Origin of the sequence: Mailhella massiliensis, assembly GCF_900155525.1 — a bacterium.
In the GTDB taxonomy this organism is placed as follows: Bacteria; Desulfobacterota; Desulfovibrionia; order Desulfovibrionales; family Desulfovibrionaceae; genus Mailhella; species Mailhella massiliensis.
In genome coordinates, this window is the sequence record NZ_LT706951.1 from 450424 (window position 1) to 507456 (window position 57033).

The 57033-nt window shown below is 59.5% G+C and carries 46 protein-coding genes and 1 pseudogene (2 of these 47 cut by a window edge); 17 read left to right on the forward strand and 30 right to left on the reverse strand.

The genetic code is table 11. The features are described from left to right. Positions 1 to 1111 carry the 5' portion of an A/G-specific adenine glycosylase gene (locus CZ345_RS07685; RefSeq protein ID WP_077072572.1) on the reverse strand. The gene continues 14 nt to the left of window position 1, outside the view, so only the first 1111 of its 1125 coding nucleotides appear in the window; the start codon lies at positions 1109 to 1111; the stop codon falls past the left edge of the window. Between the two features lie 284 nt (positions 1112 to 1395). Here CZ345_RS07685 and CZ345_RS07690 point away from each other — a divergent pair, with 284 nt between their 5' ends. Together CZ345_RS07690 and CZ345_RS07695 are read left to right on the forward strand one after the other, a co-directional pair. Continuing rightward, positions 1396 to 2586: an ATP-grasp domain-containing protein gene (locus CZ345_RS07690; RefSeq protein WP_077072573.1), complete on the forward strand. Its 1191-nt coding sequence runs from the start codon at positions 1396 to 1398 to the stop codon at positions 2584 to 2586. After that, the gene (locus CZ345_RS07695; RefSeq protein WP_077072574.1) at positions 2586 to 3323 is read left to right on the forward strand and encodes an esterase family protein; all 738 of its coding nucleotides are present in this window, start codon (positions 2586 to 2588) and stop codon (positions 3321 to 3323) included. The genes CZ345_RS07690 and CZ345_RS07695 overlap by 1 nt, the downstream gene beginning before the upstream one ends. 1453 nt (positions 3324 to 4776) lie before the next feature. On the opposite strand, the gene CZ345_RS07700 is transcribed toward CZ345_RS07695, so the two are convergent. From CZ345_RS07700 to nifJ, 3 genes and pseudogenes are all read right to left on the reverse strand, one after another. Further along, positions 4777 to 5145, reverse strand: coding sequence for a ferritin-like domain-containing protein (locus CZ345_RS07700; protein ID WP_476738453.1), 369 nt, complete (start codon positions 5143 to 5145; stop codon positions 4777 to 4779). Positions 5146 to 5220: 75 nt separating this feature from the next. Next, positions 5221 to 5322 (reverse strand): annotated as a pseudogene (locus CZ345_RS17780) (rubredoxin-like domain-containing protein); the annotation flags it as partial. Positions 5323 to 5445: 123 nt separating this feature from the next. Then, positions 5446 to 8973 carry a pyruvate:ferredoxin (flavodoxin) oxidoreductase gene (gene nifJ, locus CZ345_RS07705; RefSeq protein ID WP_077072575.1) on the reverse strand — a complete coding sequence of 1176 codons (3528 nt, stop codon included), beginning with the start codon at positions 8971 to 8973 and terminating at the stop codon, positions 5446 to 5448. Between the two features lie 344 nt (positions 8974 to 9317). Between nifJ and CZ345_RS07710 the strand changes: the two genes are divergently transcribed. Beyond that, positions 9318 to 9755 carry a MarR family winged helix-turn-helix transcriptional regulator gene (locus CZ345_RS07710; RefSeq protein WP_077072576.1) on the forward strand — a complete coding sequence of 146 codons (438 nt, stop codon included), beginning with the start codon at positions 9318 to 9320 and terminating at the stop codon, positions 9753 to 9755. Positions 9756 to 10200: 445 nt separating this feature from the next. Here the strand turns inward: CZ345_RS07710 and speB are convergent, their stop codons facing one another. The 9 genes from speB to rnc all read right to left on the reverse strand — a co-directional run bounded on the left by speB (position 10201) and on the right by rnc (position 25304). Continuing rightward, complete coding sequence (speB, locus tag CZ345_RS07715) at positions 10201 to 11076, reverse strand: agmatinase (RefSeq protein WP_077072577.1); 876 nt, start codon at positions 11074 to 11076, stop codon at positions 10201 to 10203. Between the two features lie 89 nt (positions 11077 to 11165). After that, on the reverse strand, positions 11166 to 14273 hold the full coding sequence (locus tag CZ345_RS07720; protein ID WP_077072578.1) for an efflux RND transporter permease subunit: 3108 nt from the start codon (positions 14271 to 14273) through the stop codon (positions 11166 to 11168). After that, on the reverse strand, positions 14270 to 15382 hold the full coding sequence (locus CZ345_RS07725; RefSeq protein ID WP_077072579.1) for an efflux RND transporter periplasmic adaptor subunit: 1113 nt from the start codon (positions 15380 to 15382) through the stop codon (positions 14270 to 14272). Before CZ345_RS07725 ends, CZ345_RS07720 begins: the two co-directional genes overlap by 4 nt. Before the next feature lie 214 nt (positions 15383 to 15596). After that, positions 15597 to 16370, reverse strand: a complete 774-nt coding sequence (locus tag CZ345_RS07730; protein ID WP_239446642.1) for an RNA methyltransferase — start codon at positions 16368 to 16370, stop codon at positions 15597 to 15599. Positions 16371 to 16438: 68 nt separating this feature from the next. Beyond that, the gene (locus tag CZ345_RS07735; RefSeq protein ID WP_077072580.1) at positions 16439 to 16954 is read right to left on the reverse strand and encodes a DUF456 domain-containing protein; all 516 of its coding nucleotides are present in this window, start codon (positions 16952 to 16954) and stop codon (positions 16439 to 16441) included. Next, on the reverse strand, positions 16951 to 17769 hold the full coding sequence (locus CZ345_RS07740) for a DUF1786 family protein (RefSeq protein ID WP_083717226.1): 819 nt from the start codon (positions 17767 to 17769) through the stop codon (positions 16951 to 16953). Before CZ345_RS07740 ends, CZ345_RS07735 begins: the two co-directional genes overlap by 4 nt. Before the next feature lie 283 nt (positions 17770 to 18052). Next, positions 18053 to 20065: a peptidase U32 family protein gene (locus tag CZ345_RS07750; RefSeq protein ID WP_077072582.1), complete on the reverse strand. Its 2013-nt coding sequence runs from the start codon at positions 20063 to 20065 to the stop codon at positions 18053 to 18055. 6 nt (positions 20066 to 20071) lie between these two features. Then, positions 20072 to 24418, reverse strand: a complete 4347-nt coding sequence (locus CZ345_RS07755) for a 2-hydroxyacyl-CoA dehydratase (protein ID WP_077072583.1) — start codon at positions 24416 to 24418, stop codon at positions 20072 to 20074. A 169-nt stretch (positions 24419 to 24587) separates the two neighbouring features. Then, positions 24588 to 25304 (reverse strand): ribonuclease III, encoded by a 717-nt coding sequence (gene rnc / locus CZ345_RS07760; protein ID WP_077072584.1) that lies wholly within the window; start codon positions 25302 to 25304, stop codon positions 24588 to 24590. A gap of 124 nt (positions 25305 to 25428) precedes the next feature. Here rnc and CZ345_RS07765 point away from each other — a divergent pair, with 124 nt between their 5' ends. Next, complete coding sequence (locus CZ345_RS07765) at positions 25429 to 25755, forward strand: hypothetical protein (RefSeq protein ID WP_077072585.1); 327 nt, start codon at positions 25429 to 25431, stop codon at positions 25753 to 25755. A 236-nt stretch (positions 25756 to 25991) separates the two neighbouring features. On the opposite strand, the gene CZ345_RS07775 is transcribed toward CZ345_RS07765, so the two are convergent. Beyond that, on the reverse strand, positions 25992 to 26576 hold the full coding sequence (locus tag CZ345_RS07775; RefSeq protein WP_077072587.1) for a DVU0298 family protein: 585 nt from the start codon (positions 26574 to 26576) through the stop codon (positions 25992 to 25994). 179 nt (positions 26577 to 26755) lie between these two features. Between CZ345_RS07775 and CZ345_RS07780 the strand changes: the two genes are divergently transcribed. The 3 genes from CZ345_RS07780 to CZ345_RS07790 all read left to right on the forward strand — a co-directional run bounded on the left by CZ345_RS07780 (position 26756) and on the right by CZ345_RS07790 (position 29574). Beyond that, positions 26756 to 27022: a PxxKW family cysteine-rich protein gene (locus CZ345_RS07780; RefSeq protein WP_077072588.1), complete on the forward strand. Its 267-nt coding sequence runs from the start codon at positions 26756 to 26758 to the stop codon at positions 27020 to 27022. Between the two features lie 171 nt (positions 27023 to 27193). Beyond that, positions 27194 to 28438, forward strand: a complete 1245-nt coding sequence (locus CZ345_RS07785; protein WP_077072589.1) for a M20 family metallo-hydrolase — start codon at positions 27194 to 27196, stop codon at positions 28436 to 28438. 11 nt (positions 28439 to 28449) lie between these two features. After that, on the forward strand, positions 28450 to 29574 hold the full coding sequence (locus CZ345_RS07790; protein WP_077072590.1) for a glycosyltransferase family 4 protein: 1125 nt from the start codon (positions 28450 to 28452) through the stop codon (positions 29572 to 29574). 138 nt (positions 29575 to 29712) lie between these two features. On the opposite strand, the gene CZ345_RS07795 is transcribed toward CZ345_RS07790, so the two are convergent. From CZ345_RS07795 to CZ345_RS07815, 5 genes are all read right to left on the reverse strand, one after another. Beyond that, positions 29713 to 30252, reverse strand: a complete 540-nt coding sequence (locus tag CZ345_RS07795; RefSeq protein WP_077073008.1) for a nitroreductase family protein — start codon at positions 30250 to 30252, stop codon at positions 29713 to 29715. Between the two features lie 94 nt (positions 30253 to 30346). Next, positions 30347 to 31186: an acyl-[acyl-carrier-protein] thioesterase gene (locus tag CZ345_RS07800; protein WP_077072591.1), complete on the reverse strand. Its 840-nt coding sequence runs from the start codon at positions 31184 to 31186 to the stop codon at positions 30347 to 30349. 68 nt (positions 31187 to 31254) lie between these two features. Then, a complete protein-coding gene (locus CZ345_RS07805) occupies positions 31255 to 35415 on the reverse strand; it encodes a translocation/assembly module TamB domain-containing protein (protein WP_077072592.1) in 4161 nt (1386 codons plus the stop codon). Next, the gene (locus CZ345_RS07810) at positions 35415 to 37301 is read right to left on the reverse strand and encodes an autotransporter assembly complex protein TamA (protein WP_083717230.1); all 1887 of its coding nucleotides are present in this window, start codon (positions 37299 to 37301) and stop codon (positions 35415 to 35417) included. The genes CZ345_RS07805 and CZ345_RS07810 overlap by 1 nt, the downstream gene beginning before the upstream one ends. 299 nt (positions 37302 to 37600) lie before the next feature. Next, positions 37601 to 38344 carry an amino acid ABC transporter ATP-binding protein gene (locus CZ345_RS07815; protein WP_077072594.1) on the reverse strand — a complete coding sequence of 248 codons (744 nt, stop codon included), beginning with the start codon at positions 38342 to 38344 and terminating at the stop codon, positions 37601 to 37603. A gap of 274 nt (positions 38345 to 38618) precedes the next feature. On the opposite strand from CZ345_RS07815, the gene folK reads away from it, so the two are divergent. Further along, the gene (gene folK / locus CZ345_RS07820) at positions 38619 to 39119 is read left to right on the forward strand and encodes a 2-amino-4-hydroxy-6-hydroxymethyldihydropteridine diphosphokinase (RefSeq protein WP_077072595.1); all 501 of its coding nucleotides are present in this window, start codon (positions 38619 to 38621) and stop codon (positions 39117 to 39119) included. A gap of 66 nt (positions 39120 to 39185) precedes the next feature. Then, positions 39186 to 39458 (forward strand): YHS domain-containing protein, encoded by a 273-nt coding sequence (locus tag CZ345_RS07825; RefSeq protein WP_077072596.1) that lies wholly within the window; start codon positions 39186 to 39188, stop codon positions 39456 to 39458. A 364-nt stretch (positions 39459 to 39822) separates the two neighbouring features. On the opposite strand, the gene rsmG is transcribed toward CZ345_RS07825, so the two are convergent. The 6 genes from rsmG to CZ345_RS07855 form a co-directional block, all read right to left on the reverse strand. Further along, complete coding sequence (gene rsmG, locus CZ345_RS07830) at positions 39823 to 40494, reverse strand: 16S rRNA (guanine(527)-N(7))-methyltransferase RsmG (RefSeq protein WP_077072597.1); 672 nt, start codon at positions 40492 to 40494, stop codon at positions 39823 to 39825. Then, the gene (locus CZ345_RS07835; RefSeq protein ID WP_077072598.1) at positions 40481 to 41254 is read right to left on the reverse strand and encodes a lysophospholipid acyltransferase family protein; all 774 of its coding nucleotides are present in this window, start codon (positions 41252 to 41254) and stop codon (positions 40481 to 40483) included. The genes rsmG and CZ345_RS07835 overlap by 14 nt, the downstream gene beginning before the upstream one ends. A 26-nt stretch (positions 41255 to 41280) precedes the next feature. Beyond that, positions 41281 to 42507, reverse strand: a complete 1227-nt coding sequence (locus tag CZ345_RS07840; RefSeq protein ID WP_077073009.1) for a replication-associated recombination protein A — start codon at positions 42505 to 42507, stop codon at positions 41281 to 41283. Then, a complete protein-coding gene (locus tag CZ345_RS07845) occupies positions 42498 to 43232 on the reverse strand; it encodes a 16S rRNA (uracil(1498)-N(3))-methyltransferase (RefSeq protein WP_077072599.1) in 735 nt (244 codons plus the stop codon). The genes CZ345_RS07840 and CZ345_RS07845 overlap by 10 nt, the downstream gene beginning before the upstream one ends. Positions 43233 to 43689: 457 nt before the next feature. Then, positions 43690 to 44484, reverse strand: coding sequence for a sulfite exporter TauE/SafE family protein (locus tag CZ345_RS07850; protein ID WP_077072600.1), 795 nt, complete (start codon positions 44482 to 44484; stop codon positions 43690 to 43692). A gap of 127 nt (positions 44485 to 44611) precedes the next feature. Then, positions 44612 to 45322 carry a DUF554 domain-containing protein gene (locus tag CZ345_RS07855; protein ID WP_077072601.1) on the reverse strand — a complete coding sequence of 237 codons (711 nt, stop codon included), beginning with the start codon at positions 45320 to 45322 and terminating at the stop codon, positions 44612 to 44614. Positions 45323 to 46468: 1146 nt separating this feature from the next. On the opposite strand from CZ345_RS07855, the gene CZ345_RS07865 reads away from it, so the two are divergent. The 4 genes from CZ345_RS07865 to CZ345_RS07880 all read left to right on the forward strand — a co-directional run bounded on the left by CZ345_RS07865 (position 46469) and on the right by CZ345_RS07880 (position 49511). Beyond that, positions 46469 to 47437 (forward strand): GAF domain-containing protein, encoded by a 969-nt coding sequence (locus CZ345_RS07865; RefSeq protein WP_162274948.1) that lies wholly within the window; start codon positions 46469 to 46471, stop codon positions 47435 to 47437. A gap of 8 nt (positions 47438 to 47445) precedes the next feature. Further along, on the forward strand, positions 47446 to 48240 hold the full coding sequence (locus CZ345_RS07870) for an inositol monophosphatase family protein (RefSeq protein ID WP_077072604.1): 795 nt from the start codon (positions 47446 to 47448) through the stop codon (positions 48238 to 48240). Positions 48241 to 48519: 279 nt separating this feature from the next. Beyond that, positions 48520 to 49017, forward strand: coding sequence for a GNAT family N-acetyltransferase (locus CZ345_RS07875; RefSeq protein WP_077072605.1), 498 nt, complete (start codon positions 48520 to 48522; stop codon positions 49015 to 49017). A 2-nt stretch (positions 49018 to 49019) separates the two neighbouring features. Beyond that, complete coding sequence (locus tag CZ345_RS07880) at positions 49020 to 49511, forward strand: pyridoxamine 5'-phosphate oxidase family protein (RefSeq protein WP_077072606.1); 492 nt, start codon at positions 49020 to 49022, stop codon at positions 49509 to 49511. A gap of 132 nt (positions 49512 to 49643) precedes the next feature. Here the strand turns inward: CZ345_RS07880 and CZ345_RS07885 are convergent, their stop codons facing one another. The 3 genes from CZ345_RS07885 to CZ345_RS07895 are packed head-to-tail and all read right to left on the reverse strand — an operon-like array spanning position 49644 to position 50577. Further along, a complete protein-coding gene (locus CZ345_RS07885; RefSeq protein WP_077072607.1) occupies positions 49644 to 49988 on the reverse strand; it encodes an Hsp20/alpha crystallin family protein in 345 nt (114 codons plus the stop codon). Positions 49989 to 49992: 4 nt separating this feature from the next. Continuing rightward, the gene (locus tag CZ345_RS07890; RefSeq protein ID WP_077072608.1) at positions 49993 to 50355 is read right to left on the reverse strand and encodes an Hsp20/alpha crystallin family protein; all 363 of its coding nucleotides are present in this window, start codon (positions 50353 to 50355) and stop codon (positions 49993 to 49995) included. A 12-nt stretch (positions 50356 to 50367) separates the two neighbouring features. Further along, positions 50368 to 50577 (reverse strand): Trm112 family protein, encoded by a 210-nt coding sequence (locus tag CZ345_RS07895; RefSeq protein ID WP_077072609.1) that lies wholly within the window; start codon positions 50575 to 50577, stop codon positions 50368 to 50370. 99 nt (positions 50578 to 50676) lie between these two features. On the opposite strand from CZ345_RS07895, the gene CZ345_RS07900 reads away from it, so the two are divergent. After that, complete coding sequence (locus CZ345_RS07900) at positions 50677 to 51549, forward strand: PHP domain-containing protein (RefSeq protein WP_077072610.1); 873 nt, start codon at positions 50677 to 50679, stop codon at positions 51547 to 51549. Between the two features lie 240 nt (positions 51550 to 51789). Here CZ345_RS07900 and CZ345_RS07905 read toward each other — a convergent pair whose 3' ends face one another. Next, entirely contained in the window at positions 51790 to 52566 is a 777-nt protein-coding gene (locus CZ345_RS07905) for an HAD-IIA family hydrolase (protein ID WP_077072611.1), read from the reverse strand. 246 nt (positions 52567 to 52812) lie between these two features. Between CZ345_RS07905 and glpA the strand changes: the two genes are divergently transcribed. Genes glpA through CZ345_RS07920 form a run of 3 tightly spaced genes read left to right on the forward strand, consistent with a single transcriptional unit; the run spans position 52813 to position 56875 of the window. Beyond that, positions 52813 to 54423 (forward strand): anaerobic glycerol-3-phosphate dehydrogenase subunit GlpA, encoded by a 1611-nt coding sequence (gene glpA / locus CZ345_RS07910; RefSeq protein WP_077073010.1) that lies wholly within the window; start codon positions 52813 to 52815, stop codon positions 54421 to 54423. Continuing rightward, positions 54407 to 55666, forward strand: a complete 1260-nt coding sequence (gene glpB / locus CZ345_RS07915; protein WP_077072612.1) for an anaerobic glycerol-3-phosphate dehydrogenase subunit GlpB — start codon at positions 54407 to 54409, stop codon at positions 55664 to 55666. The genes glpA and glpB overlap by 17 nt, the downstream gene beginning before the upstream one ends. A 3-nt stretch (positions 55667 to 55669) precedes the next feature. Then, the gene (locus tag CZ345_RS07920) at positions 55670 to 56875 is read left to right on the forward strand and encodes an anaerobic glycerol-3-phosphate dehydrogenase subunit C (protein WP_077072613.1); all 1206 of its coding nucleotides are present in this window, start codon (positions 55670 to 55672) and stop codon (positions 56873 to 56875) included. Between the two features lie 57 nt (positions 56876 to 56932). On the opposite strand, the gene CZ345_RS16570 is transcribed toward CZ345_RS07920, so the two are convergent. After that, positions 56933 to 57033, reverse strand: partial view of a hypothetical protein gene (locus CZ345_RS16570; protein ID WP_144277281.1) — the final stretch only. Its footprint extends 325 nt past the window's final position; only the last 101 of its 426 coding nucleotides appear in the window; its start codon lies off the right edge, out of view; its stop codon occupies positions 56933 to 56935.

Here is a 57033-nt window from a genome sequence, read left to right on the forward strand (position 1 = left end):
GTTCCGCCGCAGGGCGGGGTTTTCTGAGAAAATAGCGCTCGGCCATTTTCCTGTGATGAGCCGGCATGGCAAGGGATTCCGTTTCGTTCCAGAGGACGAAACGGTGAGAAATGTCGCCGAGAAGAGCGGAAAGTTCTTTCACGGTGAGTTCCTGCTCCGCCGCCACGCGGAAGAAATGGGCCGTAAGCCTGTGATTGGTATAGTTATGCCTTACTTCGCCCAGAGGCGCGAGGATTTCTGCAGCAATACCCATTCCGGCAAGCCGCTGCAGCAGGGTTTCCTGCGGAGTGGAGGTCTGTACCACGGCGCCGGGAAATTCCCACATGTTGCCCCACAGGCCGCCCGAAGGGCGCTGAACAAGGAGCACATGCTTCTGACAGAGCAGTATGCCGTGGGCGGAACTCACAGGAATGACGGCGCTCTTTTTTTCCGCAACGGGGCGTTCCCTGGCAAGGCCCAGTCTGTGGGCCTCGCACCATCGTGCCAGAGGACAGAGCGCACATCGCGGCGCTTTTCCGCAGATCAGCGCTCCCAGTTCCATAAGCGCCTGGTTGTAGAGTCTGGCCTGCCCGGAGGGAAGAAAACGCCGGACTTCCTGTCTGATGAAGGCGGCCGCAGGATGTTTTTTCACGGGAGTGTCGATATTGAGCAGACGGGAGAACACCCGTTCCACGTTGGCGTCGATGGTGACGATGTCCTGTTCGTAGGCAATGCCGAGAATGGCCGCCACCGTGTATTCTCCCAGTCCGGGAAGGGAGGAAAGCTCCTCCTGGGTGGAGGGAACCTCGCCGCCATGTCGTTCCACCATGGCCTTGGCGGCCTGATGGAGGAAGCGGGCCCGACGGTAGTAACCGAGACCTTCCCAATAGCGCAGGATTTCTTCTTCCGGCGCTTCGGCCACATCGCTGACGCAGGGAAAGCGCTTCATCCAGCGCTGGAAGTAGGAAACGCCCCGTTCCATCTGCGTCTGCTGGAGCATGACCTCGGAAATCCAGACCTCATAGGGCGTGTAATGAACACGCCACGGCAGGGGGCGTTTGTGCGCCACGAACCAGTCAAGCAGCGCTTCTGTCAGCGCGGTGACGTCACTTTGGGAAAATACCTGAAACATTGGGGCAGTATATACGGCAAGCACGGGGCTTACAAGGGCGTGACGGAAAGTTTTAAAAGAAATCCCCGTGCATATGGGGAAGCGGAAGAAACATGTTGAAAGCAAGGGCGGGAAAGGGGATTTCCGCAGGGGAGTAGGGATTTTTTCGTTCCGATGACGGCGGAATTCCCGGAGGGCGTCGAGGAACGATTGCTTTTTATGGTGTAGTGCTTCATAATAAGCAGACTGTACCAGTTGCCTGTTTGAGCATACGGGCGGAAGTATCGTCCGCAGAGAGGATCGTTATGAATTTTGTTTTTATTTCTCCACAGTTTCCCCAGTCATACTGGAATTTTTGCGATCGCCTGAAGGCTCGCGGCGTGAATGTCCTCGGCATAGGCGATACGGCCTATGACGCTCTCTCCCCGGAGCTTCGGGCGTGCCTTACGGAATATTATCGTGTGGACTCCCTTGAGGACTACGATCAGGTGTACCGTGCCATGGCCTTTCTTACCTTCAAGCACGGGCGTATCGACTGGGTGGAAAGCAATAATGAGTACTGGCTCAGTCAGGATGCCCGCCTGCGTGACGACTTCAATATACGAACCGGCATGAGCAGAGCGGAAGTGGCCAATGTACGTCGCAAGTCGGCCATGAAGAAATTCTATCAGGAGGCCGGAGTCCCGACGGCGCGCTGGCATCTCATCGACGATCTTGAGGACGGCAAGAATTTTGCCCACGAGGTGGGTTATCCCGTGTTTGTGAAGCCGGACGGCGGCATGGGCGCTTCGGGCAGCTACAAGATTTCCAGCGATGAGGAAATGGAGCGCTTCTATGCGGGCAAGGAAAACGTGCCCTATATCATGGAAGAATACCTCAGCGGAGATATCTGGTCGTATGACGGCATTTCCGATTCCGGGGCCAACGTCATTTTCGAGACCTGTACTTCCTGGCCGCCCTCCATTGCCGATATCGTGAACAACAAGGATCATCTTGCCTACTACACGGCCAGCAATCTGCCCGACGATCTCAGACTTGCGGGCCGCAATACCATCAAGGCTTTCAATGTCCGCAGCCGTTTTTTCCATCTGGAGTTTTTCCGGCTCAGGGAGGATAAGCCCGGCCTTGCGAAAAAGGGCGAACTTGTGGCGCTTGAGGTGAACATGCGTCCTGCGGGCGGCTGGACGCCGGATATGTTCAACTATGCCAACAGCGTGGATGTATATTCCATCTGGGCCGACATGGTGACCCATGACAAGACGTTTGTGGATCTGGACAGACAGAAGTTCTTCGCCGTGTATGCGGGCAGGCGCGACGGCAAGCCCTATGCGCACACGCCGGAGGAAATCCGTTCCCGCTATGCAGGCCGCATCGTGATGGATCTGGATATTCCCGAGGCCATTTCCGGCGCCATGGGCAACCATCAGTGGACGGCCATTCTGGATACCGCCGAGCAGAAGGATGAATTCATCCGTTTCGTGCAGGAGACCTGCTGATGGAATACAGGCGTCACAGCCAGTACAGCCGTATTCTGGGTCGGGAACTGCCGTTTGTGGTGTTCGGACGTACGGGCAGGCCGGTCATGGTTTTTCCTACGCAGAACGGGCGTTGCACCGATTTTCATGAATTCGGTATGCCTGAAACCGTGGCGGAGCATATAGAAGCCGGTCGCGTTCAGCTTTTCTGCATGGATTCCATTGACAAAGAAACCTGGTCCGACAGGGACGGCGACAAAGGCCGCCGGGCCTGGCTTCAGGAATTGTGGTTCCGTTACTGTACGGAAGAATTCACGCCCCTCATGCTTCAGATGAACGGTACGCATCAGGCTCCCATTACCATGGGATGCAGCATGGGGGCCACCCATGCGCTCAATACCTTTCTGCGGCGTCCGGATCTGTTCCACGGGGTCATCGCCCTGAGCGGCGCGTATGATGCGCGCTACTTCTTCGGCGATTACATGGATTCCAACCTCTACAACAACTCCATTGTGGATTATATGGCAGGGATTGCGCTGGATCATGCCTATATTCCCATGTTCAATGCCCGCGCCATCTATGTGTGCACGGGACAGGGGGCCTGGGAGGAGGAAATGATCCGCACCACGACCATGGTACGGAAGATTTTTGAAGAAAAAGGCATACGCGCCTTCATCGACTTCTGGGGCCGTGACGTGGATCATGACTGGCCCTGGTGGCGCAGGCAGTTCCCTTATTTTCTGAACAAGATACTGTGAAGACATCCGTCGGAATGGCGGTCGTTTTCCCATACGGAAAGCCGGGCGTATGAAGCGTCCGGCTTTCTCTGTTCTTCTTTCCGTCCTTTCTGTGTTCCGCCGTCTGTGAACTCCTGCGGAGTGCTCCGGCGTAGGCTCGTTTTCCCCATAGCTTCGGGACAACTTGTCCCGAAATCGTTTGCTGTGTTTTTCTCCGGCCGGGATGCTTCGTTTCGGCAGGTTATTCGTTTTTCAATGTGCCGCCCGGTGCTGAACTACCTTGGGTCTACAGCTGAATAACCGTTCGTTTCGCATATCCGCATATCCGAAAGAAGGAAACTTCAGTAAAAAAACAGGCAGTTTCCGGCATTCGGATTGTGGTGGAATGGAAGAATCGGACTTTTCGGAGGTTTCTGTATCATGATAAACTAGGATAATGTCCATAACTGATTATGAAAAAATATATGATTTATGGGTCAATATTCCAGGAATGGGATTAAATTCAACGGATGACAGTAGAGAATATATTGAAAAGTATTAAAAACGCAATCCAACATCAAGTTTTGTGGTAGAGTGTAATGGAAATATAAACTGGAATAGATATATGATTTTCATAATATATGGAAATTGTTAAATCCTAGGGCTGACAAGGAGGGGATGAACGAAACTGTCCCTTCAAAAGGCAACAGGGGAGCAGATTCCTGCCGGGCAAACGAAAAACGTCCGACGGGACCACGGGGTCGGATGAAAGGGCATGTCTCTGATCAATCGCGGGGCGGAAAGGGAGAAAATAAGGCGTGGGGGCAGGAAAACGGACGTATCCTTCCCTTGGAGAGGCTCTTTGCAACGGCAATCCCTTCTTCGCGAGGTTTTTCTGGACTCCCGGCATTCCATGATGCGAAGGAAAGCGTCGGAACCGGACGGAAGCGGATGACGCCGTGCGGCGATGATATGTACGGTGGAAAGGGGGAATACTTCCGCTCTGGAGGAAACGAAACTTTTTTGACGGGGCTCCGGCGGCACTGTTTGCGCCATGCCGCGTGAACGAAATGGAGTGTTGCACTCCCCGGAGAAGATTCCTGACCGTAACGCTGATGCGACATGGCTGGCACGGCGGTCGGCAGGTACTCTTTTGCCTGCATCAAGCGTAAACGCCGTGCGATTTGTTCTTGCGAAAGATGGTCGTGGGGGGTCGGGAAAAAGCGTGACTTTTCAACAAAAGATGTTCAACACGGAAGAATGAGTTTGTACGGTCGTTCCCGGGGGAAAAGAAAGGTGAAAAATACCTACGCCGTCCGTACACGGAGAGCGTTTTCCTCAGCAGAATCCGTTTTCCCGAGGAACAGGAATTTCCGGGAAAAACGATGTCGAAGAAAGCCGGAGGGATCGGCTTTGCAGATTCGGGGAAAAGTCTCCGGGCGCGGACGGCGTCGCAGAAGTCGGCGCGGGACAGGCCCGCGCCGGAAAGAAAGCATTAGAAGTAGCGCTTCAGCAGGCCGGCGAAACCGGCGCCGTGGCGGGCTTCGTCCTTGGCCATTTCATGCACGGTGTCGTGGATGGCGTCGTAGCCCTTGGCCTTGGCCTTGCGGGCGGTTTCCATCTTACCGGCGCAGGCGCCGGCTTCGGCTTCGGCACGCATCTTCACATTGGTCTTGGTGCAGGGCACGAGCACTTCGCCGAGCAGTTCGGCGAACTTGGCGGCGTGTTCGGCTTCTTCAAAGGCATAGCGCTTGAAGGCGTCGGCGATTTCGGGATAGCCTTCACGTTCAGCCTGGCGGCTCATGGCAAGGTACATGCCCACTTCGGTGCATTCACCGGTGAAGTTGGCGCGCAGTTCTTCCATGATGTCGGCGTCTTCCACCTTGCCGTCACCCACATGGTGTTCCGTCACGAAGCCGGCGTTGCCTTCTTCCACGCGGAATTTGGAGCCGGGGGCCTTGCACTGGGGGCACACGAAACCTTCGGGGAGGCTTTCCGCTTCAACGGTATAGCCGCAGACAGGGCAGACATACTTTTTCATGATCATATCTCCTGGTGGGATGAGAAGGGGCGCAGGGCCCCGATTGCCGGAGGGGAAAAGTTCTTCCGCCCGGCATAAAACGCAGAGGGGGCGGAAAGAATCTCTCCGCCCCCGGTTTTCAGATTACTTGGACAGTTCGGTCAGCTCGTCGAATCGTTCCTGGTACTGCTGAGCCAGAGTGGCACGCAGCTGCTTGGCCAGTTCGGGCTTGGCCTTTTCCAGCTGGGCGTAGCGGTTTTCGCCGAGCAGGAATTCTTCCAGAGTGCCGTCGGGAGCCTTCTTGTAGTCAAGAACGAAGGGATTCTTGCCTTCTTCCTTGAGAGTGGGGTTGAAGCGGTACAGAGGCCAGTAACCGGTCTGCACGGCGAGCTTGGCTTCTTCGAGGCTGCGGCCCATGCCCTTGCGGATGCCCTGGTTGATGCAGGGAGCGTAGGCGATGATGAGCGAAGGACCATGGTAGGCTTCGGCTTCCTTGAAGGCCTTGAGCACCTGGTTCATATCCGCGCCCATGCTCACGCTGGCAACGTACACATAACCGTAGGTCATGGCCATACGACCGAGGTCCTTCTTGCGGACGGGCTTGCCGGCAGCGGCGAACTTGGCGATGGAGCCGAGCGGGGTGGCCTTGGAGGCCTGACCGCCGGTGTTGGAGTACACTTCGGTGTCGACCACGAAGATGTTGATGTCGGCGCCGGAAGCGATGACGTGGTCAAGGCCGCCGTAACCGATGTCGTAGCCCCAGCCGTCGCCGCCGAACACCCAGAAGGACTTTTTGGTGAACAGATCCTGCATGGTCCAGAGCTTTTCGAGAACTTCGCTGTCTTCCACGTCGGTGAGTTCGTCGAGGATGGCTTCGCCGTATTCACGGGAGAGCTTGGCGTCGTCCTTGTTGTCGAGCCAGCCCTGCAGGGCGTTCTTCAGGCCGTCGCTGATGCCGGGCAGTTCCAGAGCTTCGCTGCAGGCGAGAGCCAGGCCTTCACGGCGCTGCTTGTAGGCGTCGTGCATGCCGAGGCCGTATTCGGCCGCGTCTTCAAACAGGGAGTTGCCCCAGGCCGGACCGTGGCCGTCCTTGTTCTGGCAGTAAGGCGTGGTGGGAGCGGAGCCGCCCCAGATGGAGGTGCAGCCCGTGGCGTTGGCGATGACCATGCGTTCGCCGAAGAGCTGGGTGAGCAGCTTGACGTAGGGAGTTTCGCCGCAGCCGGCGCAGGCGCCGGAGAATTCCAGCAGGGGCTGGCAGAGCTGGGAACCCTTGAGGGTGTTGCGATCCACCAGATCGTCCTTGATGGTGATGTTTTCTTCGGCGAACTTGAGGTTGGCAACCTGGGCGTCCAGCTGGGTTTCCAGGGGCTTCATGACCAGAGCCTTTTCCTTGGCGGGGCAGACGTTGGCGCAGGAACCGCAGCCGAGGCAGTCCTGAGCGTAGACCTGCATACGGAACTTGAGGCCCTTGAGTTCCTTGCCCATGGCGTCGATGGTGACGAAGCTTTCAGGCGCGCCTTCGAGTTCTTCTTCCGTGGCGAGCACGGGACGGATGGCGGCATGGGGGCAGGCCATGGAGCAGCGGGTGCACTGAATGCACTTGGTGGCATCCCATTCGGGCACAGCCACGGCTACGCCGCGCTTTTCACAGGCGGTGGTGCCGAGGGGCACGATGCCGGTGGGATCGAAGGCGGACACGGGCAGGGAGTCGCCCTTCTGGGCGAGGATGGGACGAACCACGTTGGCGATGTAGGGATCGGCGTCGTTGTAGATGGAAGGAGTATCGACGGCGTCGGCCCAGGATTCGGGATACTTGATCTCGGTGAGGGCTTCAAGGGCCTTGTCCACGGCGGCGATGTTCATGTTGACGACCTTGTCGCCCTTCTTGCCGTAGGTCTTCTTGATGGCGGCCTTGATGTAGCCGATGGCTTCGTCAATGGGCAGCACGTTGGCCAGCTTGAAGAAGGCCGTCTGCGTGACCATGTTGATGCGGTTGCCGAGACCCACTTCCGCAGCCACCTTGCCGGCGTCCACGTTGTAGAACTTGAGGTGCTTCTGGGCGATGGTGCGCTTCATCTGGCCGGGCAGTTCGCGATCCATGTCTTCCACGGTGTGCCAGCTGGAGTTCAGCAGGAAGGTGCCGCCTTCCTTGATGCCTTCAAGCACATCGTACATGTGGACGTAGGAGTCCTTGTGGCAGGCGATGAAGTCGGCGCGGTTCACCAGATAGGAGGACTTGAGGTAGGACTTGCCGAAGCGCAGGTGCGACACGGTGAAGCCGCCGGACTTCTTGGAGTCGTAGGCGAAGTAGCCCTGGGCGTACATGTCGGTGTTGTCGCCGATGATCTTGATGGCGTCCTTGTTGGCGCCCACGGTGCCGTCGGAGCCGAGGCCGAAGAACTTGCACTGCACGGTGTTGGCAGGCACGGTGTCGATGTCGGCGCCCACTTCGAGGGACAGGTTGGTCACGTCGTCATTGATGCCCACGGTGAAGTGGTTCTTGGGAGAGGCGACCAGCATGTTGTCGAACACGGCCTTGGCCATGGCGGGGGTGAATTCCTTGGAGCCGAGGCCGTAGCGGCCGGCGATGATCTTGGGGAAGACGCGGATCTGATCGCCGTGTTCCACAAAGGCGGTGCAGACGTCTTCATACAGGGGTTCGCCGAGAGCGCCGGGTTCCTTGGTGCGGTCGAGCACGGTGACGGTCTGCACGGTGGCGGGCAGAACGTTCAGCATGTGCTGGGCGCTGAAGGGACGATACAGACGGACCTTGATGATACCGACGCGTTCGCCCTGAGCGTTGAGGTAATCCACCACTTCTTCCATGACGTCGCAGGAAGAACCCATGGCGATGACCACGCGGTCGGCTTCGGGATCTCCATAGTAGTCGAAGGGCTTGTAGCTGCGGCCGGTGATGGAGGCGACGCGCTTCATGGCTTCAACCACGATGGCGGGCACTTCATTGTAGTAGGGGTTGCAGGCTTCGCGGTTCTGGAAGTAGATGTCGGGGTTCTGGGCGGTGCCGCGCTGATGAGGATGTTCGGGGTTCATGGCGCTGTCGCGGAACTCCTGAACCTTTTCCCAGTTCACGACCTTGCGGATGTCTTCGTAGTCGATGACTTCGATCTTGCGGATTTCGTGAGAGGTACGGAAGCCGTCGAAGAAGTGGCAGAAGGGAACGCTGGAGTCGATGGCGGCGAGGTGAGCCACCAGAGCGAGGTCCATGGATTCCTGGGGGTTGTTGGAGCACAGGAAGGCGAAGCCGGTCTGGCGGGCGGCCATGACGTCCTGATGATCACCGAAGATGGACAGGGCGTGGGAAGCCAGGGCGCGGGCGGAAACATGGAAGACGCCGGGAAGAAGTTCACCGGCGATTTTGTACATGTTGGGGATCATGAGCAGCAGGCCCTGAGAGGCCGTGAAGGTGGTGGTCAGCGCACCGGAAACCAGAGAACCGTGCACGGCGCCGGCGGCGCCGGCTTCAGACTGCATTTCGCGGATGGCGACCGTCTGGCCCATCAGGTTCTTCTGGCCCTTGGCGGACCATTCGTCGGCCAGTTCGCCCATGACGGACGAGGGCGTAATGGGGTAGATGGCGGCAACGTCGCTCAAGGCGTAGGCAACGTGCGCGGCGGCGGTATTGCCGTCCATAGTCTTCATGTGTTTAGCCATAAAGTCCTCCTCATAGGATGCCCGCCATGCGGCGGAAAAATGCCCGCGTGAAACGCGGTGATACGCCATAATCTGACGGCCGCAACAGGAACGGGCAGGCGTGATTCGCGTGCCCTGCGGCCGCACGGAAGGAAACTAATACTGTTTGAGCAAACAATCAACCGTTTTTCCTCTCCCAAGATATCAAAAAACTCATGTTCCGTAAAGATGGCCGGGCGTCCGGGGGAAGAATAAAAAACGAAATTATCATTTACCGGTACCCCGGAAAGAGGCAAGGATGGAGGGGCGGGCCTGCTTGCGGGCGAAAAATCTCTGCGGGCGTTGCGTCCGCTCAAGGGGGAAACATGGATTACAGCGATTCCGTCGATAGGCTCAGCCGGATTCTTGTCCGGGCACATCGCATCATTCAGCTGGAACTGCTCCGGCAGGGAGTGGACGATCTGGTCCCCTCCCACGGGGCCGTGCTGGAACATCTGCATCAGGCTGGCATGGCACAGCCCGTGACGGAGCTGGTGGTTGCCCTTAAAAGACCCAAGTCCTCCATCACCAAGGCGACGGACAGTCTGGAAAAGGGCGGTTACGTCTTCAAAAAGCCCAATCCCGGCGACGGCCGGAGCTATCTTGTGGGGCTTACCCCGGCGGGCAGCGACGCGCTTCTGCAGTTCCGCAAGGCCTACGCCGTGATGGAGAAGCGGCTCTTTGCCGCCATATCGGAAGACCGGAGGGAAGCCTGTATGCAGGTTCTGGCGGAAATGGAAGGCAATCTGGAAAGGTATCTGTAGGAGGGAGCGGAGTCCCGGAACAGGCCGCGCGGGCAGCCTGAAACGGGCTTTCTCCGGTCCGCCCCGGTGCGGCATCCGTGAAGCGCAGGGGCCGGGACAGCTTTTCTTCCCGGTGGTACGTCATGTTTCCCCACAGTGTCTGCGGGAGGAGAGAACCCGCACGGGAAGCGGGAAGAGGCGTATCCGGCACGGAATTCCGCTTTGCCCGCAGGTCTGCTCCTGCCTGCGGATATGAAGGAGGCTGAGGGCGGAGCGTGGAAGGCGGGGAAGTGTTCCGTTCGAGGAGATGATGCGGGGCGGCTGCGCGTTTCTGTACCTGTCGTGTACGGAAAAACCTGGTTCGGAAACGGGCCGGGGATGATTGAAAGGGGAAATCGTGCCTGCCCTGAGGCCGGGGCACATGCTGCGGCGCCGGTTCCGCCGTCAGCCGTCCCCGGCCTTCAGGTCACTTTCTGCGGGAACGTTCCGCAATGCCCATAAGGGCGTAGGTCAGGCTTGCGGCGGCGAAGTCCGAAACGATGTGACCTTCCCGCGGCGCAAGTTCCACCACGTCGAAGCCCAGAAGATTGCGCCCGGCCACGGCTTTTTCCGCAAGATCCAGGGCCTGATACCAGCCGAGCCCTCCGGGAACGGGAGTGCCCGTTTCCGGGAGGATGGAAGGATCGAGTCCGTCCACGTCGAAGGTGATGAAGATGTTTTCAGGAAAGCCGTCGGGCAGGATTTTTTCGGGGATGCCCCTGCGGCAGAGCAGCGGGGCGTCCCAGGCAACGACGCCGTGCTTTTTGCGCGCCGCCATTTCCTCACTGCAGAAAATGCGGTTGCCGAGCTGCACGAGGGGCAGCTCAAGATCCGCCACGGCCCGCCGCATGACGGAGGCGTGACTCCAGCGGCTTCCCTCATAGCTGTCTCTGAGGTCGGCATGGGCATCGAACTGCACCACGCCGAAGGTGCCGAAACGCTCCTTCAGAGCAACCATTTCCCCGTAGGTGAGGGAATGTTCCCCGCCGAGCACCACGGGCATGGCACCCGCATCCAGCGCCGCAAGCACGGCGCGGCGTACGTTTTCCATGACCTCTTCCGGCCTGCCGGAGCAGTCCACGGGATGCTGGGTGAAGATGCCGCCTTCTCCGGGGAAGCTCGTGCCGTCATACAGCTCCAGCTGGTCGGAGGCTTCGAGAATGGCTTCCGGGCCGCGGGCCGTGCCGCCCGCGTAGCTTACCGTGGCCTCATAGGGCACGGGAATGACGTGAAAGCGCGCCTTGTCGGCGGGAACGGCGGGAACTTCCGAGGAAAGGAAGCGGTTTTCGTATTCTTTCAGCATGAGAACTCCTGAAGCTTGTTGACGGTGGGGAAACGGCGGAGCATGGCCGCGCCGTTCTTCCGTTTTGTCCGGGGGGGCCGCGTTCCGCCTTACTGTTCCTGTGCGGCAAGACTCTTGCGGAAGATGCGGCGCATGTGGCGGCTTACCCATTTTCCGAGGTTGTCGAGGTACACATAGTACACCGGGGTGATGTAGAGCGTGACGAGCTGCGAGAACACAAGGCCGCCGGCCACGCAGATACCTATGGGCTGACGGGCTTCCGCACCGGTGGCGCCGATGCCGAAGGCCAGGGGAAGCGCGCCCATGACGGCCGCAAGCGTGGTCATGAGAATGGGCCGGAAGCGGATGAGGCAGCCCTGCACGATGGACTCTTCCGTCCCCATGGAACCGCTTCTTTCCGCGGCGAGGGCGAAGTCCAGCACCATGATGGCATTCTTCTTCACGATGCCGATGAGCATGATGATGCCCACGAAGGCCGTCATGTTCAGTTCCGAATCGAAGAGCCAGAGACAGAACAGCGCGCCGAATCCGGCGGAAGGCAGACCGGAAAGAATGGTGATGGGGTGTATGAAGCTTTCATACAGAATGCCGAGCACGATGTAGATGAGGATGAGCGCCACGATGATGATGAGTATCATGTCGCGCACGGAATCCTGGAAGTCCTGCGCCGTACCGGTAAGGCTGCCGGACACGGAGGCGGGCAGAAGTTCGCCTGCCACACGTTCCACATCGGCCATGGCTTCGCCCATGGCATAGCCTGCGGCCACGTTGAAGGAAATGCTCACGGCCGGGAACTGTCCTCTGTGGTTCACGGAAAGGGGGCCTGCTTCGAACTGACGGGTGACCAGCGTTTCCAGAGGCACCAGTTTGCCCTTGCTGGAGCGCAGGTAGATGCCGTCCAGAATACTGGCGCTGTCCTGAAGCTCGCGCAGCACTTCCATTTTCACGGTGTAGTCGCTCACGTCCGTGTAGATGGTGGAGATTTCGCGGGTACCGAAGGCGGAATAGAGGGCGTTTTCAATCTGCGAGAGCGTCACCCCCAGCATGGTGGCCTTGTCTCTGTCCACGATGAGACGGATGGAAGGGTTCATGAGCTGGAGGTCGGAACCGATATCGCGCACGCTTTTGACATGGTGCAGGGCTTCTTCCACTTCGCGGGCGGCGTCGTAGAGTTTCTGAGTGTTGCTGCCCACCAGAGTGTAGGTATATATGCCGGTGCTGCTGCCGCCCGCTCCCTGCATGTTGGCGTTTCTCAGGGAAACCATGAGGGTGGGGTTGTTGCCGAGCGCCTTTCTGAGGCGTTCGATGACCACGTTGATGTTTTCGCGTTCGGACACGGGCTTCAGGCGCACCATGATGTTGGCGGTGTTGGTGTCGGCTCTGGTGCCGCCGCCTATGGTGGTGGTGAAGCTGCGTACCGCGGGATCGGCCAGAATGATGGGATGCAGCTGCTGTACCGCGCGCGTCAGCGCTTCGAAGGAAATGGACTCCTCGGCCTTGGCGAAAACGCGGATACGGCCGCCGTCGATGGCGGGGAAATAGCCCGTAGGCACCAGGGTGGAAAGCCACCAGGTGGCCCCGATGAGCGCAAGCGACCCCAGGAAGGTGAGGAACTTGTGCCGCATCACGCAGTAAAGACTGCGGGAATACAGGGAAAGCAGCCCGAGAAAGACATGCTCCATGGCGGCCTTGAAGCCCGAATGCTTGAGATGCACCGACTGATCCGTAAGGAAGATGGCGCTCATCATGGGCGTGAGGCTGATGGAAATGAAGAAGGAAATGGAAATGGCGATGATGATGACGGCCGCAAATTCAAAGAACATGCGGCCTGCGGTGCCGGGCAGAAAGAGCAGCGGAATGAACACCGCGCCCAGGGAGACGGTCATGGAAAGGATGGTGAAGCCTATTTCCCCCGCGCCGTCCATGGCGGCCGTCAGGGGGGATTTGCCCATTTCTCTGTGTCGTATGATGTTTTCCAGCATGACGATGGCGTCGTCCACCACGAATCCCACCACCAGAATGAGGGCCATGAGCGACATGTTGTCGAGGCTGAATCCGGCGAAGAACATGAGCGGGAAGGTGGCCACCACGGAAAGCGGCAGCGCAAGGCTGGGAATGATGGTGGCCATGCCGTCGCGCAGGAAGAGGTAAATGACCAGAACCACCAGGAGTATGGTCAGAAGAAGGGTGAACTCCACTTCTTCCACGGATTCCTTGATGGGAATGGAGGTGTCTTCCACCACGGCCATGTCGATGGAGGGGGGCAGGGTGCTTTCGATGTCGGCAAGCAGGTCGAGAATATCGCTTACGATCTGCACGGTGTTGCCGCCGGGCTGGCGCGTCACCTGCACGATGACGCCCGGATCGCCGCTGATGAAGCTGGCCTGGTTGGTTTCCTCCACGCCTTCCTCCACGTCGGCCACGTCGCTCAGGCGCACGGGCGCGCCGTTGCGCCATGCCACCACGATTTTCGCGAAATCCTCGGCCCTGACCAGCGAACCGTTGTCCTTGATGTTGCGGATGCGGTCTCTGCCTTCCAGCTTGCCGGTGGGAAGCGTGACGTTGGCCGCGTCTATGCCGTTGCGTATTTCTTCCGCGCTTACGTCGCGGGCCTGCATGAGGTCGGGCCTGAGGTTCACGCGCACGGCATAGCGCTTCGCGCCGCGCACGTCGGATTTGGAAACGCCCGCCACCATGGAAAGACGCTGGGAAACGTAGTTTTCCGCGTAGTCGGTAAGCTGCTGCCGGGTAAGAGTGTTGGAGGTGAGCGCTATCTGTATGACGGGCAGGGAGTCCGGGTCCAGCTTCATGAAGCGGGGCATCTGCGTCATGGTTTCCGGCATACGGGAATAGGCAATGGAAATGGCCGACTGCACGTCGAGCGCCGCGCCGTCGATATCGCGGTCAAGTTCGAACTCCACGCGGACCATGGTGCGCCCGAGCTTGTTGGTGGAGGTCATGTTCTTGACGCTGGAAATGGTGGAAATCTGCTTTTCCAGCGGTTTGGCCACGGAGGTTGCCATGGTTTCCGGCGAAGCGCCGCTCAGCGTGGCGGAAACGATGATGACGGGGTAGTCGATATTGGGGTTTTCGCTCAGCGGCAGGCGCAGATAGCTCATCCAGCCGAAGATGAGTATGCCCATCATGAGCAGCGTGGTGGCCACGGGCCTTTTGATGAACAGCGTCGACATGTTCATGAGCGTTCTCCCCCGGCGGGCACGAGTGCGGGTTCCTGCAGACGTACGGGCATACCGTCCTTCAGGCGGACATGGCCTTCAAGAACCACGGATTCTCCCTGGACAAGGCCGCTGGAAATGACGGTGACGCCCTCGTTTTCCACGTCCGTAGTCACCAGCCGGATGCGGGCGATGCGGTCGTCCCCCACCACATAGACGAAGGGGCCGTCCGGCCCGAGAAGCACGGCGCGGCTCGGAACGGTGACGGCGTTTTTTCTCGTGTCGAGCGTCAGGCCCACGCGGAGAAATTCTCCGGGCCACAGCGATACGTCTTCGTTGGCGAAACGGGCCTTCAGGGGCACGGTACCGGTATCGGGGTCCACATTGCCCACGAAGATGACGTCGCCCTGAAGGGGCTTGCCGTCCTTGCTTGCGGCGGAAACCCGGAGCCCCGTTTCACGCACGTTGCGCCGCACCAGAGGAAGGTGCTTTTCCGGGATGCTGAAGGTGATGTCTGCAGGCTGGAAGGCGTCCAGCACGACAAGGAGCGTCTGCGCGGTGAGCACGTTGCCCGTATCCACCTTGACGTCGCCCGCTCTTCCGCTCATGGGAGCGCGGACTTCGCAGTAGGAAAGGTCGAGTTCGGCCTTTTCCAGCGCAGCCTCGTCTTCCCGCACGTCGGCCTGCGCGCTGACCATGGTCACGCGGGAGGCATCGGCCTCCGCCGCGCTGGAAAATCCGCCTTTTTTCATCTTCAGGGCGCGGGCGTAGTCGTCTTTGGCCTTGGCAAGTTTGGCCCTGTCGCTTTCCAGTCTCGCCTGCGCCTGATGAAGCGCAATTTCATACGGCTCCTTTTCAATGACGAAAAGAAGCTGCCCCTCCTGCACCCGCTCGCCGTCCTTGATGAGCGCCTGCTGAAGCTCTCCGCCCGTACGGGAAACGATGTTTACCGTTGCGGAAGGTTCCACCGTACCTACGGCCTCTATTCTGTAGGGCACGTCCCGTATTTCGGATACGGCAAGCGTGACCAGCGCCGTGCGCACCGCCGGTTTTTTGGCTTCCTTATTTTCACCGGAACATGCGGAAAGCAGCACGGCACAGACGAGGCAGAGGAAAATTCGAGCGGACATGGGCACTCCTGGCGAACTTTTACTGGTATGACTCTATCACTTGTATACGAAGAGAGAATTTTTCCTGTCAAGGAAGAGGAGTATGATGCGCTTCGCGGCACATGCCGCGTCCTTTTTCCCGGCGCGCCGCGGGAACGCGGGCGGCCGGAGGGGAATCCGGCCCGGACCCGTTTCCCGACCCGAGGGCTTTTCCGGGTTCCGGCAGGCTCTGCGGTCAGTTCTTCTTTTCCCCGGCCTTGTGCGCAAGATGCGCCATCTGGCGGCAGATGCCCATGAAGATGTCCATTTCGTGGCGGCGCAGATCCGCCCTGTCGAAAAAGCGGGCCAGGGGCAGGAAGAAATGCTCGGGGTTGTCTCTGGGAATGGTGCCTATGTCCATGAGCATGTTCTTGAACGCATGGAAGAAGAATTCCCTCTCCTCGCTGGTGACGCGGCGCGACAGGTTGGGGTGGCTGTCGATTTTCGCGGTATCGGGCAGAGCCAGATAGCATTCATAAATCATGAGCAGCACGGCCTGCGCGAGGTTCAGGGAGGAGGCATCGGGCGCGGTGGGGATGGAAACGAGCCTGCCGCAGTGTTCCAGATCTTCGTTGCTGAGACCTCTGTCTTCCGGGCCGAACATGATGGCCACTTCTTCCCCCAGGGCGAGACGCCGGGCTATTTCCGCGGCAGCCTGCCGGGGCATGATGAGCTGCTGCCTTGCTCCGCCGGTGCGGGCCGTGGTGCCGATGACCAGCGTGCACGGAGCCACCGCATCGTGCACGGAGGAGGTGACGGTAATGGAATCGAGCAGCGGGCGACCCTGACTGGTGGCGGTGGGCAGAGCCTTTTCATAATCCCAGCGGCGAGGTTCGGCGAGATAGAGGGGGGAATGCCCGAAGTTGGCCGAGGCCCGGGCGGCCATGCCGATGTTTTCCGGGAAGTTGGTACGCACCAGAACAAGGCGCAGTTTCTGCATCATGGCAAAGATTTCAGGAGACTGTTTCATGGCGTTGTCGGGCAGGAAGGCCCGCTCCTTTTATGAATGAAGGTATCGTGCGCCTCCCGGCGCGCGGTTTAGATATTCGTGGGCCAGACATGGGAGGCGGTAAGCGCCAGCATGGCCATGCCGAGGCCGAATTTGATGACCATGCCGAGGAATCTGCCTACGAACGCCCCCTGTGCGGCGCGCATGGCCAGCGGATACGGCTGGCGGCGCAGAAGAAGCTCGGCCAGAAGGCAGCCCGCCCATGCGCCGAAGAGCGCGCCGAAAACGGCTCCCAGCCCGAAGAGGAAGGGGGCGCCCAGCATGGCGCCTGCGATGGTGCCGATCATGCCCGCGACTGTGGAGACTTTGGAGGAGCCGTATTTTTTCGCTCCCCAGAGCTGCGCGCCGAATTCCACGGCTTCTCCGGCCACGGCAAGGCCGATGAACGGGATGAAGAAGGCCGCGCCCATGCCGCTGTCCGGGACAAGCAGCGCCCACGCCGTCACAAGGGCCACCATGGCCCAGTTGCCGGGCAGGGTGATGAGGTTGAGCAGAACGCACACGCCGAGCGCCAGCAGAAGAAGGGCGGCGAAAAAGAAGCTCATGCCCGTTCTCTGCGCGTAAGGCCGAAAAGCAGACCGAAGCAGCGCTCATAGCCTTCTGCTTCGGACGTGAACAGCCTGCCCATGCCCTGCAGGGAACGGCGTTCCGGTCCCAGTATCCATGTGGGACGGAACCCTTCCGCTTCGGCGGGAAAATCGCCGCAGATGCAGCCGTGGCCGCCTTCCGCGCGCACTTTTTCATCGGGAAGCCAGTTCAGGCGCAGGTCGTTCAGGTCGGCAAGGAGCGCATCGCGGCGTATGCCCGTATGCTGTTCATACAGTCCGAGCAGCTTTTCCTGATAGATCATGAAGGCCTGTATATGCCTTTCCCCCGCCCAGAGCACGGTTACTCCTTCCTGCCAGGAGCGGTCGCGGACTTTTTCAAGACTCAGGGCAAAAAGCACGGCGGCCATGCCGCCGTCCGCGCCGAGAACCGTTCCAAAGGTCTTTTTCGCTTCGGCCATGAGGGGGAAGACCTCCCAGCCGGGCAGTTCCTCCCTGAGAAAGAGTTCCGTGTTTCCGCCGGTGCGGCGAAGCTCATCTCTCCAGCGCGTCATGCGCGCCCCCCGGGCTTCTTCTTCCCCGGAGGCGGCGTTCATGCCGCACACGAGCGTGAGTTCCGGCATGGGCAGGCGGGAGGAGTTCAGAAATTCCAGAGCGCCGTCCACAGGATGCCCGGAAACAAGCATGGTCCGCGGCCATGCGGAGGGGGCCGTCCCCGGCAGAGCCAGAAGAACCGCCGTGCGGCGGCTTCCGTTGTCCAGTAAAAGAGTCGGCCCCGTAAGGGGCGCGTCGTTCATCATGGAAAAGTCAGACATGGTTTTCTATGCGCGGCCGGGGGGCCGAGCCTCCGTTTGCGGGAAGAGTCCGTTCTGCGGTCTCCCGGAAGAAGAATGCGGTATGCTGCCGGCAGGTCCCGCGCTGCGGGAAGAGAAGCGGCGCTTCGTGCCTTTGGGGCGGGGAGCCATGCCGGAAGGAAGCCGGCGGCTTCTGTAAGGGAATGTTCCTGCACGGAATCTGCCCCGGGCGCAGGGAAGGGAGGCATACCGCCTGAACGCGAGAAGCCGTGCCGGTTGCCCGGCACGGCATGAGAATGCGTTGTTACAGCAGCGAACCGTTCCAGTTGAATTCGCTGGTACGTCTGAGCGGCGGCAGATTCGGCGGAAGGCTCTCCTCCAGACGGGCGAAGAAGGCGTAGCCTGCGCCTTCCAGTTCCTGCCTGTGGGCGGAGAGATCCATGGGCCAGGCGGGATAGATCCACAGGTTGTGCCCGTAGTTGCGCGACCAGAAGGCTTCGCCCTTGGGACTGAAGAAGGCCTCGTTCGCGCGGGCCTGATTCATGCCGTGACGGGATATTCCCACCGGCCAGTAGCCGGAAAGCACCATGCCCATGGGCAGGCAGCACTGACGCGGCAGGGAGAGGTAATCCTCGCCGGACAGTTCGGGGCTGGCGAAGGCGGCCTCAAAACCCATGCCGGCAAGAACGGCCACCGCCGCCGGGTTGGAGATGTTGCAGAACGGCCCGGCCGTGAGGTGGGGTCTGCGCTTGTCCGCATCCATGGGAAAGAGTCCGATCTGCCACGGCGCGTTGCACACGAAATGCGTGGCTCCTCCGCGCAGGGCCTCCACGATGAGGCGCTGCCACAGCGCGCTTTCATCCGGCCAGATGACGGGGGGCAGCCACCACGAGATGCGCGGCATGACCGTGCGGGACACGGCGCGCAGAGCGTTGGCGGACATCCACAGCGCCGTCATCACGGAGCGGGAGGAGCGCGTTTCACGGCCCTGGGGCAGGCTGGAGCGCACCAGATAATCCTGCTGACGTCGGGCGCGGACGGGGCGGGGCAGGTGCGGCGTCCATTCCACAAGGGGGCTTTCCACCTTGCGGCATTTTTCCAGCTTCTTTTCCCATTCCTGAAGAATATGCACAAGCTCCGGTTCCCTGCGGTCGATGAGGAAGACGGGAACGCCGGCCTTCGGCATCTTGTGGCGGGCGAGGCGCAGCGTGCAGGTGCCCGCCTTGGGGGTGCGCCGCGTCACGGGTACGGTGTCGTGCCAGGGTTCGTCTTCATAGCCTATGCGCAGCAGGTCCTTGGGCAGCAGTTCCAGCCGCGGCTTGATGAAGGGCAGGGAGGGCGCGCCGTTTTTCTTTTCAAACTGAATCTTGCCCACCAGCATACCGGAACTTGTGGGTTCGTCGGGCGTGGAAATCTGTGCATCCCTCTGCGGCAGAAAACGCGCACGGGTGACGGGACGGCCCAGCGCCATTTCCAGAAGGGATTCGGCGTCCTTCTTGGCCTGGGGCCAGTCGGGCGTGCCCAGAGCGTCGAGCAGCATACGGTAGGCCGCCACCACATGGTAGACATAGTGGGGGCCTTTTTTGCGGCCTTCTATCTTCAGGCTGCGGATATGGGGTATTTCCGCCAGAGTCTTGACCAGCACGTCGAGGGAAAAATCCTGACAGGAGAAGAAGCGGCCTTCGCGGCTTTTCTGCCTGTAGATGCGGCGGCAGGGCTGCACGCAGCGGCCGCGCAGACCGCTTTTGCCCCCGAGATAGCTCGACCAGTAGCAGCGGCCGGAAACGCACCAGCAAAGAGCCCCGTGAATGAACATTTCAAAGTCCATGTCTTCGGGGGCCTCCTCGTTCATCAGGCGGATTTCGTCGATGGAAAGCTCGCGCGGCAGCACCACGCGCTGCACGCCGAGCTTCTTCACGGCCGGCAGGTCGCGGGGATGGGAAATATTGGCGAGGGTGGAAAGATGCAGTTCTCCCTCGAACCCCGCCTGACGCGCCACCTCGATGAGCCCTATGTCCTGAATGATGAGACCGTGGGGCTGGGCGTCGCGCTGGAGTCTCTTGATGAGTCTTCCGGCGGAAAGAACGTCGCTCCCCTTGATGAGGGAGTTGAAGGCCACATAGATTCTGCGGCCGTTCTGGTTGGCCAGATCCACCATGCGCGCAAGTTCGGTGGTGCTGAAGTTTTCCGCCCCCGCGCGGGCGGAGAAGTTCTTGAGGCCGAGGTAGGCGGCATCCGCGCCGGCGGCCATGCCTGCCAGAAAGCAGGACATGTCGCCGGCGGGAGCCAGGAGTTCAGGCAAAGTGCTTTGTATCATGCTGTCCTATGCTGACGGCTGACCTCCGGCGCATGTCTGCCTGGCCACGGCCATCATGAGTTTTATCCGGTTTATCTGGTTCACTTCGCTCGCGCCGGGGTCGTAGTCCACGGCGGCGATGTTGGCTTCCGGGAAGCGGCGCTTGAGTTCCTTGATCACGCCCTTGCCGGTGATGTGGTTGGGCAGACAGCCGAAGGGCTGCATACAGAGGATGTTGCGTATGCGTCCGTGCAGAAGCTCCATCATCTCCGCGGTGAGCAGCCAGCCTTCGCCGGTCTGCTGCCCGAGGGAAACCACGCCGTTCACCTGTTCGCGCAGTTTGCGGAAGGGAAGCGGGGGAGAGAATCTCCTGCTTCTCGCAAGCACGAACCTGAGAGGCAGCCGCAATGTCAGAAGGGTGCGCAGGAGCAGGTTGCTCATCGTGGCGCGGCCCATGCTGCCGTTGTGGTGCCGCCAACGATACACTTCATCGTACAGTCCGTACAGAATAAAATCGGTGAAGTCGGGCATGACGGCCTCGCCGCCTTCGGCTTCCACGACCTTGACCGCGTTGTTGTTGGCGTCGGGATGATACTTCAAAAGGATTTCTCCCACAAGTCCGACGCGGGGCCTGCGGGGTTCATCCCTGAGAGGCAGGGCGTCGAACTCGCGCACAAGCTCGCCCAGATGCCTGTAGGTGCTGCGCAGCGCGCCGTCGCGGATGTCCTTGTCCAGAACGTCCGCCCATCGGGCCGCCAGCGCTTCCGCGCTGCCTTTCACGCTTTCATAGGGTCTTGTGCGGTACAGAAGGCGCATGAGCGTATCGCCGCATAAAAGCGCCTGCACGCCGCGAAGCAGCATACGCCCGGTGACGCGGAAGCCGGGGTTGCGTCCGAGTCCCGCAAGGTTGAAGGATATCACGGGAATGTCGGTCAGGCCGCATTCCCTGAGCGCCTTGTACAGAAAACCTATGTAGTTGGTGGCGCGGCAGCCGCCGCCCGTCTGGGAAAGGATGAGGGCTATGCGGTGCCTGTCGTATTTGCCGCTCTGAATGGCGTGCAGGAGCTGACCGATCACGGTGATGGCCGGGTAGCAGGCGTCGTTGTTCACATGGCGCAGGCCTTCTTCCACGGCTTCTCTGGAAACGGAATGCAGAAGCTCCGCCTTGTAGCCGCAGGCGTGCAGCATGGAGGGCAGGAACTGGAAGTGTATGGGGGACATCTGCGGAATGAGGATGGTGTGGGTCTTCCTCATGTCTTCCGTAAAGTCCGGGGGCGTCCAGTCGTCTTCTTCCACGGGAGCCATGGGCAGAAGGGTGGCGAATTCCGGCAGGGCCGCCTGCGCGCGGTTGTGCCGGCGTTCCTTCATGGTGGCAAGCAGCGAACGCACGCGGATGCGCGCCGCGCCGAGGTTGGCGCCTTCGTCGATCTTGATCTGCGTGTAGAGCCTGCCGGAACCGGCGAGAATTTCCTCCACCTGGTCGGCAGTCACGGCATCGAGTCCGCAGCCGAAGGACACGAGCTGCACGAGGGAAACCTGATCGGACTGCGCGGCATAGGCGGCGGCGCGGTACAGCCTCGCATGGAAGGTCCACTGGTCCACCACGCGCAGCCGCCCCGGATCGGGCATGAGGTGGGCCACGGAATCTTCGGTGAGCACCGCAAGGCCTGCGGCCGTGATGAGATCGGGAATGCCGTGATGGACTTCCGGGTCCACATGATAGGGGTGCCCGGCAAGAATAATGCCCATCTTGCCCGTCTTTTTAAGGAAGTCCAGTACTTCCCGGCCCTTTTCCTTCAAGTCATCCTTGAACTTTTTCTTTTCGCGGAAGGCGTCTTCCAGGGCTTCCTGAAGCTCCGCGCGGGGGATGCTGCGGAAAAGGTCGAGCTGAAGGAGCATGTTGAGGAGCCCGTCCAGCTCCACGGGCAGGAAGGGGCAGATGAGTTCCACCCCCTGTTCCCGCAGCTTTTCCACATTGTTCTTCAGAAGTTCGGGGTAACCGCCCACCACAGGGCAGTTGTAGCGGTTGTCCTGCGTGAAGAATTCCTTTCTTTCAAAGGCGATGCAGGGGTAGAAGATACGGTGCACGTCCTTCTGGAGAAGGTCCATGATGTGGCCGTGGCTGAGCTTGGCAGGATAGCACACCGTCTGCGAAGGTATGGTGGCCATGCCCTTGGCGAACATCTTCTTGGAGGAGGGGGCGGAAAGCACCACGCGGAAGCCCAGCTTCGTGAACAGCGTGAACCACATGGGGTAGTCCTCGTACATGTTCAGCACGCGGGGAATGCCTATGGTGCCGCGCGGAGCCTTGTCGGGAGCAAGCGGGGTATAGTGGGCGAACAGCCTCTTGTACTTGTAGTCGAAGAGGTTGGGCAGGCTTTCATCCGAGGCGCTTCTGCCCGCGCCGCGTTCGCAGCGGTTGCCGGACACGAAGCGCGAACCGTCGGAGAATCTGTTCACGGTAAGCAGGCAGTGGTTGGAACAGCCCTTGCACCGGGTTACGTTGCGCTCGGCCTGGAAGGAGGCGAGCTCCTCGCGGGAAAGCAGGGTGGAACCCTCGGGAGATTCGTTCTCTCTGGCAATGAGGGCCGCGCCGAAGGCGCCCATGAGACCGGCGATGTCCAGCCGCAGCACCTCGCGGCCGAGACTGAGTTCCAGGGCGCGCAGCAGCGCGTCGTTCTTGAAGGAACCGCCCTGGGCGATGACATGTTCGCCGAGTTCCTCGGGGCTGGATATCTTGATGACCTTGTAAAGGGCGTTCTTCACCACGGAATAGGAAAGCCCGGCGGCGATGTCGCCTACGGAACGGCCTTCCTTCTGCGCCTGCTTGACGCGGGAGTTCATGAATACGGTACAGCGCGTACCGAGATCCACGGGCTTTGCGGCGTGCAGCGCCTCATCCACGAAGGAGGGCAGATCCATGCCGAGGGATTTGGCGAAGGTTTCGATGAAGGAGCCGCAGCCCGCCGAACAGGCCTCGTTGAGCTGGATGCGGTCCACCATGCCGTCCTTCACATGGAGGCACTTGATGTCCTGTCCGCCGATGTCGAGCACGAAGGAGACTTCCGGCAAAAAGAACTGCGCGGCCTTGCAGTGCGCCAGCGTTTCCACTTCGTCCACGTCGGCGTGAAGCCCCGCGCGGATGAGTCCGCCGCCGTAGCCGGTGACGCCCGCTGCGGCGATGCGCGCATGGGCGGGCAGCATGGCGTAGACGTCCTTGAGAATCTGCACCGCGGCTTCGAGCGGGCGGCCCTGGCTCGGCGCATAGGTGTGGTAGAGAATGCGGCCCTTCTCGTCGGTCAGCACGGATTTGATGGTGGTGGAACCGGCGTCGATGCCGAGGTACACCCGCGCGGGGTGTTCCGCGCTTCCTTCAAGCTCGGAAAGCGAGGCGCGTTCGGCGATATGCCTGTCGTGTCTTTCGCGGAAGGCGCGCAGTTCTTCATCATTGCGGAAAAGCGGCGGCAGGGAAACTTCATCGGAGACGTGGGCGCCCGTCGTCAGTTTTTCAGCAAGAGCCGACAGCTCTTCGGCTGTCCATACACGCTCTCCAACCTGCTGCTCGTCGCCGGGAAGCTCGTGCTGAAAAACGGAATGCATGGCCGTCCCCATGGCCACGAAGTATTCCGCATAAGGCGGGAAGACGGCATTTTCTTCCGAAAGGGCCAGAGTTTCCACAAAGCGCTGCCGCAGACTGCCGAGGAAGGCCAGGGGGCCGCCAAGGAAGGCCACCTTGCCTTCTATGGCGCGGCCGCAGGCAAGGCCGCTCACGGCCTGCTCCACCACGGCCTGGAAAATGGAGGCGGCGATATCCTCCCGCGCGCATCCTTCATTAAGGAGGGGGAGAATGTCCGTTTTGGCGAACACCCCGCAGCGCGAAGCGATGGGATAAATGGTGCGGCTTCGCGCGGCGAGTTCGTTGAGCCCCGCGGCGTCGGTGTTGAGGAAAGCCGCCATCTGATCGATGAAGGCGCCCGTGCCCCCGGCGCAGGTTTCGTTCATGCGCTGTTCCACGCCGCCGGTGAAGAAGGTGATTTTCGCGTCTTCCCCGCCGAGTTCGATGGTCACATCCACATCGGGAATACGGCGGCGTATGCTTTCCGCCGAAGCGATGACTTCCTGGACAAAGGGAATGCCCAGTTCCTCGGTAAGGGAAATGGCGCCGGAACCGGTGGCGGCAAGCGTGAAGGTATGACCGGAGAGTCCTCCGTCGGCAAGAGCCTCACGGAAGAGCTGGGCCACAGTGGAACGCACATCGGAAAGATGGCGCTGGTAACGCGCGTAGAGCACGCGGGTAGACGGGTCGAGAACAACAAGCTTCACCGTGGTGGAGCCGATATCAAGACCAATAGCCAAGGTCGACCTTGTATCCATACAAAGACACCCTGAGGGAATCGAACCTTCCCACTATAGGGGAAAGGCCGGAAAAAGGCAAGCGCCTCTTCCCTTGTCCGGGGAAGAGGCGCAGAAGAAACGAAGGGCGGAAGCCTTCGGTACATGCCCCGGAAGCGTTCCGTTGCACGGCCGCGCGGTTCGGGCGCGGTTATTCCTTCATGCCGAGGGCGATGAGCGCAAGGTGCGCGGCTTCCTGCTCGGCGCGCTTGAGACTGCCGCCTTCGGCGACGAAGCATCTGCCGTCGGAAAGTTCAAGCTGCACGCGGAAGGTCTTGGCGTGTTCCGGGCCCGTGCTGGAAAGGGGCATGTACACGGGCAGGGAATGAAGCTGGGCCTGCGTGGCTTCCTGCAGGCGCGTCTTGTAGTCCTTGCTTTTTCTGTCGCTTTCAGGATCGGGCCATTTTCCGGCATAGAGCCGGTGGATGAGGGCGGAGGCTTCCTCGTGTCCGCCGTCGAGATATACCGCGCCGAGCACGGCTTCCATGGCGTCGGCAATGAGGGCGGGGCGTTCTCTTCCCCCCTGGGCTTCCTCGCCGCGCCCCATGAAGAGCATTTCTCCCAGCCCGAGCCCGCGGGCAAGTTCCGCAAGCTTGCCCTCGCTCACCAGGCGGGAACGCAGGCGCGTCATGCCGCCTTCCCTTTCCTTGGGAAAACGCTTGTAGATTTCATGGGAAACATTGACTTCCAGCACGGCGTCGCCAAGAAACTCCAGCCGTTCGTTGTGAACGGTGTTGTGTTCGTTGGCCCAGGAACTGTGGGTGAGCGCCGTGGCCAGGAGGGAAATATCGCGGAAGCGGTACCTGAGGCGCGCTTCGAGTTCCGAAAGGCGTTTCAACGTGTCGGGGGAAAAGGCAGACCTTTGCATGACAAAACTCCTCGTACCGGAAAGAAATAGGCCTACATGCCGCAATTGGCAATAGCCCCGTGCCGACTTGACAAGAAGGCCGGTACTTCCTACTTATCTACCACAACATTCAAGGAGTCCTGCCATGGCCTATGATATTCGTCTTGTAAAAATCGTGACCGGTGAACTCATCATCGGTAAATTCGACGCCGAAGCCAACGCTCTGACCGACGTCGCCATCATGCAGACCGTACCCACCCAGCAGGGCGTCCAGCTCATGATGCTGCCCTACGGCTATCCCTTCGATCAGGAATTCAACGGCCGCATCGAGGCCAAGCACTTCCTTTTCGAATACTCCCATACTCCTCAGGAAGTGCAGGACAAGTATCTGGAAGCCTGCTCCAAGCTGTCGCTTTCCTCCGGCGGCCTGAACCCCAATCCTCAGCAGGGCGGTTCCGGGCTCATCCTGTAGTTTCCCGCTCACAAGCATGAAAAAAGCTTCCGGCACCCGTCGGAAGCTTTTTTTGTGTTCTTGTTCCCGGTCGTCCGTATTCTTCTTGCGCCCGACCTTCCGGGGGGCGTCATGCTTTCCGGCAGCTCCCTGCCGGAGACGGAACAGGGCTGTTTTCGGAAAGGGGAGGAAAAGATTTTCTCCCCGTGCAAAAGCCTTTTCCGGCGGGGACGGAAAAACGGCGTTCCGGGGCCTCGTTAAAGAGCGGTGAGCATGTATTTCCGCACCAGCGCACGGGCGGCGTCGCGGCAGGCCTCGTCCGTCTCGTTCTGCGCGGAAAGGCGGAGCAGGGGCATGGCTTCGGCCACGAAGTCCGGCCTTGCCTCCAGAAGCCGCGCAATGGCGTGATAGCAGGAAATCCGCAGGGGCGCGTGGTCGCAGAAGCCGGTGCTTTTTTCTTCAGGAGCGTCGTAAATGTAGTGGAGGAGCACGCGGCGGAAGGTATCGGCCAGGGGCGGCACCTGGGCCAGGGTTTCTCCGAAGGCTTCGGGAATGCCCCATCCTATGTTGCCGGATTCCTCGTTCATGTGCCACATGAAGCGCCGTACGATGTTCTTTGCGTCTTCCGGGGAATTCCTGTAGACTTTCGCCATGACGCCGCCCATGGCGAAGGCTGCGCGTTCCGCCATGCTGCCCCCTTCCGTGAGGCAGGCGAAAAGGGCGTTGGCCAGAGAAAGGGGGGATTCCTCCCCGCATTCTGCGGGAAGGGGCTGATCCTTGGACCAGCCTTCGCTGCGGAACCATGCACGCAGGGTATTTTTCAGAGAGCGGAAACGGGGCATGAGGGTACTCCTTCTTTGCATGGGGAACATACTATGGATGCCCGGGCGATGTCCAGTTTTCCCGGTTTTTTGCACCCCATGCAATTGGGGCTTGACAGAAAGGCGATTACAGGACAATTATTCGAGTTCCTGTTGCGCTAACCAGCCCCGCCCAGCGGGGAATTACTTGGAGGATTCCTATGAGCAAAGTTCTTCAGAACGCCGTCAAGACCGAAGCCGGTGTTGAAGTGAACGGCATTCCTGTTCAGCCCATCGTTGAAAACTGCAGCGGCTGCGACCGCGTCTGCGAATTTGAAGGTCAGCAGTTCTGCTCCAGCTACCCCATGCCTGCCAAGAAGTGGACTTCCGGCAAGTGCAACTTCGCCACCCACATCAAGGTGGAAGTCGCCGCCAAGGCCAAGGTCAACCCTCTGAAGGCTTCCAAGCGCGCCGCCAAGGGCCGCTAAGCCGACACGTTTTACAAGGCCTCCGGGCCTTGTGCTCAGGCCATCCGGCGGGGTGCTCCGGCATCTTTGCGCGCCTTTCTCTGAAGAAAGGCGCGACCGTCTTTTTCTTTCCGGCCTCCTCACCGGGCATTGCGCGTCAATGCCCGGTGTTAGGCGTTTAATGGAGTTCTTATGTCTCTGGAACAAAAGAATGCGATGCTTGAGGCGCTTTCCGGCTGCGCCGGGCGTGTTTTTGAACTGCAGAGCGCGCTGACCGCCATGCGCGGACTCGGCCCCGAAAACGGAGGCGACGGGGAAAAGAACAAGGCCGACTACCTGGAAAAGTGGCTCCGTTCCTTCGGTGTCGACAGCATAGAGCATGTGGACGCCGCGGACGAACGTGTTTCTTCCGGCATACGGCCCAACCTCATTGCAAGAGTTCCCGGCCGCACGTCGCGCACCCTGTGGATACTCGGGCACATGGATGTGGTTCCCGCAGGCGAGGAAAGCCTGTGGCATACCGATCCGTGGGTGGTCACGCGCGACGAAAAGGACCCCGATCTCATCGTCGGACGCGGCGTGGAGGATAATCAGCAGGCCGTCGTCTGCGGCTGCCTCATCGCTGCGGCGCTCAGGGAAAAGAACATCGTGCCCGATCTCGGCCTTGGCCTTATCTTCGTTTCCGATGAGGAAACGGGCAACGCCTACGGCATACAGCATCTTCTGCGTGAAAAGCCCGACTTCATTTCCGAAGGCGACCTCGTCATGGTGCCCGACTCCGGCAGTCCCGACGGCTGTTTCATTGAAATCGCGGAAAAGGGCATTCTGTGGCTGCGCGTCAGCATAGAAGGGCGGCAGTGTCATGCCTCCCGGCCCGACGACGGCAACAACGCCCTCACGGCGGCTGCGGCCATGATCATGGGGGCGGCCGAGGTGGAAAAGCGTTTTTCCGCAAGAGATGCGCTTTTCTCGCCGGATCGTTCCACCTTCACGCCCACCCGGCATGAAGCCAACGTACCCAATGTGAATACCATTCCCGGCAAGGAAGTGTTCTATATCGACTGCCGTGTGCTGCCCTGCTATTCGCTGGACGAGGTGCTTGCCGCCTTCCGCGCTCTTGGAGCGGAAATAGCGGAAAGCCGTAACGTCCGGGTGGAGGTCGAACCCTACATGCAGGAACCTGCGGCCGCGCCCACGCCGGAAGACAGCCCCGTGGTCTGCAGCCTGAAAAGGGCGGTGAAGGAAGTTCTGGGGGTGGACTGCCGCTGCGGCGGCATAGGCGGTTCCACCGTGGCCGTCAATTTCCGCGAGCGCGGTATTCCCGCGGTCGTGTGGTCGCTCATTTTTGAAAACTGTCACAGCCCCAACGAGGCGGCCCGCATCTCCTTTGCCCTCAAGGAAGCGCAGGTTTTCGCTTCCATGCTGTTTGAAGCGTAGGCGGACTTGTCATGCGCTGCATACAGGTCGTCAACGTCCGCTGGTACAACGCCACCGCATGGTACGGCGTAACGCTTGCGCAATGCCTGCAGAAGGCGGGGCATGAATCCCTCGTGGCCGGACTTGCCGGCACGCCGCCGCTTCTGAAGGCGAAGGAAATGGGGCTTCCCACCATAGAGCTGCCCTTCAACAGCCAGTCTCCCGCAACGATTGTGAAGCTGTGGCGCGGCATGGGCGATCTGGTGCGTTCCTTCAGGCCCGACGTGGTCAACTGCCACAGAGGCGAAGCGTTCGTGCTGTGGGCGCTGATGAAGAAGCGTTTCGGCTTTACGCTGGTGCGTACCCGGGGGGATCGGCGTCTGCCCCGGGGCGGAGCCGTCAACCGCTGGCTGCACTGCGAGGCCGCCGATGCCGTCATCGCCACCAACAGCCTCATGACGCGGCATTTTGCCGAAGCGCTTCATGTTCCTTCCTCCCGCCTGTACACCATTCTCGGCGGGGTGGATACGGAACGTTTCCACCGGGATGAAGATGCCCGGCATCAGATGCGTGAGCGTTACGGGTACGGTGACGACGATATCGTCATGGGACTTCTCGGCCGTATGGACGTTGTGAAGGGCGTCAAGGAAAGTATCGAGGCTCTGGCGCTTGCCCGCAGGCTTTCCCCGGAGGCCCGGCGACTCCGCTTTCTCGTCATCGGCTTTGATTCGGAGTTCGGCACGGCCGATGTGGCCCGCTGGACGAGGGAACTGGGGCTGGGCGAGCTTGGGGAAATCGTCACCGTCACGGGCAGGGTGGAGCGGCCGGAAGCCGTCATTTCCGCTCTGGACTTCGGCATTCTGGCTTCCCTCGGGTCGGAGGCCATCGCCAGGGCGGCTCTGGAAATCATGGCGTGCAACGTGCCCCTCATTTCTTCCACCACGGGGGTCATGCCCGACCTTTTGCCCGCGCGGTACTGCTTCGCTCCCGGCGATGTTCCGGCCATGGCGGAACGCATGGTGCAGGCGCTCGACGAGCCGTGGCGCAGGGAACTGGCCGGAATATGTCATGACCGCATTTTCCGTGGCGGCCTGAGGCTGGAGGACTTTCTTTCCTCCACATTGCAGGTGTACGAAGAGGCTTCACACCGGATCTGAGCTGCCCGGAGATGATAGGGCCCGTCTGCTTTCCGGCAGGCGGGCTTTTTTTACGGGCGTCGATCGTCCGGGCTTTCCCTGTGCCCGGGGAATCCGTCGCCCGGCAGGGGGAGTCTGTGGCGGATTGTACGGCAGAAGTCATTCCTCCGGCATGGCGCAGGTCCAGAGATTGGCCCGGACGAAATGCGGATCGTAGCGGTTTTCCTCAAAGAAGTCCTGAAGCGGATAGCCGAGGAGAATGAGGCATACCGGGCGCACCATGCCCGGCAGGGCAAAGGCCTTCATGAAGGCCGCTTCCCGTTCTTCCACGGGGTGAATGCCGCACCACAGCGAGCCTATGCCCATGCCCCGTGCGGCCAGCATGACGTTTTCCGCCGCTGCGGCGCAGTCCTGCGGCCAGAAGACCGTCTGCGGAGAAGATGACGTGTCGCAGCAGACGAGCAGCGCAAGCGGGGCTTCGCGTGCGGGACCTGCCGAAGGATGAAGTGCGGGCAGCCTGTCGAGATGCTCTCTTTCGGTAACGGCTATGATGCGCCTGGTGCGGGCATTCTCCGCGGCAGGCGCGGCAAAGGCCGCTTTGAGCAATACGTTTTGTTCTGCTTTTCCTACGGGCCTTGCGGCAAACCTGCGAATGCTGCGCCTTGTGAATATGGCGGTGAGCGTGTCCGTGCTTTCCATGGTTTCTCCTTTTTTTTCAGCATACGAAAAAGAAGGAGAAGAAAAAGACCGCAGAGGCGTGATACTCATCTCGGGCATGAGTATCACGCGGCGTTCAGCAGGATTGCTGCTCCGGGTCCTTCTCCCACAGCGTGATGGCACGGCATACTTCTCCCTTGTCTGCGCTTCTCTGTATGGAATGAAGGCGCGTACAGGGCACGGGGCGGCCGAACACTTCCTGCGGGGAGCCGGCAGGGGCGAGTGCCGGAGCGCACAGGCATTCCAGCTTATCCTGCGGAAAACTCTCGGCCCTGAAGGTGATGTCCACAAGGCGGGGCGTCAGGGGTTCCTTCCAGTTGTGCAGGAGCGCCGGAGCGGGGGGAAGGTTTTCCAGAATCCAGGCAAGGTATCGCGTATTGTTCACATGCCCGTTGATGTCCAGATCATCCCTCCGTACGATGAGAGGACAGCGCGAGGCTTCTTCCGGCCTGATGCGCGGAATGACGTGGCAGGCGAAGGGTTCGCAGGGGCGCGGCGCTGCGGGGTACTTCGGCGCGAGCTGATCGGGCAGGCGGGCCATGCAGCGCCCGGCAAGCTCCATGACCGACCATGCGCTTGTTCCCGTGACGATGAGCGTTCCGTTTCCGTCGCGGACTTCATAGCCGCGATGACCGAAGCGGTCCATGGTGGAGGGCCAGGTATGGATGACGAGTTCCTCGCCTGCACGGGGAAGCCGGACAATGCGCAGGGCAAGGCGTGTAAGCACCCAGGTAAGTCCGTGAGGAAGGAGCGCCTCTTCGCCGAATCCCAGTCTGTCGGCGTTTCTTCCCGCCGCTTCCTGAAGCCAGTTTCCCAGCGCGGCAAGCGTGGCTACGCCGTTTTCTCCGATTTCCCCATAACGAACCATGAGGTGCAGATCGGAACCGTTCTCCGGGCAGAGGTTTATTTCGGACATGGGCCGCCTCGCTTTCTCGTTGTTCCTGCCGGAATGCAGGGAACGAGTCGCCGCGCATTTCGCGCAGGTCAGTAGTTTTTCTTCCATTCCAGGCCTACTTCCGTTCTGGTGGCGGAAGTCTTTGCCTGGGCTTCCAGTCCGGGGGAAAGCTCTATTTCCACCACGGCTTCGGTTTCGCTTTCCTTTCCCAGCCCCTGTTCCACGCCCACATAGACGTTGTCGCGCACATAGGTGCCCATTTCCAGAGAGGTGCGGGAGGTGTCGGTATCGGCGGTATCGTCGTTTTCGGAGTTGAACTTGAGCACATCCAGTCCGAAGACCTTGCGCCCCAGGTCCATGACGCCGCCTCCGCCGAATCCGGCGAGTTCCGCCGCGCCGGCGGCAAGCTGCAGGGCCTGTACATGGCTGAGCGAATTCGTCGACTGGCCGAACATGATGTGGGAAATGATTTCATCCTTCGGCAGCTCGGGTTCGCTGGAAAGTTCAATTTCCGGCTTTGCGGCGGTACCGCTGAGCGTGATGTCGGCCGTGATGTCGGCGGAAGCGTATTCCATGACCACATTCAGCGCGGGGCTTACGGGCCAGCCGCCGTCGAAGGTGATTTCCCCTTCGGAGAGTTTGAACCTTTTGCCGAGAATGTCCAGCGTTCCGCGTACGGCCTGAATGCCGCCGGTGACCGCCGGCCGGATGACGGGGCCGCGCAGGCGGATGTCTCCCTTCCATTCGCACTCCAGCCCGTATCCTCGGAGGAAGAACTGGTTGGGAATATGTATGCGTACGTTGAGCCTGCCCTTGAGCGGCGGCGCTTTTTCTTCCTTTTTCCGGTCCGGGTCATAAATGGGCAGGGTGACGATGTCCCCGCCGGGGAGTCTGGCAAGCTGCACCTGTCCCTTGTCCACGGTGATGTCGGCCCGGACGGAGGGATCGAGCGCCGTGCCGCTGACGGTGAAGGCGCCGGAAAGCATGACGTTCGCATCCTGCCTGCGCAGGGGGGAGAGTTTCTCCATCCGGCCTTCCACGTCGAGTGCCAGGTCGTAAGGCGCAAGGGAGCCGGAAAGGTTCAGCGTGCCCTTGCGGCCGTCATCGGCGGAGAAGGTGAATTCCAGCCTCCTGTCCGAGTTCCGGGTCAGGGGCAGCGCTTCCGCTTCGGCCTTCAGCTTCATGTGCCTAAGTTCCACGCCCTGGGCTATGTCGGCGAAGCTTCCGTTGTCCAGCCCTGCGTCAAGGGTGAGCAGCGGAGCAGCGGGAGTGCCGGAAATATAGGCATTCAGATTCAGGCGGCCGGAAAGCTTCTGATCCACCGTGGGCGCCAGCTTCCATATCTGCGCCAGTTCTCCGGCAAGGGCAATGCTTCCCTTCAGGCGTCCCTTCATGTCCGGCAGAGGCACGGACCCGTTCGACGTGAGGGGAATGCTCAGGTCGATGAGCAGGGTGTCCAGCCCCATCGCCTTCCGGCCGGTCTCGGGCAGAACCAGTGCCAGTTCCAGCGCGCGTTTTCTGCCGGAGACCAGAGAGCCGGTCAGCTCTCCGTCCAGCGGAGGCAGGGAGGAACCGGGAATCAGCACATTCTTAAAGTTTAACATGAAGTTTCCCGAAGGGCGCTGCGTCGTTCCCGCCAGAGAAACATGACCTTCCACCATACCCTGAGGAAGTTCCGGGACAAGGCCGCGCATACGGCCGAGGTCCAGTCCCTGCAGCGCGGCTTTCACGTCGGATTTTTTCGGCGTCCAGGAACCGGCAAGGTTCAGCGTGCCGGAGGGCAGCAGGGAAAGGGACAGGGAGGAGCAGGAAACGCGTTCCTCCTGATAGCGGAGCGTTGCCGGGGCGTTCAGTCTCAGCCCGACGGATTTCGTACCCGCAAGGCCGAGAACGGAGGGGGCGGCTTCCGCGTTCAGCGTCTGCACAAAGACTTCTCCGGGCTTCCAGCGCAGCCGTATTTCGGAGCGTATGTCGCCATGACTTTCCGCATGGGCCTGAATTCCCTTTTCTCCGCCCTTTACCACGGCGGCCACGCGGGCAAGGGAAAGCCCCGGAAGCTTGAAGGTGTGCAGGTCCGCACCGAGGTCGATATCGGGCTTTCCCCAGATATCCTTTGCCTTGAGAGATGTTTTCAGGCCGGCAAGGGAAAGACTTTCCTTCCCGGAAACGATGTTCAGCCGGTCCAGCGAAGTTTTCAGTTCCAGATTCTGCCCTTCAAGGGAGGAAAGCTTCATCTCCAAGGTGAGGGGGGAACCCGTCATCTTCATGCCGGAAAGGCGGGCAAGGGGAGTCCACTGCCGGATACCGACCTTTATGCCGCCTTCAAGCTCGGGCAGGGGGGTACCCGCAAGGGCCGCAATGGTTCCTTTTTCCGGCACGGGGGCGGAAAAAGGCATAAGCGCCCGCAAGGCTCCTTCCACGACATTGTTTTCCAGATGCAGGGAAAGCCGGTCCAGCGCAAGCAGAAGCCCGGGCCTCTGCTTTTCCGCATGTTCCGCCACATTCCAGGCGGCGTCGAGCGTGGTTTTCTGGCCGTTGGCACGCAGGGATACGCCGAGGCTGCCTGCAAGAAGAGGCAAGGGCTCTTCCGCATTTTCGGCGTTCGCAAGCGTGTTCTTTTCTGCTTCCTTTGTTGGTGTTGCGGCTGTTTTTTCCGTCGCATCGCTTCGGGGCGCAGCCGTTTTTTCCAGTTGCGCAACAAGTTCCGGCAGTTCCTTCAACAGCCGGGGAATATCCGCATGGGGAATATCCAGCCGGGCATCCGTCTTTTCCAGCAGCAGGCCGGGAAGGCCGAGTCTGTCGCCGGAAAGGGAAACTCCGGCGGAAAGCGCGTTCATGGGGCCGGAAATATCCGCCTTGAAAACGGTTTTTCCCGAAAGGTCAGGGGATATGTCGGCGGCATCGTCCAGAACCGCTTCCGCATGAAGCCGTGTACTTGCGTCGGCAGTCAGGGCCTTGCCCGGAAGGGCAAGTTTTCCGTCCGCCGCCATGGTCATGCGTTCGGCCTGAAACGAAAATTTTTCCAGCGTGACGCCGAGATTTTCGCTTCCGAGGCTGACCGTTGCGGCCGAAGAAAGGGTGCAGGCCCTGCCGAGAAGGGCGGACAGCATGGTTTCGTTCCAGGCCATGTCGGCAAGACCGAGGTCGGCTTCCGCGTGCAGGTCGAGGCTGTCCTTCTGCGTCGTCCGTATGTTGAAGGATGCCGTGAGCTTTCCGCCTTTTTGTCCGGCAATTTTCCAAAGGGCCGCATCAGGGGCCATGTCTATCTTCAGCGAGGCTTCTCCCCGGTAAAGGTCGGCGGCACGAAGGCTGAACGCCGCCTGTGCCGCAGCCGTCAGGTTCTTTTCTTCCTTCTCCGTATCCTGCATGTCGCCGGAAAAGTCCGCCGTAATACGTTCCGGGGAAAGCGCGGCTTCCAGCGAGAAACGGAGTGCTCCGTCAGACTCGGCATGTTCGGGAAGGAGGGCAAGAAGGCCGAGATCGGAGCTGTGAAGGGTCAGCCTGCCTTCCGCTTCCGGGGAAAAGTCCGCCTTCAGCACAAGGGGCGGACAGACAATATCGTTGCGACGAACTTCCAAGGAAAGTTCCGCTCCGTTTTTTCCGGCGGAAGCCTCGGCGGCAAGGCTTGCCGTCAGGCTTTTGCCGAGCAGTTCCTGCGGAAGGGAAACTCCGTTGATGCGGAAATGCTCGACGCGTACCGCGGGCAGCCAGGAAGGCCAGCGGCGGAAAAGACCGCCTGCGTCGGCAATCGCCTGCCCGGGTTCGACGGAGGAGGTTGCCTCTTCCGGTTCATCAGAGGGAACGGTTACGGGCAGCCGCAGAAGCTGCGGTTTTTCCAGAGACAGTTCCGCCACCACAAAGGCCCCGGGCAGGGCCGACCAGTCGAGGGAAATGCCCAGGCTTTCCGCTTCCAGCCAGACGCCGTTCTTATCCTTTAAAAGAATGTGCGAAACTTCGCCCCGGGAAGGAATCGGCCCGTGGAAGGATTCCACGCTTGCGCTCAAACCTCCGGGGAGCTTTTCGAGCGCGCCGTTCAGCATTCCGGCAAGCCATGCTTCTCCGCTCTGCGTTCTGAGAAAGAAAAGGCCTCCTCCCCCGGCAGCGGCAAGAAGGATCATGATTCCGGCAAAAAGCTGCAGAGCACGGCGAAGCAGGCGTCGTCCGCCGCGTGCCTTTTCCTGCGTTTTCTTCTCATCCGGCTGAGGAGCGGCCTTGTCTTCGGTCAGGTCGTCATGCTTATGTTCGTTCATCAGAAGCTCTGTCCGATACTGATGTAGATCTGATATCCTCTGTCGTCGGTCGTCTTGTCCAGAGGAACGGCGACATCGAGGCGCACGGGGCCGATGGGCGTGTAGTAGCGGAGGCCTATGCCCGCACCCCACTGAAAGTCCTGAAACAGGCGCGGAGTTTCCCGTTCATAGACCATGCCGCCGTCAAGGAAAGGCACGATGCCCACGTTTTCGGTGACACGGAAGCGTGCTTCAAGATTGATGTCGTGGAAGGATCTGCCGCCTCTGGGTTCGCCGTCGCTGTCCTTCGGGCCTATGGCCTGATAGGCGTATCCGCGTACGGAACCGCCTCCGCCGCAGTAGAAGCGGAGCGAAGGGGGAATGTTGGCCATGGAAACACCGAGGAAGGAACCGGCGGAAGTTCTTGCCGCGAACACCAGAAAGTCGTCGTCAAAGGGAGCATAGTAGCCGGAGGCGGTCACCTTGGCGGATACGCCGGAAAACTCTCCGTTGTAGTAACCTGTGGTGGGCGCGACATCCCATTGCAGATAGGTGCCCCGTTCGGGATTCATGATATTGTTGCGGGTGTCTCTTCGCAGGGTGAAAATAAGGCTGGCGTAACGGTATTCATCCTGCTCCACCCGGGTTACGGAGCCTTCTTCACCGAAAATTTTCACGCTGCCCCACCAGTCGGAGGAAATTTTACGCTCCATGCCCGCATAGGCATTGAAGGCCGTGGTGTCGTAGGCGTCGGTATCTTCTCTGAGGTAGGAGGAACCGGCCAGGAATTTCTGGTCGGGCCGCCCGAAGGCCGGCTTTTCAAAGTCGGCCTGCACGCCGCGCCTGTCCTGAGCGAAAGGCGTTTTCAAGGTCAGCTTTTCCCCCGCGCCGAACAGGTTGCGGTGCTGCCATTCGCCCTGAAGCCCCACGCCCGTATCCGTGGCGTAACGCGCACCCGCGCTGACGGTGCGGAAGCTGGCCTCCCGCACGTCCACCAGTACGGGAAGGTTCAGGCAGTTCTTTGCCTCCAGAGGAGTCCCCTGATCGGCAGGAGCCGGTTTCACGTCCACAAAACGGAAAAGGCCCAGCTTCTGAAGTTCCCGGCGGTAGGCCTGGAGCCGTCTGTCGTCCCAGGGTTCTCCCTGCTGCCAGGTGACGAGCCGGGTAAGATATTCCGGTTCCACCTTTCTGGTGCCGCGGATCACGGCCTTGCCCATGACGGCGGCGGGGCCGGGATCGACTACCACGTCGGCGTTCAGTGTTTTTTCAGACTTGTTCAGCGTATATCGGGTATCGGCCACGGCCGCTTCGGGGTAGCCGGAACGGTGCAGCGCTTCGGGCACTTCGTCCACGGCGGCGAGCACGTTGTCCGCTACGGCGGGCTGATCTTCGCTCAGGCCCGAGAGCTTTTCGGGGGGAGCGGCGGGGGTTATGCCGGGAAAGGGCGGCAGCGGTGCGGGCGCGGGATGATAGGAAAGTTCCGTTCTGCCCATGTGGTAACGCGGGCCGGGCAGAAGGGTGAGGGTAACACGGGCCTGCCCGCCCGGTTTGTCCGCTTCCGCAACATGGGCGGAGGCCGTGCCGTCATAGTATCCGAGGGATTGCAGAAGCTTCACCGCGGTCTGTTCGTCCGCGCGGGCCCTGCGCATCAGGCCGAGCAGGCCGTCGGGCGCCTGAGCCTTCAGCAGCACAAGCTGACTGTGCTTTTCCATGGAGGAACGAAGTTCCGGGATTCCGTCCCCTTCCACACGGATATCCACAACGTAGGGCATGGGGTCGCTGTCGAAAAGCGGCGCGGATTCTTCCTGCCGGTCCGACGTCTGACTGATGAGGCCGCAGCCGGAGAGCGGGCACAATAAAAAACATGCGCCCAGCAGGAACAGAGTCTGGCGGATAGTGTGGGACATGATGCAAGCACTAGCATGGCTGTGCCGGACTTGCAAGAGAAGGAGAAAATCCCCGAGGGGCAATCATGCCGGGGAACGAAAAGAAGGCGGCGGAGGGAGGCGTTCCGCATGTTTTCAGCCGTTCGCTATGCTTCTGCCGGAAGAATACCGCGTACGGCGCGGGGCGGGAAGCTCCGGGCGCTTTCGGCGCAGCGCGGCGGGAGGGCGTTCGGCCCCGCCTCCGGGAAACCCTGTTTTGTTCGTCTTTCCTGAACAGAAAAATACGGTGCCCGCATCCCGCCGGTATGCTCAGGCGGCTTTTATGCCAGTGTCTGGAGAAACTGCCGCAGTCTCGGATGACGGGGCTGTTCAAAAAGGTCTCCGGGAGCGCCCTGTTCGAGGATTTCTCCCTGATCCATGAAGATCACTCTGTCCGCAGCTTCCCGGGCGAAGTTCATTTCGTGGGTCACCACCAGCATGGTCATGCCTTCCCGGGCGAGCGCCCCCATAAGTTCCAGCACTTCTCCTGTCATTTCCGGGTCGAGGGCGGAGGTCGGCTCATCGAAGAGCATGAGACGCGGTTTCATGGCCAGAGCGCGGATAATGGCGACCCGCTGTTTCTGTCCGCCGGAAAGTTCATCGGGAAAGGCGAACTTCCTGTCGGCAAGGCCGATGCGCGCAAGCAGCTCTTCCGCCACGGCCACGGCATCGCTCCTCTTCATGCCGCGCAGACGAACCGGGGAGAGAATGAGGTTGTCCAGCACGTTCAGGTGGGGGAAGAGGTTGAACGACTGAAACACCATGCCCATATCCTGCCGCATACGGCAGATGTCGCAGTCGCGGGCATAGATGTCCCTGCCTTCCACCAGAATCTGGCCTTTCTGAATGATCTCCAGGCGGTTGATGCAGCGCAGTACCGTGGACTTGCCGGAACCGGAAGGGCCGATGAGGAATACCTTTTCCCCTTCCATGACATCGAGGGAAACATCGCGCAGAGCGTGGAGCGCTCCGTAGCTTTTCCATACTCCGCGCAGGGAGACAAGGGGAGAAACGGAAGAATTCATGGCATGACGGGGGAAGAAGGACCGGGATGTCTTTTTTGTGCAACAAGGCCTTTTCCGTGTCAAGAACGGCGGATGCTCCGCAGCCGTAACGAAGGGTGGGAGAAGCGACGCCAAAATATGCAGGTTCCGCCTCTGGCAGGCTGTGGCCGGGCGTGGAAGGCCCGTCTCTGATGAATGACGGCGTGGCCATGCCCGTTTCCTTCGGCGCTCCGATTCTGCACGCTGGACAGATGATGCCGCCTGAGTATACTCCGCACAAAGAAAAGGAGAACGTATGATACAGGCATTTGTCTGTCTGGGGTCCAACATGGGCGACGCGAAGGCCCATCTTGCCCGTGCTCGGGAGGAGATAGCCTCCCTGCCGGGGATTCGCATTGCGTCGGCCTCCTCGCTGTACAGCACGGAACCGCAGGGGCGGAAGGATCAGCCCTGGTTCTTCAATCAGGTGCTGTGTGTCGCATGTGCGGAGGGCGTAACCTCCGTGCAGCTGCTGGACGCACTTCTGGAAAAGGAACGGCTTCTGGGCCGTGTGCGCGATGTTTCCGATCATTTCGGCCCCCGAGTCATTGACATGGATCTGCTTCTTTTCGGCAGGGAAGTCAGAAGCGGGGACGAGCATCTCATTCTTCCCCATCCGCGCATGGCGGAAAGGGCCTTCGTGCTGATTCCGCTGCTGGAAATTGCGCCGGATCTTGTGATGCCGGACGGGACGGGCGTGAAAAGCCTGCTTGAAAAGCTGCATTATCGGCTTGAAGGTTCCTCCATTTTCCAATAGATTCAAACCGACCGCGCTGATCCCGCAGCGCCATTGCCGCAACGACAACTTCGCTCAGGAGAGAGTATGCTCATTAAAGTCGTCATTTTCGCTCTGGTTTGCTATGTCCTGTACCGCCTGTTCATGAACGACAACAAGAAGCGGGCCGAAAAGGAAGCCCAGCAGGAAAAGAAGCGCATGGAATCGGGCGAAATGGTGCAGGACCCCGTATGCGGCACCTATGTGGACAAGAACAGCTCCATCACCGTGCGCAACGGCGAGCAGACGTTGCACTTCTGCAGCTACGAATGCCGTCAGAAGTATATCGACAAGTTCAACGAACAGCAGAAGCTCAACTGATTTTCCGCTCCGGCATCAGGGCGTTTCCCGGAAGGCAGTTTCCGGCGGCTTTTCGTTCATGGAAGGCGCAGCCTGCGGTTATTACCGGGGTATCCGCCATGCCCGAGGCTCATCTTTCTGACCGCAATGATAAAGGCCCGACCGTATTGGTCGGGCCTTTATCATTTTCCTGTTTTTCCGATGTCCGGGGCGGAAAAACAGCCCCGGTTTTCCGGCTGCGGAGGCATGGGCTGCCGGTATGCTCATGCCGTCGGACGGCGTGCGGAGAAAGGGAACAGCTTCGTTTCCGGCATGGCGCCTTCGCCTGCTTCTGCACCGTTTCCGCCAGGCGGCTGCGGAAAAGCCTGACGCTGCAAAAACGGTGTTACGCCGTTTCTTCCCTGCCGTTTTTTTCCCTGAAGGCGCAGAACCAGCGTTTATCCTTGCCTATGGTATAGGCGGAGGAGGCCGTTTCCTCCCAGAGCATGGAGTCTTCCGCTTTCAGCGGTTCCCTGGAAAGAAAAACGATGTTTCCGCCTTCGGTCAGGTGCCCCTGTACGAAATGGAGCAGCTCCTTCCAGGGCATGAAGGCCCTGCTGACGATGAGGTCGGCTTTTTTTCCTTCCATGAACTGTTCGGCCCTGCCTCTGAACACATGCGTATCCTTCAGCGGATGACGTGCAAGTACGGTGGAAAGGAAAATGGTGCGCTTGTCGCGCGATTCCACCATCCAGTAGCTTCCTTCCTGCCACACCATGCGGAGGGGAATGCCCGGCAGGCCCGCTCCTGACCCCAGATCCCACGAAACGGGCGAGGGAGGAAGATGGGGGAACACATGCTCCTGCAGAAAGCGGGAAAGGTGGAAGCTGTCCATGATGAGTTCGTCCAGCGCATCCCGCCAGTGCCGTGCTCCCACAAGATTCATCCTTTTGTTCCACTGCATGAGCAGGGAAAGGTATCCCGCAAGCTGCGAAGCCTGTTCCTCATTCAGGAGAAAGCCTTCTTTTTCGCACAGCGTCCGTATCAGGGAAGGGGAGCAGTTTTCAGGCTTTGCCATCGGCGGCCACCCATGCGTCGAAGCTTTCCCTGATGAAGCGCACGATGGAAGCGTGCTCCTCCTTGCCCGGGCCTCTGACTTCCAGCGCTTCCCCGAAACGCACATGCACGGGAAGCTGCGGCTTGATCCACCCCATGTCCTTGATGAGCGAGCCTTCGCCCCAGGCGTCGGTCTTGAGCGCAATGGGGATGACGGGAACATTGGCCTTGCGTGCCAGTTTCACGCCGAGAGAATTGAAATCCTCTTCCTTCACATCCTTTTTGCGGCTGCCCTGAGTGAAGATGATGACGGACCTTCCTTCTTCAAGGAGTTTCTTTCCGCCTTCAAGCACCGTGGCCAGGTCTTCCCGGGGGTTGGCACGGCCTATGGCCAGCGGGTCGCGTGCGGCAAGCACAGGTCCGAGGCAGGGGTAGCTGAGCAGGGATTTCTTCACCACGAAGGTCACATCCTTGCGGGGCTGTATGATGCAGGGCAGAAGAAAGGTTTCCAGCGTGCTCATGTGGTTGGCCTCGAAAACGCAGGGGCCTTCCCTGTCCAGGGCTTCCACTCCTTCGATGATGATGGAGGTCCCCATTTTTTCCATAAGCTCGCCTACAAGGAAGCTGTCGTACACCCAGCGTTCGGCGCTGTAGTTTCCGGTGGAGGCCACTCGCCCCGCACGGAACATGATACCCGCCAGGGAAAGATAGAAGCGAAGGGAGGGCAGGCACGGTTTCGGGCGTGCTTCCGAACGGTAATTGCGGGAAAAATGTCGTTCCATATATATCCTTCCGGTTAAGTTCGGGGTTATTTCTTTTCCACGGGCGCGGCGCGGCGGTGACGCTTGTGCCAGGCGTTGAGCCGCGGTTCGTCGCCCTGATCCTTGCTCTGGTAGTAGCGTCTTGCCATCACCGTTTCCGGCAGATAGTCCTGATCGACCCATGCGCCGGGAAAGTTGTGCGGGTACTGGTAGTCCTTGCCGTATCCCCACTGCTTCTGCATCTTGGTCACGGCGTTGCGAAGGTGCAGGGGCACGGGCTGTATGCCGTTGTTTTTGATTTCCCTCGTCACGTTGTGGTAGGCGGCGTAGGTGGAATTGCTCTTGGGCGCGAGGGCAAGGTAGACGACGGTCTCGGAAAGAGGAATGTACCCTTCCGGCATACCGACGAATTCCACGGCCTGCTGGCAGGCCACGGCCATGGGCAGGGCGTGCGGGTCGGCCAGTCCCACGTCTTCCGAGGCGGAAAGAATGAGCCTGCGGCAGATGAAGCGCGGGTCTTCCCCTCCCTCCAGCAGGCAGGCGAGGTAGTAGAGCGCGGCGTCGGGATCGCTGCCGCGTATGGATTTGATCATGGCGGAGGCAAGTTCATAGTGACTGTCGCCGTCCTTATCGTGTCTGGCCACGATTTCGGGCATGACCTTCTGCACCCCCGCAAGGGTGCGCTGTTCTTCCGGCAGGGAGGAAACATACTCCACCAGATTGAGCAGACTGCGCGCATCACCGTTGGAAAGCGCGCACAGAAATTCCAGCACGTCGTCGGGAAAGGATACGCCCGTCTTTTCCGTGCCGCGTTTTGCCAGAGAAAGCAGATCGTCGCGCCCGAGAGGCTTCAGCCGCAGCACATGGAGGCGGGAAAGGAGCTGCCTTGTCACGCTGAAGGAAGGGTTCTCCGTAGTGGTGGCGATCATGGTCATTTCGCCGCTTTCCAGAATGGGCAGGAAAAAATCCTGCTGCGCCTTGGAAAAGCGGTGCAGTTCATCCAGCACCAGCACTTCCACGCCGGAAAGCTGTCGGCGCAGTTGCTGAATGCCTGCTTCGGGAGCGGAAAGACGCAGCATTTTCCGGCCCGTGGCCCGGGCCAGAATAAGCGCGAGAGTGGATTTGCCGCATCCGGGAGGCCCGAAGAGCAGAAGGCTCGGCAGATGTGCGCCGCCGAGCAGCGCCTGTATCTGCGCGCGCAGATGGGGCTGCCCTACAAAATGTTCAAGCTCTGCGGGGCGGAGACTTTCCGGCAGCGGTCGGTTCATGATAATTCTCCGGGGTGCTGACGTTTCCACCAGTGCAGGCCCAGGGCCATCATGGCCGCCGTTTCCCAGCGCAGAACTCTTTCCCCCATGCTGAGGGCCTGAAAACCGGCTTCGATGAGTCTTCCGGCTTCCTCCGGCGTAAAGCCTCCCTCGGGGCCGATGACGCAGAGCGTCTTTCCCTTTCTGCCGAGGAATTCTTCCGACATGAAGGACTGGCCGGGAAGACCGCTTTCCAGAAGTACCTGACGATGCTCGAACTGCTTCGAGGCCTGTATGAGTTCCTCAACCCCGCCGGGAAGCGTGCGAAGTTCCGGCAGCCAGGGGTTCCGGCACTGTTTCGCACCCGCTACCAGGGAGGCGTGCCAGGATTCCTTGGCGTCTGCGGGAACGGGGAACTGGCTGCGTCTGGCCTGCCAGAACCACAGTCCGGCGGCTTCAAGCTCCACGGATTTTTCCAGAATCCAGCCGCGGCGGGCTTCCTTGCCCCAGCCTACGGCAAGAATCACGCCGGATTCCGGCCGGGGGTACCGTTTTTCCTCCACTTTAATAAGCTGGGCGGACTGCCTGCCTATGGAGGCTATGCGGCAGAGGGCCTCTCTGCCTTCTCCGTCGAGGACAAGCACCTCGTCGCCCGGATGCAGGCGAAGCACGCGGCCCATGTGATGCGCTTCCGCGCCGGAAAGTTCGAGCCGTTCGCTCCATTGTTCGGGGGGGAGGTAAAAGGTATGCATGGCGGTCTCCTGAAATAACCAGTCGTCTTTTTTCATCATAGCCGCTGTGCGGCGTTTTGAAAAGTCCGGCTTCCGGCCTTTTCCCGGCAGGCGCCCTGTTCCTTTTCTTCCGCCGGAGGCCGAAGAGCGCAAGGCGTAAGTTCAAGCGGCACTTTAAAGACAGGCTCCTCCCCCGGTGTTTTTCCATGGGCGGCGCATATTTTCTGTTCCGGCAGGGCATGGAAAAGCATCTGAGGGAACGCGGGCCGGCAGGGACACAGGCCGGGAAAGTCACGGAGGCAGGAGATGCGCCGCGCCCGGCAGACGGAGCGCCGTTTCTTTCCTGTGCTGCGTGGCGCTGTCTGCGGGGAGGGATATGCCCGGAGTGCTCCTTTCCCCAGTACGGAGGGAGGAGCGCAGCGCGCCGGAACGGAATGCCGGGCAGAACGGGTTCTTTTCAAGAAGGAATCTGCTGTGTCTACAGGGCCTTGATCAGGATGGAAATTCCCACAAAAAGCCCGAACACGCCGAATGCCCGCTTGAGCATGTCGGCGGGAAGCTTCGACCAGTGGGCAAGCCTTGCGCCGACCACGGCCATGATCATGCTCGGAATCATCAGACCTATGGTTCCGGGCACATACATATATCCCAGAGAAAATTCCGGCAGGCCTTCATGCCCCCAGCCGAGAATGATGTAGCTGATGGTGGAGGTGAGGGTAATGGGCAGGCTGAGTGCGGCGGCGGTACTCACGCAGTCGCACCACGCATATCCGGCCCAGGCCAGAAAAATGATGAGCTGAAGGGAACCGGCCACTCCGGTAAGGCTGGAAAGGATGCCTATGCCCAGACTCACGGGAATATAGAAGTTCTGTGCTCCGGTATGAGGCCGGGGCTTGAAACCCATGATCATCTGCACGGCCATGACGACGATCATGATGCCGAAAATAAGTTCCAGCGACTGTCCCTGAATTCTGTGGGCGAAGAGAGCTCCGGCCACGGAGCCGACAACGATTCCGGCGAGCATTTTTTTCCATACGTCCCAGCGCATGGACCCCATGCGGACATGGGCGAGAAAAGTGGTCAGGGAAGTGACGAGCATGGTGGAGGGGGCGGTACCCACGGCAAGGTGCTGAACCAGATTGTCCGATACGCCCATGCTGGAAAACAGCATGTTGAGCAGCGGAACGATGATGATGGCTCCTCCCACACCGAAAAGGCCGGAAAGGATTCCTACCAGAGCGCCGCCCAGAACAAGAATACAGAAAACAGACATGACGACCTCGCAGTCAGAGGTGAAGATGCTTTTTTCATGGTCCTTTTGAGAAAGGGCGTCAAGAACATGTGAGTATCCTTGCGGAAAGCCCGAAGGGAATACACGCGTATTCCCTTCTTGGGAGACGTCAGGCGAAGAAGTGCAGCCAGAGCAGGGAAAGGGGCATGGAACACAGAAAGGCGGGCAGCATACTCAGAATGGGAAACTGCATGATGCCGCAGGTGCGCAGTCCCGTGGCAAGCATGATGAAGCCGCCGCACCCCGAGAAGTTGTCCAGCAGAAAGGGCGTTGTGTACTGTCCCACAAAGCCCGCCGACAAAAGCACGAGGCACTGCACAAGGAACTGAGGCACGCAGAGAATACCGATGATGGCCCCGGTATTGGCGGCGATGAACAGGGCCGTGGGAAAGTCCAGCAGAGCCTTGATGATGAGCAGAGACGGATCGCCCGTGAGTCCTTCCTGCATGGAACCGAAGAAGCCAAGTCCGCTGGCCGCGAATACGACGAGAAAAATGGAGAACTGTTCCCGCATGTATTCAAGGGAACTGCGCTGTTTCTTGCCGAGGCGGCTGAACAGCGTGGAAATTTTGTGGGCAAGAATCATGATGAGGTATTCAAGCCTCAGCATTTCCCCTATCAGCGTTCCGAGAAGCAGGGCGCAGACTACGGGGGGCAGAGCCTGCGTTTTACCGATCATGAAAACGCCCATGCCGATATTGATGCAGCCGAAAACCAGCATGAGATGCTTGCGGAAGGTCTCGCCGAGAAGTCTTCCGATGTAGCTGCCGATGATGGAACCGAAAAGAATGCATAGTGAATTGACTACGGGACCGATCATGTTTTTCTCCTTGTTTTACTGAGAAGGGACTTATGCGGATGCACAGGTATTTGTTGATGTATTTCTTGTCGCTTTTCCGTGCGGAGGCGGAGAAGTCGGTCACGGTTATTTCCGTGCGGAGAAAAACGGCGCCCGTTCAGGCGGAGGGAGACCGCGGGGAATCCCGATGCGTGCGCAGCGGCATACCTGCGGCATGTTTTTTTTTCAGGGAAAGAGCCTGAGTACCCGGCCCGGGGAAAAGCCTGAGAAGGCTCTTTTCCGGCAGCGGAAGAGGAACTCTTTCACATCTCGGCGGGCGGCGATACGCGGCGGAAGGGGAGTATTTTATGAAAAAGCTTTTCTGAAACGGACGACGCCGCTTCCGGCAGGCATATATTCGGGACTGTCGCCGGGGAGGAGCGGATGTCCTGGCAGGCGTTTTCCGGCGGAAGAAGTCCCGGGAGCGCGGCGCAGAAAAGATCCTGCCGTGCGGAAAACGCACGGCAATCTGCGGACAACGGCTCCGTATATGATGTGTTTCCCCGAAGGAACACCCGGGGCGGTCACACGCTAAATCTCAGCCCCCTCCTTCGTCAAGAGCTTGTGTCTGACGGAAAAAATGATGATACTGACGGCGATTACCTTGTGAATTTATGGATATTTTCAAGGGTTGCCTATCGACAGGCATTTTGTTTTGCCTTGTGCATTCCGTTCCGCATGGCGGAACAGCATGTTTCGTAAGACTCTGCCGCCGTTGCGGAGAGTCTTGTATTCCGCATCCGGCATTGTTCATTTTTTCTTGCTTTCCCGGGAATGAAACCTCTCCAGTTTTTATGCTGAAAAATTCGACGGTATGAGCCTCGAGGCAAAGCCTGAAAAGCTCTTCCTCTCTGAAGTGGGCGTATGGACGGGAAATTCTGAAAGAGCCTGGACAAGCTGAGCGGGGAGCAGTGAGGTTTTCGAGACCTTTTTTCCCGGCGGAGCGTCCGGCGGAAAGATATAAGACGTTCACTTTAAAACAACAGTAAAAATAATATGTTGCAATAAGTTTCAGGGTGAGATGCACAGCAAACCCTTCAAGTTTCACTGGAAGGAAAAGCTTGCCCCTGCCGCGGCCGGATGCTATTATGCGCCTATCCCTCTTTTCCCGTTAACTTCGTTTACGTCATGATCGTCAAAAATCCCGTTGAATCCATTCTTGCGCTTGCCGCCAGTGTGTTCGAGGCCTATTCCGTCGTGTTGTTTGAAGCTCCCCGCACGGGGCAGGGCGCTCAGATCATGGCCGCCTACAGTCAGGGCGACCATATCGATCAGAACGCCGTGATTTATCCCGGCAAAGGTCTTGCGGGCTGGATACTGCGCAACAGGTCTCCCATCGTGGTCGGTTCCATCGATGAGAATCAGGCCTATCTCGGTTATTACAAGGAAGACTGGGAACCGGAAATCTGTTCCTTTCTGGGCTGCCCTTTGCCCGACGGCGGCATTCTCTGCATCGACAGCTGCAAGCGTCATGCCTTTTCTCCAGAGAAGCAGAAGCTCATCGCCGTCTTTGCAGACATGCTTTCACAGGTACAGGGGATGGAGGGAAAGGCGGAATCCGGGGAATCCGGGAACTACCTCCATGCGCTGGAACATCTGGTGGAACTTCGCCACAACTACCCCGGCTGGAAAAGTTATCTCGGCATGGTGTTTCCCGTGCTTCTGGAAGCCACGGGGTTTACCTATGCAGCTTTCGCCTCCCGTGTGGAGGGAAGTTCCACCTACATCATGGAGGGGGAATACCCGCCACTGCTGCTTGAAGGGCAGAAAAGCTGTGAATTTTCCATCCATAACGACATTATAGGCTGGGTTTTCCGTAATGAGGAAGCCGTGTACAGCGACGGTTTTTCCGGTCCCGCTCCGGTATTCGGCAAGCGCGAGGGGATTCCCTCCTTCGGCAGCACGGTGTGCATTCCCGTTACGGTCAATAAAAGCACCTGCGGCGTGCTCTGTCTCGCCATGGAAGAAGCAAGAAGCATTTCCGACGAGCTGAAGGCGTTTCTGCGCCTTGCGGCGGACGACCTTGCCCGGCTTCTGGAAGTGCTTTCCCTGCGTTACCGCATACGCATGGCGGAAAAGGCGTCGGGCAACAAGTAGGAGAAATTATGGACAGCATGGAAGTGTCGGAACGTGTTCAGGATCTGCTTTCCGTTCTGGACGGAAGCGACGAGATTTTTCTTTCCCGGTGGGATCGTCCCCGTACCATCCGGCACAAAGGCACGCGCGATCTTGTAACGGATACCGATCTTGCGATAGAGGCCTATCTCAAGGAGCACCTGCGCGACGTTGTCCCCGGCGCAAATTTCATGGCGGAAGAAAGTGCGAAGGAAACGTTGCCTTCGGGAACCTGCTGGATTATTGATCCCGTGGACGGAACCACGAATTTCGCCCATCACTTCGGCGATACGGCCACGTCCGTGGCTTTGTGGGAGAACGGCAAAGTCGTGTTCGGGGCCGTTTCCGCTCCCGTGCGCGGGGAACGCTATGTCGCTGAACGCGGCAGGGGCGCATGGCTCAACGGCCGCCCCATCCATGTGAGCGACGTTTCTTCCTGCTCCGATGCTCTTGTGGCTACGGGATTCCCTTATTCCGTTCATGAGGATATGGACGAGGTTCTCGGAAACATGCGTATTCTGCTTGATGCCACCGTCGGCGTCAGGCGCTGCGGGTCCGCCGCGCTTGATATGTGCTTCGTGGCCTGCGGCAGCTTCGATGCCTATTTCGAAGGCTGGATCAAGCCTTGGGACATCGCGGCGGGCTGGGTGCTGGTGGAGGAAGCCGGCGGCCGGGTGTCGGGAAGAAGCGGCGCGCCGTATCAGTTCCATACTCCCATTCTGGCCAGCAACAGAGCCGTACATGAAGATATGGTGAGGGTTCTTGCTCTGAACACAGAGCGTTGAGCTTTCTTGGGCGGGACTTTTCCGGCGGCGTTCTTCCACAGCATGGAAAAAGCGCCGTCAGAATGATGTCGGCAGGTGCCGGAGCCGTTCGTCTTTCTCATAAGCCCATGTTCAGAACGTATCCTGAGTGCCGCATGTTGCGTTCCCGTGCAGCGTTTGTTCCGGCAAGGCGCCTTGCCGCAACGTGTCTGAAAGGGCGGGACCTGCTTTGCTGCGCGGTGCCCCTTTATGAGGGTGAAACCTCACTTCATAACATCATGCCTTGAATACGGGGCGGGTATGGAAGAAATACGCCGACTTGCACTGGATGATATGCCGGAGGCCGCTTCGCTGGAAGCGCGCTGCTTTCCTTCTTTCTGGACGGCGGAACAGTTTGCCGATGCGTGGCGGCAGGACTGGTTTGCCGGATACGGCTTTTTTCGTGACGGCAGACTGCGCGGATACATCACGCTGCGCGTACTGGCGGGAGAACTTGAGGTTCTGAATATCGCTCTGAGTCCCGAAGAACGGGGCAGGGGATATTCTTTTCCTCTTATGGATTTTGCCCTGCGCGATACGCGGCAGGGCGGACACCGGCAGGCAAAAGGACTCACTCCCGAAGGATGGGAAACCGCCTTTCTGGAAGTTCGGGTGAGCAACGCTCCTGCACGGGCGCTCTATTCCCGGCTCGGATTTCAGAAGGCGGGGCTGCGCAGACGTTACTATTCCGACGGGGAAGACGCTCTTGTCATGACGCTGGAGGCGGGAGCCTTGGAGTCTTCTTCTGCCGGAGACTGATCATGCGAAGAAAAGACAGAGAAATAACGGATCATGCGCGCATCATTCAGGTCATGAAGCGTTGCGAAGTCTGCCATGTGGCTTTTTTCGACACTCCGTATCCTTATGTCGTGCCCATGACGTTCGGGCTGCTGGAATACGGAGAGCGTGTGACGCTTTATTTTCATGGAGCCAAAAGCGGACATAAGCATGATCTTCTCAGGCGGAATCCTCATGTGGCTTTCTGCATGGAACTTACGCACGGGCAGGTCACCGGGCCGGAGGTAGGGGCGTGCGAGTGCACCATGGAGTTCGACAGCGTTTGCGGAACCGGCATTATGGAATATGCCCTGGAAGGAGAAAAGATTCCCGCGCTGCGCGCCATGCTGGAGCACTATCATATTAAGGAAGGGGAACAGTACCATTTTCATGAAGAGCTGGTGCCCGGAATGGAGATCCTCAAACTCGCCGTGCACGATATGACGGGAAAGCGCCGCGAAGTGAAACGCGGCTGAAATTTTTCCCGGATTCGGAAAGTGCCTTTCCTCTGAACGGGAGTAACCGCCTGCGAATGTCTGTCTCCTGTTTCCGTGTGCAGACTTTCGGAAGCTTCCACCGCAGAGCTCGCGGCAGTGTTTCAGGATACGTCAGAGCAGCGTGACGGGGGTGTTGTGTCCTCCCGCCTGATGCGGCAGGAAAATGGAAAGGACCCCCTTGTCCAGCGTTGTTTCCACAGGGGCGGAAAGCGAGCCGCCCATGGCGATATCGAGCCGGAACTCCACATTGCCGAATTCCAGAACCATGACGTCCCGTTCCTCATGCGGCACGGGGCAGCGGGAACTTGCCGTAATGTGGAGCGTGTTCCCCTGAAGAGTGCAATGCAGATCTTTTTCCGTCACGCCGGGCATGTTTGCCCGGATATGAACGCCGTTTTCCGTATCTACGATATCGGTGGCTGGCCGTACCTGCGGATAGAGCGTTTTTGTCGACATGAACTTATCCTTTTTTCTGAAGTTCTATGTGAAGAATACCGTTTTTCATGGTCAGACCAGGTTCGGTATGTACGGCGCATCCGAGCGGGATTCTGCGCCTGAAGCGGCCGCTGTAGCGCTCTTCGCGAATGTAATGCCCCGTGCCGCGGGAGAGTCTTCCTTCCAGAAGCAGATCTTGTCCGTCGACGGAAACATGGATTTCATGGGCGGCCAGGCCGGGCACAAGCGCCTGTACCAGAATGCGGTCAACGCATCTGTACACATTCACCGGAGGAAAGGGTTCCTGTTCCCTCCTGTCGTAGACCATGGCGGTGGTATAGAATATGTGTCGGAATATGGAGCCGTTGGCGAGAAAAAATTCGTTCATGCGCTCACCTTGTTACAAATATTCCCGCGCCGTCTCTGCCTGTTCCTGCCATGGGGAAGCGGCGGGAAGAGCGGCTTCTTTGAAGAGAAAGGGGATGTCGTCGCAGACGGGATAGATCATGCCGCATACGGGGCAGACGAGACCTTCCCGGAAATCCGGCACGGAACGCAGCGGTTTTCGGCACTCGGGGCAGAGCAGAATCTGAAGTTGCGAATCGTTCATGGGGCTCCTCACAGCATAGTCATGCTTTCAGCGTAACGTATCGGCGCGTTCCGTCAATGCCATGATTGACAGAAGGCCGTGTCGTGATACGCTTCAATAATGAGCATGACTTTTATTGATCTTCATACCCACAGCACGGCTTCCGACGGAACGGACAGCCCTGCGGATCTTGTCCGCAAGGCCGCACAGGCGCATCTGGCGGTACTGGCGCTTACGGATCACGATACCTTGGCAGGGCTGGATGAGGCGGAAGAAGAGGCGAAACAGCGGAACATCGTCTTTGTCCGCGGCTGCGAAATCAGTACGGCCACGCCGTGGGGAGAGGCGCACTTTCTCGGTCTGTGGATACCGGAAGAGCCGGAGAAAACGGCGCGGCTTGAGGCTGCGCTGGAAAAGGTGCGCATGGGACGAAAGGAACGAAATCTCCGCATAGCGGAGAAACTGCGGGCGCTCGGTCTGGATGTTTCCTATGAGGCGGCGGAGGCTCTGGCCGGAGGTGCCGTAGTGGGGCGTCCCCATTTTGCCGCGCTGCTTTGTTCCATGGGGGTGGTGAAGGACAGGCGGGAGGCCTTCCGGCAGTACCTCGGCAAAGACGGACTTGCCTATGAACCCCGCAGACTCATGAGTCCCGGGGAGGCCGTTTCCCTTTTGAAGAGTACGGGGGCCGTGGTTTCCATGGCGCACCCCAGACTGCTGCACGCCCCTGTTGAAGAACTGAATCACCTTGTCGCCGGACTGAAGGAACAGGGGCTGGATGCCCTTGAGGCCTATCACAGCGAACACGACGCGGGGGATGTGCGCCTTTGTGTGGAGCTTGCGGCGAGGTACGATCTTCAGTTGAGCGGCGGTTCCGACTATCACGGCCTTGCCAAGCCGAATATCGGCCTCGGGCGGGGGAAGGGCGGGCTTCGCGTGGGCCTCGGCGTGTACGATGAGCTTATGCGGTATCGCGCTCTGCAGGGGGGAGAGTAGGCGACTTGTGTTCCGCAGGCTGAACGCTGCCCCGGGCGTCGTATATTTTTTTCTCCGCATTTTCGGAAACGAACATCAGCCGCAGGTCGCATACTTCGTGCGGCCATGACAGATGAGGAGCGGACCGCCTTCTGAGACGATCCGCTCCCCGGCAGTAAATTCCGCAGGAATGCAGAGCAGATTTTCCGGGGGAGGGAGTCCTTCAGGGCTGTTTCCTCCGTGCCGGAGCATGGGCGGGACTTATTCCTCCCAGGCCCTGCCGAGGTCTTCGGCAATGACGGTGGGCTGTACGGCTTCTGCCCTGGCCTCTTCCAGCGTGGCTTCCCCGCTCAGTACGAGAATGAAATCAATGCCCGCGTTTTCTGCAAGTTTTTTGTCGGTGCTGAGTCTGTCGCCGGCCATGACCATTTCTTCCTTGCGGTATTTTTTCAGAAGCGGCTGGAGAACGGCGGGGTCGGGCTTGCCGAAGATGTACTGCGGTTCGCGGCCCGTCGCCACCTTGTAGAGGGCCAGCATACTTCCCACGTCCGGCAGAGGCCCTTCGGGAGAGGGGCAGACCTTGTCGGGATGCGTGGCAAGGAATAGCACTTCCGGGTGATTTTCCAGAAGAACGGCGGAACGGGCGAGTTTTTCATAGGTCAGTTCCGTATCGTAGGCCAGAATGACGGCCTGCGCGCCTTCTTCCTGCTGCCGGAGTTCGGGCATACGCTGGGCAAGGTCCCGGCAGAAGTCGCGGTTGCCCACGATATAGGCGGTATGAATGCCGTGTTCTTTAAGAAAATCCACCAGGGGCGTCGTGGGGGAGAGGATGAGGTCGAGCGTGGCGGGAATACCCATGCCGTTGAGCTTCCTTACATAAGTATCGGGCGCCTTGGAAGTATTGTTGCTCAGGAAGTGGAAGTCGATTCTGTCCCAGTTGTTTCTGATGAATTCCACGGCTCCCGGAATGGGAATATTGCCGAGGTACACCGTTCCATCCATATCCAGAACCACGCAGCGTTTTTCGGATATCTTCATGGTTGTTCCTCTTTTAAGAAAGATTGATGCCTGACACACGATATACTTTTTCCAGACATGCCCGCAAGCGAAAAAGAACCCGTGAAAAAGGATTTTCAACCTCTTGCACTCATTGATTTTTTTATGCCGCTTGACGCCGTTGGATTAAGAGGATAAATCAGAAATAATTTTCGTATTATGGTAATTTGTCTTTGAGCTTTTTCGTAAATGAAAATTTTTCTCAGGCAAAAGGGCAAGGGAGGCTGTGTGAAACACACGACTGTAGTCATCATCGGCGGCGGCGCTACTGGCATAGGCATCCTGCGGGATCTCAGTATGCGCGGGGTCAAGGCTGTGCTGCTGGAACAGGGCGGTATAGCTTCTGGTGCGAGTTCCCGCTTCCACGGCCTGCTGCACAGCGGCGGCCGTTATGCGGTGAAGGACAATGAAGCGGCAAAGGAATGCATTGAAGAAAACATGATTCTTCGTCGCATCGGCCGCGAATGCGTGGAAGAGTCCGAAGGCTTTTTCGTTCTCAGCCAGCAGGACGATCCTGATTATGAAAAGCCCTGGGTGGAAGCCTGCGCCAGAGCGGGCATCAAGGCGGAGCCTGTGGACGTCAAGGAAGCGCTCCGTCTGGAACCCAACCTTGATCCGACCATCAAGGCGGTCTACCGCGTGCCGGATTCCAGCGTGGACGGCTTCCGTCTGGTCTGGCACAATGCCATGTCCGCCCGCCGCTACGGCGGTGAAATGCTGACCCATCATGAAGTCATCGGCATCGATCAGGAAGGCGGCAAGGGGAAGGGCGTCCGGGCCCGCAATCTCGTGACCGGCGAGGAAGTCCGCATTTCCTGCGATATCGTGGTCAACGCCGCAGGGTCCTGGGCGGGCAAAATCGTGGAGCTCGTGGGTCTTGAAGTGGGCGTGCAGCCCGACCGCGGCACGCTGGTGGCCTTCAACCATCGCTTCACGTCCCGCATCATCAACCGTCTGCACATGAGTTCCGACGGCGACATTTTCGTGCCTCACGGTTCCATTACCATCCTGGGCACGACCTCCTTCCATGCCGACCGTCCCGATGCTCACGAGGCGCCCACCGAAGACGTGCTCAAGCTGCTCGACATCGGCGAAGTGCTTATTCCCAATCTCCGCAGCTACCGTATTCTGCGTGCGTTTGCGGGCACCCGTCCTCTGTATGTGTCCAAGGGCAGCGCGGCCGGTCGTGCCGCGAGCCGCGGTTTCCACATCTCCGACCACGGCGAGGAAGGTCTGGAGGGCATGTTCTCCATTTTCGGCGGCAAGTTCACCACCTACCGCCTGATGGCGGAAAAGATGTGCGATCTTGTGTGCCAGAAGCTCGGCGTCCATGCCGAATGCCGCACGGCCATCGAACCCATCATCGAAAGTCCTTCTCCTGCCATGCTGGAAAAGGCGACCAGATACTTCCCTGTGCACAGCGTGCCGCTCGTGGCCAATCGTTTGGGCGATGCCTTCCCCATCGTGGTGGAAAAGGCCGCAGCCATGAAGAGCAATCCGCTGCTTTGCGAATGCGAAATGGTTTCCCGCGCCGAAATCGAGTATGTGGCTTCCGAGCCTTCCAGCCAGTCCATGACGGACGTGCGCCTGCGCACCCGTCTCGGCATGGGAACCTGCCAGGGTACCTACTGTTCTCTGCGCACCATCGGGGCGCTTACCGAATGCCGGATGCCGTTCCCCCTGTCTCCTGCCGACAACCTGCGCGAATTCCTTCAGGAGCGCTGGAAGGGACTGCGTCCCGCTCTGTGGGGGCTTCAGGCTCGTGAAATGGAACTCGGCCGCGCCGTGTACGCTGCCACTCTGAACATCGACGGAGCGAAAGATGAACAGAAAATCTGACATTGTTGTGGTCGGTTCCGGCCTTGCCGGCATGAGCGCTGCGCTGACCGCGGCTCAGAGCGGCAAGAGCGTGACGCTGCTCACCCATGGCGCGGGCACTCTTTCCATCAGCAGCGGATGCATTGATGTCCTCGGTTATATTAATGGCAAGGCCGTGTCCGATCCTTTTGAAGCCATGGAAGGCCTTCCTGCAGAACATCCCTACAGCCTCATCGGCGGAGGGGAAACGGTGAGCGAAGCCGTTTCCTGGCTGAAGAGCGTCTGCAAGAAGGGCGGGCTGGACATGGCCCCGGCCTCGAAGCAGGGAAATCACAGGCTCATCACCGTCATGGGCACGCTGAAGCCGAGCTATCTCTGCCCCGACAGCTTCAATCCCGACTGTCTGAACGACGTGCACCGCGCCGCAGTGGTCACTGTGGAAGAGATGAAGGATGTGCACCCCGGCCTGATCATCGACCAGTTGCACCGCTATGCGGAGTTTGCGGACAAGGAATTCATGGAAGCAGTGCTTCCCTGTCCCATCGAACATGCTCACCGCAATATCACGCCTCTGGATATCGCCCGCCATGTGGAAACGCCCGAAGGGCTGAAATGGCTGGAAGAAAGCCTCGCCCCGTATGCAAGGCTGTATCCTGTGCTTCTTCTGCCCCCCATCTGCGGCATGAAGCACAGCCAGCAGATATGGAATCATCTCTGCTCCGTGCTGAAGGTCAAGATTGTGGAAATGGTTTCCATTCCTCCCGGTGTTGCCGGTCTCCGCATGAGGGAAGCCTTTAAAAAGGCGCTCAATCTTGCGGGCGTGTACACTGTGGAAAGCGCCGAAGTGGTACGGGCCGACGTGGAAGAGGGCGTATGCAAGGCGCTGTATTCCGCAACCGCCCACGGCGAATGCGGCTGGGAAGCGGATGAGTTCGTCATTGCCACGGGCGGTCTTCTGAGCGGCGGCATTTCCACTGCGCCGGGCAAGGCGTGGGAAAGTATTTTCCGTCTGCCGCTGGAAGCTCCGGAAAATACGGAGGACTGGTCGTCTCCCGATATCTTCGGCTCGAGCTTTTTCGCCCGCATGGGTATGCGCGTGAACGGCGAGCTGAAACCCCTGGATGCGGAGGGCAACGAAGTGCTTGCGAACGTACGTTTTGCAGGCCGCATTCTGGGCGGTTACGATTTCGCAGCCGAAAAGAGCGGCCATGGCGTGGCCCTTGCCACGGGCCGGTATGCTGGTATGCTGGCCGGAAAGGAGTAGGACATGAATCGCCGTACTAATCCCGATAAATGCGTTGCCTGCTCCACCTGTGTGGTGCAGTGCCCTGTTGCGGAAGTCACCTCGAAGTTCCTCGGCCCCCGTATGCTGGGGCCCGCTTCGGAACGCTTCCGTATGCTCAACAGCGGCGAAGACAATTCTCTGAGCTATTGCGCCAACTGCAAGAACTGCGACATTTCCTGCCCTCAGGGCGTGGAAGTTTCCAATATCAACATGCTGGCCCGTGCGGAATACTGCAGGGAGAACCGTCCTTCCTTCCGCGACTGGATTCTGGCTCATGGTGAACTGGAAGCGAAGCTGGTGAGCTATTTCCCTTCCTTCCTCGTGAACTTCGGCATGTCGAATCCCATCAGCAAGCTGGTGCTCGACATGGTGGGCGTCAGCAAAAAGGCCGATCTGCCCAAGTTCGCCGCCAAGCAGTTCCCGGCCATGTTCAAAGCGTACAAGCAGCCGGAAAATCTTACGAAAACCGTAGTGTTCTATCCGGGCTGCTTCATTAAGGCCTATGCGCCGCAAACAGGCATCGACCTTGTGTGGCTGCTCAACAAAGCCGGTTATAAGGTGGAATCGCCGGAAGTCTTCTGCTGCTGCGGTACTCCTCTTTATACCAACGGCTTTGAAGCGGACGCCAGAAAGAACGCGGTCAAGAACCTTGAAGAAGTGGCCAGGTGGCGCAAGGAAGGTATTCCGGTCCTTTCGCTGTGCCCGAGCTGTCAGCTCATGTTCAAGTCGGAAATTCCCGCCTTCTTCCCTGATCTGGCCGAAGGCATGGAAAGCACCGCTCTGGATGACGCCATGGAATTCATCCTTGGCTGCATCGATCGCGGCGAGCTTGATATTTCCGAAGCGGACACCACGCCGCTGGACATCATCTATCATGCTCCCTGTCATCTGCGGGCCCAGGGTATCGGTTTCCCCGGTCTGGATATTCTGCGCAGACTTCCCGGCGTCCGTGCCGTCAATGCCGACGCGGGCTGCTGCGGCATTTCCGGCAGCTACGGCTTCAAGAAGGAAAAGTATGATATCGGCATGGCCATCGGTTCCAAGCTGTTCGACACCATTAAAGACAGCGGTATCCGGCAGGTGGCCACGGAATGCGGTACCTGCAAGGTGCAGATCATCCATGGTACGGGCAATCCCTGCGACCATCCGCTGAGCATTCTGCGCCGCCGACTGGAAAAGAGCGCTTAAAAACAGCTTCTGAAACACATGAAAAATCCGCCTTCCGCGATGTGGGAGGCGGATTTTTCATTTTCGGGCCGCAAATCGCCTCCTGCGGCGTTTTTTTATTTTTGACCTGAAAAACAGGGGATGATGCCAGAAAAACAGGAGGGTAAGAGGGCTTTTCC

What these genes read in the sequence shown, in the direction of transcription:
- CZ345_RS07690 (WP_077072573.1), top strand. Translation starts at nt 1,396, where the DNA reads ATGAATTTTGTTTTTATTTCTCCACAGTTTCCCCAGTCATACTGGAAT.
- CZ345_RS07695 (WP_077072574.1), top strand. Translation starts at nt 2,586, where the DNA reads ATGGAATACAGGCGTCACAGCCAGTACAGCCGTATTCTGGGTCGGGAA.
- CZ345_RS07700 (WP_476738453.1), bottom strand. Translation starts at nt 5,145, where the DNA reads ATGGAAGAACTGCGCGCCAACTTCACCGGTGAATGCACCGAAGTGGGC.
- nifJ (WP_077072575.1), bottom strand. Translation starts at nt 8,973, where the DNA reads ATGGCTAAACACATGAAGACTATGGACGGCAATACCGCCGCCGCGCAC.
- CZ345_RS07710 (WP_077072576.1), top strand. Translation starts at nt 9,318, where the DNA reads ATGGATTACAGCGATTCCGTCGATAGGCTCAGCCGGATTCTTGTCCGG.
- speB (WP_077072577.1), bottom strand. Translation starts at nt 11,076, where the DNA reads ATGCTGAAAGAATACGAAAACCGCTTCCTTTCCTCGGAAGTTCCCGCC.
- CZ345_RS07720 (WP_077072578.1), bottom strand. Translation starts at nt 14,273, where the DNA reads ATGAACATGTCGACGCTGTTCATCAAAAGGCCCGTGGCCACCACGCTG.
- CZ345_RS07725 (WP_077072579.1), bottom strand. Translation starts at nt 15,382, where the DNA reads ATGTCCGCTCGAATTTTCCTCTGCCTCGTCTGTGCCGTGCTGCTTTCC.
- CZ345_RS07730 (WP_239446642.1), bottom strand. Translation starts at nt 16,370, where the DNA reads ATGAAACAGTCTCCTGAAATCTTTGCCATGATGCAGAAACTGCGCCTT.
- CZ345_RS07735 (WP_077072580.1), bottom strand. Translation starts at nt 16,954, where the DNA reads ATGAGCTTCTTTTTCGCCGCCCTTCTTCTGCTGGCGCTCGGCGTGTGC.
- CZ345_RS07740 (WP_083717226.1), bottom strand. Translation starts at nt 17,769, where the DNA reads ATGTCTGACTTTTCCATGATGAACGACGCGCCCCTTACGGGGCCGACT.
- CZ345_RS07750 (WP_077072582.1), bottom strand. Translation starts at nt 20,065, where the DNA reads ATGATACAAAGCACTTTGCCTGAACTCCTGGCTCCCGCCGGCGACATG.
- CZ345_RS07755 (WP_077072583.1), bottom strand. Translation starts at nt 24,418, where the DNA reads ATGGATACAAGGTCGACCTTGGCTATTGGTCTTGATATCGGCTCCACC.
- rnc (WP_077072584.1), bottom strand. Translation starts at nt 25,304, where the DNA reads ATGCAAAGGTCTGCCTTTTCCCCCGACACGTTGAAACGCCTTTCGGAA.
- CZ345_RS07765 (WP_077072585.1), top strand. Translation starts at nt 25,429, where the DNA reads ATGGCCTATGATATTCGTCTTGTAAAAATCGTGACCGGTGAACTCATC.
- CZ345_RS07775 (WP_077072587.1), bottom strand. Translation starts at nt 26,576, where the DNA reads ATGCCCCGTTTCCGCTCTCTGAAAAATACCCTGCGTGCATGGTTCCGC.
- CZ345_RS07780 (WP_077072588.1), top strand. Translation starts at nt 26,756, where the DNA reads ATGAGCAAAGTTCTTCAGAACGCCGTCAAGACCGAAGCCGGTGTTGAA.
- CZ345_RS07785 (WP_077072589.1), top strand. Translation starts at nt 27,194, where the DNA reads ATGTCTCTGGAACAAAAGAATGCGATGCTTGAGGCGCTTTCCGGCTGC.
- CZ345_RS07790 (WP_077072590.1), top strand. Translation starts at nt 28,450, where the DNA reads ATGCGCTGCATACAGGTCGTCAACGTCCGCTGGTACAACGCCACCGCA.
- CZ345_RS07795 (WP_077073008.1), bottom strand. Translation starts at nt 30,252, where the DNA reads ATGGAAAGCACGGACACGCTCACCGCCATATTCACAAGGCGCAGCATT.
- CZ345_RS07800 (WP_077072591.1), bottom strand. Translation starts at nt 31,186, where the DNA reads ATGTCCGAAATAAACCTCTGCCCGGAGAACGGTTCCGATCTGCACCTC.
- CZ345_RS07805 (WP_077072592.1), bottom strand. Translation starts at nt 35,415, where the DNA reads ATGAACGAACATAAGCATGACGACCTGACCGAAGACAAGGCCGCTCCT.
- CZ345_RS07810 (WP_083717230.1), bottom strand. Translation starts at nt 37,301, where the DNA reads ATGTCCCACACTATCCGCCAGACTCTGTTCCTGCTGGGCGCATGTTTT.
- CZ345_RS07815 (WP_077072594.1), bottom strand. Translation starts at nt 38,344, where the DNA reads ATGAATTCTTCCGTTTCTCCCCTTGTCTCCCTGCGCGGAGTATGGAAA.
- folK (WP_077072595.1), top strand. Translation starts at nt 38,619, where the DNA reads ATGATACAGGCATTTGTCTGTCTGGGGTCCAACATGGGCGACGCGAAG.
- CZ345_RS07825 (WP_077072596.1), top strand. Translation starts at nt 39,186, where the DNA reads ATGCTCATTAAAGTCGTCATTTTCGCTCTGGTTTGCTATGTCCTGTAC.
- rsmG (WP_077072597.1), bottom strand. Translation starts at nt 40,494, where the DNA reads ATGGCAAAGCCTGAAAACTGCTCCCCTTCCCTGATACGGACGCTGTGC.
- CZ345_RS07835 (WP_077072598.1), bottom strand. Translation starts at nt 41,254, where the DNA reads ATGGAACGACATTTTTCCCGCAATTACCGTTCGGAAGCACGCCCGAAA.
- CZ345_RS07845 (WP_077072599.1), bottom strand. Translation starts at nt 43,232, where the DNA reads ATGCATACCTTTTACCTCCCCCCCGAACAATGGAGCGAACGGCTCGAA.
- CZ345_RS07850 (WP_077072600.1), bottom strand. Translation starts at nt 44,484, where the DNA reads ATGTCTGTTTTCTGTATTCTTGTTCTGGGCGGCGCTCTGGTAGGAATC.
- CZ345_RS07855 (WP_077072601.1), bottom strand. Translation starts at nt 45,322, where the DNA reads ATGATCGGTCCCGTAGTCAATTCACTATGCATTCTTTTCGGTTCCATC.
- CZ345_RS07865 (WP_162274948.1), top strand. Translation starts at nt 46,469, where the DNA reads ATGATCGTCAAAAATCCCGTTGAATCCATTCTTGCGCTTGCCGCCAGT.
- CZ345_RS07870 (WP_077072604.1), top strand. Translation starts at nt 47,446, where the DNA reads ATGGACAGCATGGAAGTGTCGGAACGTGTTCAGGATCTGCTTTCCGTT.
- CZ345_RS07875 (WP_077072605.1), top strand. Translation starts at nt 48,520, where the DNA reads ATGGAAGAAATACGCCGACTTGCACTGGATGATATGCCGGAGGCCGCT.
- CZ345_RS07880 (WP_077072606.1), top strand. Translation starts at nt 49,020, where the DNA reads ATGCGAAGAAAAGACAGAGAAATAACGGATCATGCGCGCATCATTCAG.
- CZ345_RS07885 (WP_077072607.1), bottom strand. Translation starts at nt 49,988, where the DNA reads ATGTCGACAAAAACGCTCTATCCGCAGGTACGGCCAGCCACCGATATC.
- CZ345_RS07890 (WP_077072608.1), bottom strand. Translation starts at nt 50,355, where the DNA reads ATGAACGAATTTTTTCTCGCCAACGGCTCCATATTCCGACACATATTC.
- CZ345_RS07895 (WP_077072609.1), bottom strand. Translation starts at nt 50,577, where the DNA reads ATGAACGATTCGCAACTTCAGATTCTGCTCTGCCCCGAGTGCCGAAAA.
- CZ345_RS07900 (WP_077072610.1), top strand. Translation starts at nt 50,677, where the DNA reads ATGAGCATGACTTTTATTGATCTTCATACCCACAGCACGGCTTCCGAC.
- CZ345_RS07905 (WP_077072611.1), bottom strand. Translation starts at nt 52,566, where the DNA reads ATGAAGATATCCGAAAAACGCTGCGTGGTTCTGGATATGGATGGAACG.
- glpB (WP_077072612.1), top strand. Translation starts at nt 54,407, where the DNA reads ATGAACAGAAAATCTGACATTGTTGTGGTCGGTTCCGGCCTTGCCGGC.
- CZ345_RS07920 (WP_077072613.1), top strand. Translation starts at nt 55,670, where the DNA reads ATGAATCGCCGTACTAATCCCGATAAATGCGTTGCCTGCTCCACCTGT.